Origin of the sequence: Clostridium sp. HGF2 (assembly GCF_964240115.1) — a bacterium.
Taxonomy (GTDB): Bacteria; Bacillota_I; Bacilli_A; order Erysipelotrichales; family Erysipelotrichaceae; genus Clostridium_AQ; species Clostridium_AQ innocuum.
Map to the genome: position 1 here is coordinate 307,068 of NZ_CAXSSO010000001.1, position 57,671 is coordinate 364,738.

Consider the following 57,671-nt stretch of genomic DNA (forward strand, 5'->3'; position numbering starts at 1 on the left):
CAATGCAACCATTACCTGTAGATGCAGCGGCTGTCTGTATGGCTTTTTTGAATGAAGATATGCTTTTTCAGCGTAATGAAGGAACTTATCTGATGATGACACCGATTAAATTACATTCTTATGCTTTATACTATCTGCTCAGCGGCTGTTTGGCTCAGCATAAGGCGTTTCAATATATGGAAGTATCCCAGCAGACATTTGCTCCAATTTATAAAGAACAGCAAGCAGAACTGCTGAAGAATATAACATTGAAAAAATCCTGTATTCTGGCTGCAGAAGCACATGCAGGAAAGCGAACCTTAGTATTGCGGTGTGCAAAAATTCTCGAAGAATCTGTGTTTTTACTATCTGGTATTGCATGGAAGCAGGCAGATCAAAAGGAACGACTTCGAATATTGTATTGTATTGCCTTTTTTTGCAGACTACTGAATGGAGGTATTGTTTATCTGGATACTGCAAAGGATCTGCTCAAAGAAGAGATTTCCTTTCTAGATTATTTTTTTAGCTATGTCAAGATCCCTGTTATTATTTCTGCTGAGTCGTCATTCACAAACAAATATCCTGTTATTCAGTTACCTCTGTATTTATCTGCAGAAGATTTACAGACAATGAGTTTCTTTCTTTGGGAAAAGACATGGGTTAAATCTTATCTTCATATGACACCGCAGGATATGGTGAATTATAAAAAAATTGATCCGGAGGGAAGCGGATTGAAAAATTATCATATGGATATAATTTCAAGAGACCTCACATCTCCACTTTATAAAGTACTGCCTCATGATGCGCAATGGGAGGACTGGCTGGGTAGTGATGACCTAAAGGAACAGCTGCGTTATATTTTATTCAGGATTCAGCATATGGGGGATACTAGCTATCATGTACAGGAAAGAATACATGCCTGTATCGTCTTGTTTCACGGCCCCAGCGGAACCGGTAAAACCCTGGCTGCCAGAATCCTGGGAAAGGAAGCTGACCTTCCGGTATGGCAGGTTGATCTTTCGATGATTATGGATAAATATGTCGGAGAAAGTGAAAAACACCTGCGGGAAATGTTCAGAAATGCTCAGAGAAATAATTGTATCCTGTTGTTTGATGAAGCGGATGTACTGTTTGGAAAGCGAACAGCCCTAGCCTCTTCAAATGATAAATATGCGAATAGTGCAACGGCCTTTCTGCTGCAGGAAATAGAGCAGTATCAGGGCATTGTGATTCTGACAACCAATATCCTTCAGAATTTCGACGATGCTTTTTTAAGGCGCATAACGGTCATGATTCGGTTTCCACTACCTGATAAAACTGTTAAAGCTGAAAAATGGAGAGTCTGTTTTTCAGGTATCCCTTTGAAAACGGAGCTTCCCTGCACCTGGCTTGCAGAGCACCTGAATCTGACTCTGGCGCAAATTGAAAATGTTGCAGTCAATGCCGCTTGTTATTGGAGAATGGAAGGTAAAGCTTTTCTTACTCTGGAACATATCTTGAAAGCAGTCAAACTGGAATATAATAAACGGCAGGAGCAGATTCCTGTTGAGATAATGAAATTCCTTCATACAGAATCATGATTATCTATGATTACAGAAGCAGAAAGAAAGCATCAGACTTTGTAATCTTTGATTGGAAATACCAAACACTGGAATATATAAATTCAAACAGACACTGTTGCCCCCATTTCAACAGTGTCTTTTAAATCAACACTGTATAGTGTTGAAACCGCTTTAGTGTTTGAGTTAGAATGGAAACATTGCGCTGTGTCAAAAATACAGGACTCTGATGACACAGTGCAATGTGAATTTCTATAATGGTATCGTAAACAAGCGGTACCGGAAAAGTGAGGTGCTTTCATGAATATCACAACATCAAAATTGCAGATTCTGGAATATCTGCAGAAAATTACCCGGGGCTTGCGCATGAATGAGCTGGGCGGTTTTACAACAATCAGTATCAGCAGTGCTTTAAACATCTCCCGCTCCTTAACCTCCCAGTATCTCAATGAGCTGGTGAAGGATGAGCGTATCATAAAAATCAGTACGCGTCCCGTCTATTATATGGATCGCAGTGTGCTGGAACGCAAGTATCAGCTGGAATTAAAAAGCTGTGAATATCTGAGTCTGGGTGAGCTTATGAAGGAGCTGCACCGGAACAGTCCCAAGCTGCAGGATTTTCAAAAAGCAATCGGCTGTGACGGCAGCCTGCAATACCCGATTGCACAGCTGAAAACCGCCCTCTCCTATCCGCAGGGAGGATTACCTGTCATTCTCCATGGGGAAATGGGATGTGGAAAATCCTATCTGGTACGACTCACACATGAATACTGTCTGAATCACATGACCTCCACGAGAAAAGAGATACCGCTGCTTCGCAAAAAGGCATTTCGCGGTGAGGATAAAGTCAGGCAGATGGAGGAGCTGTTTGGAAAAGGTGCCGCAGATGGGAAAGCGGCAGAGCGGGGACTGCTGGAGGAGGCAGATGAAGGCATCCTCTGTATAGAGGACGCCAGTCATCTGAGTGAGGAATGTCAGGAAAAGCTGGCCGACTATTTAAGCAGAAATAAATTTACGAGAATGCAGGATGATCAGGCACAGATTGAATCCCGTGTCCATCTGATTCTCTCCACCAGTGAAGATCCGCATACGGCTTTCTGTCATAGCCTGCTGCTCAGCATTCCTGTTATCTGTTCCATCCCATCCTTTCAGGAACGCAACGAGGAGGAGCGTCTGGAATTCGTTATTAAATTTTTTCAGGAAGAACAGGCACGTCTGGAACGCACGATTTATATATCAAAGCGTCTTCAGCATTTCCTGATGAGCTGCCATTTTGAAAGCAATATCGATGAACTGCGAAGATGTATCCGTACCATATGTGCCAATGCATTTGCGGACTGTATATCAAACCAGCGCATGGACATCTGCCTGTATCACCTGCCTGTTCAGCTGCTCGATCATCTTAAGGTGGAAAAAAACAGCAGGGACAGTGATTCTCTGATTCGCATAGACGCAGTGGAGAAAAACGCAGCCGGCAGTAAAATCCTCATCATGTGGGAACAGCTGCTGCAGGCATTTGAAGAAACCTGCATGGATACACATGCCTTTACCAGCTTTCTGGAACAGGGGCAGAAGGCCTTGCGCTACTACTACGATATCCTTGTTTTTCAGGAAACGTACTATGACGGCCGACTGGAGGCTATGGAGAAAATAGTCATCGGTGTGCTGAACAGCGTGAAGCTCATGAAAAATATCAATCTGCCGATCAACTGTGCCTATGTACTGGCGAGAATGCTCGTCTCTGCGCAGAAAAACACCTCCTCCCTGCATCAGTGGGAACAGGATCACCAGAAGGAAATACAGCGCTGTCTAAAGAAAATGGCAGAGAATATGAGCAATGAATATATTCTGACGGAATCCATTGCCAGACAGCTGCATTCCAATATCAACATGCGCTTGTCGGAAATGAACCGTATCTTTCTGATGCTGAATATCAACTTCTACAATCGTGATATCCGCTCTCAAGATACTGTGGGTATCATATTGAGTCACGGGTACTCTACCGCAAGCTCTATTGCCGATGCCGCAAATTCGCTGCTGAACTCTTATACGTTTGAAGCTATCGATATGCCGCTGAATACACCGGTACAGGAAATCAGCGGCAAGCTGAACGATTTCATTGAAGAAAATCCGCATCTGAAAAACATTATCCTGCTTGTCGATATGGGGTCACTGGAGGGAATCGGCGAGGTGATTGCAGACAGTGTGAATGTCGGTGTGATCAATAATATTTCCACCTCACTTGCTCTGAATATCGGTATGAAGATACAGCAGCACTACGAATTGGAGAATCTGCTGGAAACGGCCTGTGCAGAAAATCAATGCAATTACAAGGTACTCTCAGAGGCGAAGAAGGAAAAAGCAATCGTATTCACAAATGATGCCGGTATGGTCATTTCAGAAAAGCTGTGCCGATTATTCAAAAACAGTCTGCCGCGTCCCATTGATTTGAAAATGATTTCCTATGAATATGATGAGCTGATGAAAAATAAGGCAGAGGACATTTTATTTCACAGATATGATGTGGTGTTGATGATCAAGCCGTATTCGCTGAAGCTAAAAAAGGTCAATAGTGTGACGCTGGAGGATATCATGAATTTCGAACATATCGAACAGCTGAATCAGGTATTTCGGCCATATCTGAAGGAAGAGGAAATTGAAGAATTTGACCGTCAGCTGTTGAAAAATTTCTCCATGCAGTCAGTCATGGAAAATATCACGATTCTGAATGCAGATAAGCTGCTGGATTATGTCAGTGACTCCGTCAGTGCGCTTCAGCATACGATGGGTCGTAAGTTTCAAAGCAAGACCATTGTCGGCATTTATATTCATATCTGTTTCCTGGTGGAACGTCTGGTCACAAAAACGGCATTGGAAAAATATACAGACCTGTCATCCTTTGAGAAACAGCATGAGGACTTTATTGCGGATGTCAACCGGAGCTTTGAGGTTATGCTGCAGCACTACCATGTCAAGCTGCCCCTATCGGAAATAGCATATCTCTTTGAATATATAGAAAATGATGTACGAAAGGCAGGAGGAGAAGATGAATTTTAAAGACAGACTCTGTGCGATGAACTGCCATTACCGCTTTTATGAGCTGGAGAATTTCTTTCAATCCGTCCATAAGCTGGGCATGCATTATGTGGAGCTGTGGAGCGGTCCCATGCATTATTATGTGGATGCCCGCCGTCATGACTCGCCGGAACAGCTGAAGAAGCTGTGCGATCGCTATCAGATAACCATCATCGGCATCTGTCCGGAACAGACAAACCCAAAGCCGAACAATATCGCAGTCAAGCAGAAGCATCGTCAGGAAGAGGTACTCAACTATTACCGGCAGATGATTGATATCGCATGTGAGCTTGAATGTCGTCAGGTTCTGGTGACCAGCGGATGGTGCTATTACAGTGAAACGGTGGAGGAAGCATGGAATCGCTCCGTCGTTATGATGAAGAGAATCACAGATTATGCAAAAAAGAGAAATGTGATTCTGGCTCTGGAAGCTCTGCAGCCGGAGGAATCGCGTCTTGTGAATACAATTCAGGACATCCAGCGATATCGAAACGAGGTTGGAAGCAGCTGTCTCAAGGTGTGTATCGATTTTGGGGCAATGGCACGTATGGGACATACACCCCGGGAATACTTCGAGGCCTTCGGCAGCGATATTGTCCATATTCACTTTGTGGATGGGAATCCGACCGGTCATCTGGCCTGGGGGGATGGTAGCCGTGATCTGAAAGCGGATCTTGCTGTCCTTGAGGAATATGGCTATCCGGGATATCTGTCACTGGAAACGGCAACCCAAAGGTATTATGAAAAACCATGGTCTGCGGAAATGAAAACGCTGAAAAGCTTTGAGGAGTGAAAGGAGGGAGAATATGGAACGACATTATATACTCGCAAGTCATGGGATGTTCTCACAGGGGATTTATGATTCCATCCGCATTATTCTGGGAGAGAAGAAGCATGTGCATCTTATAACCGCTTATGTGAAAGACGGGCAGGATATTTCAGATCTGATCAAAGAGACTATGAAGAAAATCCCGACAGATGCGGAAATCATTGCCTGTACGGATCTGTTCGGGGGAAGTGTAAACAATGAACTGATGAAATATATCGGGAAGGAGCATTTCCATTTGTTAACCGGAATGAATCTGCCGATGCTGATGAATCTGTTTCTGTTTTCCGATGAGGATGCGGATAAGCTGATTCGCCGTCTGTTCACAGAAGCAAAAACGGGGATCATGTACTGCAATGAAACCGTCAAAGGTATTACGTCGCAGGAGGATGAATTTTAAATACTGCAACCTAAAAAGAACAATCGCAAAGCACAAAAGAGTAACCACATGCTGTAAAGAAGACATGCAGATGCACGAAGAGCGTGGGGTGTAAGAAAAGATAGCTGAACTGCTTTATTCTACATGTGAGTAAGCGCAAAAAGCGCAAAAGAAAGGGTGTCAAATATGATCAAATTATGCAGAGTGGACCATCGTCTGCTGCATGGACAGGTTGCATTTTCCTGGACCAATGAATTGAGTGCTGACTGCATTCTGATTGCCAATGATGCAGTGGTACATGACGAGGTTTTCAAAACGACCATGAAGCTGGCAAAGCCCTCCGGGGTCAAGCTGGTCATTAAAAATCTGGAGGATTCCATAAAGGCAATCAACAGCGGAGTCACCGATAAGTACCGACTGCTGGTGGTCGTAAAGACCATTCATGATGCCAATGTGCTGAGTGCAGGCTGTCCGGCTGTTCACAGTCTCAATCTGGGCGGAACGATTCGAAGGGAAGGCTGTCGTCAAATCAGCAAGGCGATTTTCATCAGTGATAAGGATGAGGCGGAATTAAAGGAGCTGCAGCAGCGCGGCGTGTCTGTATTCATCCAGCAGCTGCCGGCAGAATCTCCAATAGCACTGGAGCATGTACTGCATCAATAAGGTCCGCTTCCCGCAACCGTGCGGGTCAAATATACAGGAATTTAATTCCTGAAACATGCATGAAAATGCAAAAGAGGAGGAAATCATGGTACAAGCATGCTTAATCGGATTGATTGCAAGTCTGGGTGTCTTCGGCGATCAGCTGGGCTCCCTGTATATCAATCGACCAATTATTCTTGCACCGCTGGTTGGCCTGGTGCTGGGAAATCTGCATCAGGGACTGATTATCGGCGCAAGTCTGGAATTATTCTTTATGGGGGCTGTCAGTATTGGGGCATATGTTCCACCGGATACGATTGTCGGCGGTGTTCTGGCCACTGCATTTGCAATTTCCATGGGGAAGGGTATCGAAACGGCGGTTACGCTGGCGATGCCGATTGCACTGGTGTCACAGGCAATCGGTAACTTCTGCAATGTATTTAATTCCGTGATTCTGCGTTTTACAGACCGTTATGCCATGGAAGGAAAATACGGCGGTGTTGTGGCAACACACTGGCTGATCGGTATGATCACCATTGTACGACGATTCCTGCTTGTGTTCTTTGCTTTCTATTTGGGAAGTGAAGCAGTGGGCAGTATGATCAATGCAATTCCTGCCTATGTGACGGATGGTATGGCTGCGGCAGCCGGATTACTTCCCGCATTGGGATTTGCAATGCTGATGCGCATGACGGTAAACAGGCAGAATGTTCCCTACTATTTTCTGGGATTTGCGCTTGCAGCTTATATGAGTGTACCTGTATTAGGCGTGGCAATTCTGGGTGTGATTCTGATTGTTGTCAAATTCGATTTTATGAATCTGAAGGGAGCCGCAGCTGGAGAAGCTGGTATGGAGGTGAGCGATGATGATGACTTCTAAATCCGATAAGAGCATTCAGAAAGCGGATATCACCAGAATGGCATTTAACCAGGGCTCTTTGGGAATGGAGTTTTCCTGGAACTATGAACGGCAGATGCACATCGCCTTTGCCATGATGATGAATAAAATTTTGAAAAAGGTATATGCAGGAGATGAGGAAGGCTACAGGGATGCACTGACACGCCATGTCGAGTTCTTTAATATCACACCGCAGCTTGCTCCGTTCGTTGGCGGCATTGTGGCATCCATGGAGGAAATGAAATCACGTGGCGAGGTGGACGGAGAGGCGATTTCCAGTATCAAGACGGCACTGATGGGGCCACTGAGCGGAATCGGTGACTCTGTATTTGTCGGCTGTCTGCGGGTTATTGCTGTTGGTATCGGTATTTCACTGGCACAGAACGGAAATATGTTTGGACCGATTGTGTATTTTCTGATATATAACATTCCTGCGTTTATCATCCGCTATTTCGGCGCGCATTTCGGCTATAGCATTGGCTTCAAGTATCTGCAGAGAATGCAGGCCAACGGTATGATGGATAAGCTGCTTGCGGCAGCGAGTATTCTTGGTGTTATGGTTATTGGCTGTATGTCAAAGGATATGGTATGGACGACTTTGAATGTCGAGCTGAGTAAGGTCGGTGAAGAGGTCACCACCCTGCAGTCTATTCTGGACGGAATTATGCCCGGGTTGATCGGACTGGGTGGTACATGGATGTATTTCTGGCTATTGAAGAAAAAAGTCAATCCGATCATGTTGATTCTGGGAACGATGGTTCTCGGTATTGCAGGTGCTTATTTCGGTATACTTGCCGGATAAGATAAATGATTTACAAATAAGAGGAGGACATGAACATGTTATTGAAATTCAATGAAGAATGGGCACGAAGCAGTGTCAATGGTGCACTAGCAATCCGTAAGGATATCAACCGGATCGTCGATGAGATATGTGCACAGGGATATCGCAATATCTGCTGGCTGGGTATCGGGGGAACCTGGGCGAGCGGTATGCAGGCGGCGGTTCATATGAAGGAACAATCAGAAATCGAAACCTGGGCGGAAAATGCTTCCGAGTACAATACGACGGGGAATAAGCGTGTGGGTGAGGGCACTGTCGTAATTACCTCATCCGTTACCGGCAGCACAGTGGAAGTGGTAGAGGCTGTAAAGCGTATGCAGGCAGCCGGGGCAAAGGTGATTGGATTTATTGACATTGATACGACCGAGCTTGCAAAGCTGGTGGATTATGAAATAGCGTATCCGGTGAATGAACAGCTGAAGTTCTTTATGGTTGCGGATCGATTCATGCAGAACAATGGGGAATTTTCGGATTGTGATGCTATGTATGCGGAATTTGAAGCACATCTGGCACAGGCGCTGATTGATGTGGAAAAGAAGGCTGATGCATTTGGACAGGAATTTGCAAAAAAACACTGGAATGATCCAATCCACTATTTTGTGGGGGCAGGAAACCAGTGGGGCGCAACGTATTCCTATGCAATGTGCTATTGGGAGGAACAGCTGTGGATCAAGACGAAGTCCATCACATCCGGGGAGTTCTTTCATGGTATGTTTGAAATCATCACAAAGGAAACACCGGTTACCGTGTTCATAGGAGAAGATGCGCAGCGTCCGCTGTCTGAAAGAGTCGCGAAATTCCTGCCAAGAATCTGTGAGAATTACACGATTATCGATACAAGGGATTATGAGCTGAAGGGAATCAGTGAAGGGTACAGAAAGCACATTTCACACCTGGTGATGCATGCGGTAAATAACCGGATCGATGCGTATATGGAAAGAGAAACAAGGCATCCAATGGATATTCGCCGGTATTACAGACGTCTGGATTATTAGTTGTGAAGCAGCGTTAGAAAAATCAAACTATCAGGAAAACAGGCCATGGTGTTAGGACAGCACTTTCGTCATGGTCTTTTTTTAGTTAAAGCGATAGAAAAGCTTTTGGTGAGTTATATAAAAGCATAGAAAACGGTTAAATTGATATACTGAAGGTGATTAGTTTTGTGAAATCCTTATTTTTTTTCTTGTTTCTCCGCTATCAGTAATGGATTATGCTATAATAGGACATGGATAAACTAAGGGAGGAACCGTACATGAAAATCTTAGTAACTGGTGGTACCGGATTCATTGGAAGCCACACATGCGTTGAATTAATAGAAGCTGGTAATGAAGTAGTGATAATTGATAACCTGTATAACTCACAGGCTGATGTTGTTGATAAGATTGAGAATATTACAGGAAAGCGTGTTGCGTTTTATGAGGCAGATTGCTGTGATGAGGCAACACTGGAGAAAATATTCAGTGAGCATAAAATTGATGCAGCTATTCATTTTGCCGGGTATAAAGCGGTAGGAGAGTCAGTACAGAAACCGATTATGTATTATCAGAATAATCTGATGTCGCTGCTTGCATTGTGTAAGGTAATGGGAAAGCATAACTGCAAGCGCATTGTTTTCTCATCAAGTGCCACAGTATATGGAAACCCTGCAAGTGTACCTATCTTTGAAGATTTCCCGTTGGGACCTACTACGAATCCGTATGGTACGACAAAATTGATGATTGAACAGATTTTAAAAGATTTATACATTTCAGATAATGAGTGGAATATTGCTTTGCTGCGCTATTTCAATCCAATCGGAGCACACAAGAGTGGTCTGTTAGGAGAAAGTCCGAATGATATCCCGAATAACCTGATGCCGTATATCGTTAAGGTTGCCAATAAGGAGTTGCCTTATCTGCATGTTTATGGAAATGATTATGATACACCGGATGGTACGGGTGTACGTGATTATATTCATGTAGTAGACCTTGCAAAGGGACATGTGAATGCTGTGAATAAGGTTATGGAACCAATTGGTGTTGATGCGTATAATCTCGGTACTGGTATAGGATATAGTGTACTGGATGTTGTTAATACATTTGCAAAGGTTAATAATATCGAGGTTCCTTATCAGATTGATCCTAGACGTCCTGGGGATATTGCACAATGCTATGCCAGCACAGAAAAAGCGCTGAAGGAGCTTGGTTGGAAAGCAGAAAGAGGACTGGAAGAAATGTGTGCAGATGCATGGCATTTCTTACAGGTGGAAAAAGAAGCAAATTAATAGTTTGCAATTCTACAAAAACAGATAAAAAACAAATGGAAATGCTTCAGCACTATCGAATAAATATCGCATAAGTTAGAAAAGACAGAATGAAAAAAATTCTGTTTTTTTTTAGGACTTTTACCACTTTCATACGTATAGAACTATGGAGGTGATACTATGCAATGCCTGCGTTGCGGAAATACAGAGAAACGTTACTTTTATAAAGATGCCAAGGGCTGGTACTGTCGAAAATGCATCATGTTTGGAAGAATTGGGGTAGGAGAGCTGCCGGAAAGAAAAAATGTATGTAGAAAACCGATTCATACAGCATATCAGCTGAAATATCCACTGACTCCTGCACAGAAACGGTGTGCTTCAGAAATAGTAATGTACCTGAATCATCACCAGGATGTGCTAGTATATGCAGCCTGTGGTGCCGGCAAAACGGAGCTTGTCATGGAGGCGATTAAACAAAGCCTTGCGAAAGGCTGCAAGGTGGGCTTTGCCATCAGCCGTCGTCAGGTTGTTCTGGAAATACGGGAGCGCATGCAGGATGCGTTTAAAAATCTAAATGTGATCGCGGTTTGTGAGGGCTATACTGAGGTCACCGAGGGTGATCTCATCATATGCACAATGCACCAGCTGTATCGCTATCATGCGGCGTTTGATCTGTTGATCATGGATGAGGTGGATGCATTTCCTTATCGTGGCAATGCTGTGCTGAAGCAGATTGCAATACATGCCTGTATCGGGAACCGTCTGTATTTGACCGCTACACCGGATGAAGAAATGCTGTCAGATGTAAAGCAGGGAAAACTGCAGATGGTCGAGCTGTTTCAAAGACCGCATGGCTATCCTTTGATCGTACCTGATGTGAAAGCAGCCTTGCCTTCCATACAGCTGTATCAGCTTATCCGATTTTTAAAGTGGCAGAAAAAGGAAGCCGCACAGACCCTGGTCTTTGTACCGACGATAGCTCTGGCAGAGCAGATGAGCAGATGGCTGCGTATTGTGTTTCGCTGTACTTCCTTTACTTCAAAAACGAAGGATAAGGAAAAAATCCTTAAAAGATTTCATGAAAAGCGCTACGAATGTCTGATTGCGACAACCGTTCTGGAAAGAGGAATCACCATCAAGGGTGTACATGTTGTGATTTATCATGCTGATCATCCGGTATTCAATGAAGCGAGCCTGATTCAGATGATTGGCCGTGTTGGACGTAATATTGAAATGCCGACAGGGAAAGGTTTGTTTCTGTGCACAAGAAAAACAAGAGATATTGAGCGCTGCATACAGGCATTACAGAGGATGAACAGGGGGGATTCAAAATGAAGGAAGAATGGTGCCGACTATGTATGGAGGAGATAACAAATCAGCAAAGTCTTTTTGAATTCCTGCGTCAGGATTCCCTTTTGTGCGGAGCCTGCCGTCATGAGTTAACCGTTTTGAATAAGACGGTAAAGCTGAATGGCATAAAGCTGCATATCGCATATGTATATAATGATTTTCTGGAAAATATGATATTTCAATATAAGGAAGGTCTGGATACAGCTCTAAGAGACGTGTTTTTCCATGACATCATGAAAAAAATCAATGCTAAATTTCGACACTACACGATCGTTCTTCTTCCTTCGAGCGAAGAAAAAACCATTGAACGCGGCTTTCATCCGGTAAAGGACATGCTGCATGCCTGCCGTTTAAAGACCATTGAACCATTTTATAAGACCTGTAATCACAAGCAGTCCCTGCAAAGCTTTGAAAACCGCAAAAATATTTCCCAGGTAATAAAAATGAAACCGGATATCGTTCTTCCAAAAACCAGACTGTTGCTGGTTGATGATGTTGTTACAAGTGGAAATACATTACTTTGTGCATATGATCTTCTTCAGGAGCATAGGTATAAGATAGAGGCACTGGCGCTTTGTGCGAATCCCCGATTTGTCGAATCCTGCGAAAAAAAAGATTTGAAAAGAAAAGGGATGTTCTCTATACTTTGACATAGATACAGGAAGGTGAAGTCAGAAATGAAAGGCAAAGTAAAATGGTTTAATGCTGAGAAGGGCTATGGATTTATCAATGGAGAAGATGGAAAGGATATTTTCGTACATTATTCTCATATCCAACAGGAAGGATACAAGTCCCTGGAGGAAGGTCAGGAAGTAACATTTGATACGGTGGATTCCGATAAGGGACTGCAGGCCAGAAATGTAGAAAAAGCATAAATGGCGCAAAGAAAAGGATCAGGAGCTCTCCGGATCCTTTTCCTGTTTTCTGGCAAATAGATATTCGAATGTAGTGTTTAAACTATGGTTTTTAACAGATAAAAACCTATAATACATTACAAAGCACATGTCTTATGAATGAAAAATATTTCTCTACATATGTAATTTTTATACATAAATGAAAAACTGTTTAAAAATAAGAAACATATTACAAAAACATGATAGTTTTTTCAAAAAGTTCACAATTTTTTGATTGATTTTCACTCGTAAACTGTCTATAATGATGTTATGCAATAGATCAAGCATAGAAAGGTATAGGTTTTGAAGCAATGCGAGGAAAAGTAAAAATGTTTAACCAGGAAAAGGGATACGGATTCATCACTTTAGAGGATGGAAAAGATGTATTCTTCCACTATTCACAATTGATGATGGAAGGTTTCAAAACAATTGATGCTGATGCAGAAGTTGAATTTGATTTAGTTGAAACTGACCGTGGACTGCAGGCTCACAACATCGTTAAAGCGTAAAAAAACAGAATAACCGTGATTCCAATGTATAATGGCTGTCACGGTTATTTTTTTATGATAAAAATAGGGAGATGACAGCCACCGGAGATATACGTTCAACATACTCTGAAATGACCATGAAAATTTGTGATGGTTATGAAAAGAGGTGAGAATCATGTTATATGATGAGAATGAATATTATGACAGCTGTGATTGCTGTTGTGATTGTTGCTGTGAGGGCCCACGTGGTCCCAGAGGATTTCGTGGTGCTACAGGAAGTATCGGTCCAACAGGGCCAACCGGTATCGGAATCACCGGTCCTACGGGAGCCACAGGAGTAACCGGAAGTACCGGAGCAACGGGCCCAGCGGGTATCGGACCAACCGGCCCGACCGGGGCAACGGGAAATACAGGAAGCACAGGACCAACCGGCCCTGAAGGAAGTGGTGCTGACTGCTTGTGTGTTCAGCAGATGATCAATATATTGTTGCAGATCATTCAGCTCTATCCAAACGATACTGTCATTGTTGCAATGGAAAGTGGTAACAATGCCAGTGGCCGTGCCGGTTCCCTGCTGCCGTCACCTGATTATGGACTGCTGCAGCTCACCAATGCACAGGGCGTACCTCAAGAGGCCGTGTCGATCTGCCGCATTGCATCTGTGCGAATTACGAGCGCAGTATATAATGAAGCTATTACGTATCTTCCTGCACCTGTACCTGCTCCAACCGGATGCAGTGCTGCCTGCGAAAATGCTGTACGCTCCTACCTTCCAGTCGGAACCTCGGGTGTTGACATTAACGCCGGCGGTCAGACGGTGGGACAGGGAACTGTGATAAGAAATGAATTCGCAATGGTGGTACTGGTGGGCCCAAACAACAGCGATCCGACATTTGTATCAGCATGTAAGGCAGAAATCATTACGAAATAAAAGGAATAGGAAGGGGACAGAAATCCTGGCTTGTTTGGGAATGTCCTCTTTTTCTATCCTGGTTTTTATTCAAACAGAATCCTTTCCAGAGTTGAAATTGATACGTAAAATTATTGAGGAGGCTAACGTAAACGAAAACGCAGACAGGTTGTTCACACAAATGTTATGGAAAAAAGAAACAAAATGTAAATTCTTCTGAAATTGTCTGTATCCGGTGTTATTGAAACACACTTTGTGTTACAATAGATAAGGCTATATGAAGTTTTGAAACAGGCGATATAAACTTATAAAGAAGGTATGGAGGGTCTTGAATGGCTAATTTTATCGAACGTTTATTAAACGGTGAAAAAAAGACATTGCATAATCTGGAAAAGACTGCAGAACAGGTCATGGCACTGGCAAATGACATGGAAGCGTTAAGTGATGATGCATTGAGAGAAAAAACACAGGAGTACAAACATAGATATGAGGAAGGGGAAACCCTTGACAGTCTGCTGGTAGAAGCCTTTGCGACATCTCGTGAAGCAGCACGCCGTACGATTGGTGAGTACCCGTACAAGGTTCAGATCATGGGTGCGGTTGCTATGCACCAGGGCGATATTGCAGAGATGAAAACCGGTGAAGGTAAGACTTTGACCTCCACCATGTGCGTTTACCTGAATGCCTTAAGCGGCAAGGGGGTACACGTTGTTACTGTCAACGACTATCTGGCAGGCCGTGATGCGGAATGGATGGGACAGATTTACCGGTTCCTGGGCCTGAGTGTCGGTGTAAACTCCCGCCCGCTGACACCATCTCAGAAGCGTGATGCATTTAACTGTGATATTACATATACCACAAACTCCGAGCTGGGATTTGATTATCTGCGCGACAATATGGTTACCGATGTGAAGGACCGCGTGCTGCGCGGGTTGCATGTCGCAATCGTCGATGAGGTCGATTCCATTCTGGTCGATGAATCCAGAACGCCGCTGATCATTTCCGGTGGTGCGAAAAAAACAGCAAACCTGTACCTGCAGGCGGATGCATTCGCAAAACGTCTGAAGGGGGATGATTTTGAAATTGATGAAAAAACCCGTCAGATCATGCTGAGTGAAAAGGGTGTAAGTGTCGCAGAGCGTTACTTCAAAATCAAGAATCTGTATGATGTGGATCACACCCAGCTGGTACATCATATAACACAGGCTTTAAAGGCGAACTATATCATGAAAAATGAGGTTGAGTACGTCGTACAGGATGATGAGATCGTCATTGTCGATCAGTTTACCGGACGTACGATGCCGGGCCGTGCATATTCCGATGGATTGCATCAGGCAATTGAGGCCAAAGAAGGTGTATCCATTAAGGAAGAGACTAGTACCCTTGCAACTATCACCTATCAGAACTTCTTCCGTCTGTACGATAAGCTTGCCGGTATGACCGGTACCGCAAAAACCGAGGAAGAGGAATTCCTGGATATCTATAATATGCGTGTTATTGAAATTCCTACAAACAGACCGGTACAGCGTATCGACTATCCGGATGCAATTTTTGCGAACCCGAGACTGAAGTTTGCGGCTCTGGTGAAAGAGGTTAAGGAGCTGTATGAAAAGGGGCAGCCGGTACTGGTTGGTACGATTTCCGTTGAAACCAGTGAGCTGGTGCATGAGCTGCTGCGCAAAGAGCGGATTCCTCACGAAGTGCTGAATGCGAAGAACCATGCGCGGGAAGCAGAAATTATCGCCAAGGCAGGTCGCCCGAAATCCGTAACGATCGCAACCAATATGGCAGGGCGTGGTACCGATATCAAGCTTACCGATGAGTCCAGAGCTCTTGGCGGACTGGTCGTTCTTGGAAGTGAGCGTCATGAGTCCAGACGTATTGACAACCAGTTGCGTGGACGAAGCGGACGTCAGGGGGATCCGGGATACTCCCGCTTCTATGTTTCCTTAAAGGATGAGCTGATGATTCGTTTCGGCGGCGATAAATTTGAAAAGCTGTTTGAATCCATGGGAGATGCACAGATTGAATCCAAGATGGTAACAAAATCGATTTCTCAGGCACAGAAACGTGTCGAGGGCTATAACTATGATGTTCGTAAGCAGCTGCTGGATTATGATGATGTATTGCGTAAGCAGCGTGAAATCATGTATGAGCAGCGTAATTTCGTTCTGGAAAATGAGGATGTTCACGGCATCGTTCGTGATATGATAGACCGCGTCATTGACAGTGTGGTGGATGCGAATGTGGATCATACCCGCCATGATGAAAGCGTGGATTATGCAGGTGTTCTGCAGGGACTGGAGCTGCTCGGACTGGAAGAAAAGGATAATCTGAAGCTGGAGGAAATCCAGGGTAAGGAAAAGAATGATGTAACAACATACTGTGCAGAGAAAATCTTCACACTATACGATGATAAAATCAAGGATATCCGTGATGAATTTAAGCAGTTTGAAAAAACCATCGTACTGCGGAATATGGACCGCAACTGGATTGAGCATATTGATATGATGGATAAGCTGAGAAACGGTATTCACCTGCGCTCTTATGCGCAGAACAATCCTTTACAGGCATATATCCAGGAAGGATATGAAATGTTTGAGGAAATGCAGGCACGTATTGCACGTGAGGTTGTATTCTTTGCTTTAAAGGTACAGGTAGAAAGAAAAGTGGAAAACTAATATGGAACTATACGAAATTAAACAGGGGGTGAACACTCATCAGGCAAAGCTTGCGCAGCTTGGTGAGTCACTTTGACTTAGCTGAAAAAAAACATAAGATTCAGGAGCTGACGAGCATGACGCTGCAGGATGATTTCTGGAATGATCCGCAGCATGCGCAAACACTGATTCGTCAGCTGAACGGTATCAAGGACATCGTGGAAAGCTACGAAAAGCTGAACAGTGCGCTGGTAGGTCTGGAAGAAACACATGATCTTTTGAAGGAAGATTATGATGATGAAATTTTCGAGCTGTTTGAAGCAGAGTATTTGGAGATGGAAAAGAACTTTGATGATTTTGAAATTAAGATTCTTCTGTCCCATGAATATGATCATTCCAGTGCAATCCTGGAGCTGCATCCGGGAGCCGGTGGAACAGAATCCTGTGACTGGGCGGATATGCTGTATCGCATGTATTCACGCTGGGCTGAGAAAAAAGGCTTCAAGGTCAGCGTGCTGGACTATCTTCCCGGAGATGAGGCAGGGATCAAATCCGTGACCTTCCTTGTGGAGGGTGATATGGCGTATGGGTATCTGAAGGCGGAAAAGGGCGTTCACCGTCTGGTGCGCATATCGCCGTTTGATTCCGGCGGGAGAAGGCATACATCCTTTGCTTCTCTGGATGTTATGCCGCAGTTTAACAACGAAATCGAAATCGAAATCAAACCGGAGGATCTGATTGTGGAGACCAAGCGTGCCAGTGGAGCCGGCGGTCAGCATATCAACAAAACAGATTCCGCAGTCCGCATGGTGCATAAGCCGACCGGATTGGTGGCCACCTGTCAGAATGGCCGAAGCCAGCATGAAAACCGGGAAGAGGCGCTGCGTGTCTTGAAAAGTCGTCTGTATCAGAAGATGATTGAGGAGCAGGAAGCCCGACTGGCGGAAATCAAGGGTGAGCAGAAAGCCAATGAGTGGGGTTCACAAATACGTTCCTATGTATTCCATCCGTATTCCATGGTGAAGGATCATAGGACCAGCTGTGAAACCAGTGATGTGCAGGGAGTTATGGATGGCGATCTGGATGCGTTTATCTTCGCATATTTAAAAACACAGATTTGATTATTATGAGTAATGTCAAGAAAAGGGGAGCCTCCCCTTTTTATCATTTAATGTGGAGATTACAGAATATGTAAAAATAAAGGAATTGAGATGTTTGTGTGATTATTACGATTTCCTTAAGAATATATGTGAAGGCTTTAAAATATCGTATTTTTAACACATAGTTAATTAAATAATGTTAGTGATTTATAAAAAAATGTGGAAATTAGCTACAGGGATGTTATACTTATATAGAAAAAGAAAGGGGTACTGAATTTGAGAAAACTTTTAGTCACATTGCTGGCAGCCGGTCTTTGCCTGACAGGTGTCCATGCACAAGAAACAGAGAATACAGATGGTACTGTAACCAATACAGATACAAATGAAATTAAGACAGTTACAGCAGATACATATCAGCAGATTGGTGAGATGGAAGGAGCTGAAAATGCTGCCATGGGAGACGGTACGCCACAGCAGCCACAAACGCAGTATAGAAGCAGATCAGCAAATGCCCGCTTGATTGCACCTGTCTGGGGAATGAACGGAACAACGAAAACCTTTACATATACAAAGAATGGACAAAGCGTTGTTGTTGAAAATCCAAAGCAGGTAGTCGATGTCTCTGAGCATGATGGTAAAATAAACTGGGAAAAATTGAAAAGTGAGGGAATTGACGGCGCAATTCTTAGAATCGGATGGGGTGTCGGATACACAGATGAATATTTTGATTATAATATAAGAGAATGTAAACGTCTGGGAATTCCTTATGGTTTATATCTATACAGCTATGCATATGATGCTAACTTTGCCTATGCGGAAGCGGATAGTACAATTGAACGTCTGCAGGGATATGATTTAACTGATATGTCTTATCCGATTTATTATGATATAGAGGCGTTCAAGGCATATAATCATGATGGAGCAACACGTGTTCCGCCAAAGGATGTTAAGACGTATGAAAGTATTATCAAAACATACGTTGATAAAATGAACAGTGCAGGTTATAGTGGAAAAGTGCACGTTTACAGCTATCGCAGTTATTGCCAGAAGCAGCTAAACTCTGCCTATATTTTAGGACTTACTTCATGGATTGCAGAATATGGAAGCTATCTGGCGTTTGATAATCCGTACTATACGGGAGACAGTGGATGGCAGTATACATCGGAAGCTGATTTTGAAGGAATTACTCCAGAAAATGTGGATGTTAGTATGTTTACAAATACCCTGCTGAGTCTGCAGACACAAAGTCCTGCAAATCTGACAGCTACGGTAGAGGGAACAAATATCAAGCTGACTTGGGATAAGGTTCCTTACAATACGAGATACCGTGTATATTATCAGACAACAGACGATGGTGAATGGAATTATCTGACATCTCAAACCGGGACTTCCTATACCTTTAAAACGGGAACCTCCGGGGCATCCTACCGCTTCGTTGTCAGAACAGCAAACCTTATAAATGGCGAGTATAAATTTAGCCAAGCAAGCTTCAGTAACCGTCTGACTTATCCGCAAAAAAAGGCGCAGGGGTTCTATAATCTGTCCAGAAGAGTCCGTGTATTCTCGTCACCGAATGCTGCAAATTACAATCGCTATGATCCATTCAAGAAAAAATGGATGGGCAGCATGAAAAATTACAATAACAAACCACTGCTTTTAACAAGAGAATATGTGAATGAAGAAGGTACCTCTTACTGGTCTGCCTATTATAATGGGAAATGGATTGGTTATATAAATTCCTACGCATTGAAAAACAGTGTGAAAAAGGATACGTATTTTGGATGGGGAGAAAATAATGCTCGAGTCTTTAATACACCGAATCCACAGAAATACTGGCTTTATAACGCACCAGCAGATAAATGGGTGAAGCGAATGACTGGTTATCGTAATCAGAAATTTACAATCAAACGTTCTCTTGCCAGAGCAGATGGAAGCTTGTATTATTCCTGCTATATCGGAGATAAGTGGATTGGCTATATCAATAGCTGGGGATTCCAGAATCAATAGAGAGTGATAAGGTATTTGCATAGGTATGTATATAATGTACAGGCTGATGCAGATGCCTTTTTTATTGCCCCGCATTTAATCAAGTAAAACATGTTGTGCTTTCAGAACAGTAAAAAGCTTTGCAATCACGGACCTGCATTCGTGATGACAAAGCTTTTTTATAACGCCATCTTCAGTATATCCACAAAAATTTGTTTATTCAACGCCACATAATGTCCAACGCAGTCTTTACCATTATTGGTAGCCCGATTAGCCATCTCCTCAAAATGTGCATCATCGATTCCCATCTCATGCAAGGTGGTTTTCAGATGCAGCGACCGGAAAAATTCCTCCAGCCTGTCCGCAAGGATATAGGCCATATCTTCTTTTGTGTAAACAAATGGATCGACACCAAAAATTCTGCTAGCGAGCTGCGCCAGCTTATCCGGATGATGCGCAGCCATGTAGCGGGCCCATGCGATGGTTACAACAGCCATACCTTCTCCATGCGTAATCCCATACTGTGCACTCAGCTCATGTTCAATACGGTGCGCTCCCCAGTCGCTCTCTCTGCCGATATCCAGCAAATTATTGTGCGCGATAAAGGCGAGGCACTGTACCTCAGAACGCACATGAATGTCATCCGGCTTCTTCATCAAACGGCGGGCATTCACCATGAGTGCCTGCATTGTACCCTCCAGCATATAATCTGTCGTATCAACATGCTCCGTATTGGTGAAATAGCGCTCCAGCATATGAGAGAGAATATCTGCAATTCCCGCCGATGTCTGATAGGCCGGAAGCGTTCTGGTATACTCCGGATTCATGATTGCGAATTTCGGGATGATGCAATCGTACTCAATGCCGCATTTGTGCAGCCCATTGGAAATGATGGAACAATTGGAGCACTCGGAGCCGCTCGCAGGTATGGTGGTGATAACACCAACCGGTACAGCCGTTTCAGGAACAGCAGCATATTCGAAGAAGTCCCATACATCATGCTCATAGGGTATTCCTGCTGCCACTGCTTTTGCTGTATCGATCGAGCTGCCTCCACCAACGGCAAGGACGAAATCAATCTTTTTTTCCTTTCCCAGTGTGATCAGCTCACGTACAAGCTCGATTTTCGGATTCGGAACAACACCGCCCTCTTCATAAAAGGCGATGCCGCTTTGAACACAGGCCTTACGAACAGCATCCCAGATACCTAGCTCTTTGATAAAATCTCCGCTGTAAACCAGCAAAAGATTTGAAACATGAAATTCCCTGAACAGATCAGGAAGCTGATCCAGTGCATGATCGCCAAACAGAATCCGTACAGGGTTGTGATACGTAAAATTTCTCATGATGTCCTCCTATGTATTTACGAATAAATAATTTCGATAGATGACTTTCTGCAATACTCCTCCCATGTCTCACTGAGCGGCTGATCCGTTATCAACAGGTCAACTCCGGCAAGGTCATAAAACAGGACGTCCGATATGGAATCAAACTTTGTATGATCGACAATCAGGACTTTATAGTGGGAATTTTCCAGCATATGCTTGCGCACCTCTGCCTCATTCAGGTTGTTGTCAGAGAGTCCATGCTGCAGATGCAGTGCCGGACAGGAGATAAAGGTGATATCCGCAAAATTCTGCTTCAGCGTATCTGTCGTCCGATACCCAGTAAAGGATGCAGTTGCCCGATGAAGCTGTCCACCCAGACAAATCAGATTCACATTGGATGACTGGGAATTAAACAGAGAACTGATACGCAGCGAATTGGTGATCAATGTAATACATTTTCCGGATGAGATGATTGCCTCCGCAAGCTTCAGACATGTCGTGCTGGAATCCAGCATAATGACAGAATGATCCTTGATGATATCCACCGCCTTGTCCGCCATCTGTTCCTTTTCGCTGGCGAAGAATGATTCACGTAATTCAATCGGCACACCCTTGTCGTATTTATCCGGCAGATAGGCACCACCATGAATTTTGTTGAGCTTTCCGGCCGCTTCCATTTCCTTGATATCCCGGCGTATTGTCTCTTCTGAGCAATCCAGTACCTTGCTGAGCTCGGAAACAAGTACACTGCCCTTTTCGTGCAGCTCCTTTTCAATAAACAACTGCCGTTCTAGCTTTAACATACGTCTTCCCTCTTTCTTATCGTAATATTTCTATGAATATTATATAAGTTTATTTGGAAATGGTCAATCATCCTCCTTCAAAATCCCATATAATCAAACAGAAAGTCACATCGACATCTATAATATAACAATATCCAACATGAAAAGCAAGGGTAAACACAAATAAAACAACAAAAAGTAACACAAAACTGTTGACATGTGACTGAATATGTTGTATTTTCGTTGTAGGGGGTTTCATTTCGGTCAGAAAACAATATTTGAGAAGGGAGGGAAGCACAGGACAGCTGCCGAGGGTGAAGCTACTTAAAGAATCATGTGATACTTGAGGAGGTACTATGAAAAATGAAAAGAAAGGCAGTTTTCTTGGATTGCTGCCGCTGATTGTATTCCTTGTTGCGTACATGGGTACGGGACTTGGAACAGGAAGCTTTGACAACATGCCGCTGATGACGGGAATCGCCATCGCATCCGGAGTCGCATTACTGTTAAACAAAAGAGATAAGAAAACACCATTCGAGGAAAAAATTGCATTGTACTGTAAAGGAGGAGGAGAAGAAACTCTGATTCTGATGGTTCTGATTTTCCTGCTTGCCGGTGCTTTTGGCGGAGTCGCAAAGGGAATGGGAGCCGTTGACTCTATCGTAAACATGGGACTTACCATTCTGCCCGGAAATCTGATTCTGCCCGGAATCTTCCTGATTGGATGTCTGTTGAGCTTCTCCATGGGAACATCCATGGGAACCGTTGCCGCACTCATGCCGATTGCAGTTGATATATCCAATAAAACGGGCATCAATGTCTGTCTGTTAGCCGGAGCTGTTGTCGGCGGTGCAATGTTTGGAGATAATCTTTCCTTTATTTCCGATACGACCATTGCCGCAACACGAACGCAGGAGGTATCCATGAAGGATAAATTCAAAGCGAATATACTGATGGTTCTGCCTGCTGTTGTCATCAATGTGATTCTGCTCGCTATCCAGTCTGGAGGCGATGTGAGTCTTGGAAATATCGGTTCCTTCAGCTTTGTGAATATCATACCGTATATTTTGGTCATCGCCTTGTCCCTGGTCGGCTTGAATGTTGTGGTCGTGATGATCATCGGTATTTTATCCGGAGTGGTCATCGGATGCTTCAATGGCGGGTTTACCCTGATACAGTCGCTTACGATTATTCATGACGGTGCAATCGGTATGGAGGATATGGCTTTGATCGCCGTTATGGTCGGCGGTATGGTAGAGCTGATGAAGCACTTTGGCGGTATGGATTTCCTGATGAATCAGCTGACAAAAGGGGCAAAATCATCCAGAGGCGGCGAGCTGTCCATTGCGGCTCTGGTAAGTCTTCTGGACATTGCGACTACCAACAATACAATATCGATTATCGCAGCCGGTCCGATTGCCAGAGATATTGCGGATAATTTCCATATTTCAAGATCGCGTGTCGCAAGTATCCTGGATCTGTTTTCCTCCGCATTTAATGGTCTGTTGCCATATGCCGGACAGCTGCTGGTAGCCGGAGGTCTGGCGAATGTATCGCCAACCGCTATCATGGGCTATAACTGGTATTCCATGCTGATGATTGTCTTCGGAATCGTCTTTATCATCATCGGATTTCCGAAATTCAAGGATATCAGAACGAAAAAAGAACAGGTTGAAAAGGAAGCATAGAAGAATATAAGGTGGAAATGTATATGAATAACTATGAGCATCACATGTTGCTGGATGTGGAGGAAGTAAAATGCTATGTCACCTCCAAGCTGCAATACTTTCAAAAGGATGAAGTTCTGCAGGCAGAGGAAATCGGTGATGGAAACATCAATTATGTTTTCCGTGTATGGAATCCGGATAGTGGAAAATCCATCATCATAAAGCAGGCAGATAAATTTCTGCGATCTTCCGGAAGAGCGCTGGATGTATATCGTAATAAGATTGAAGCGGAAATTCTCAAACTGGAGGGTATGCTGGCAGAGGGCTTTGTTCCAAAGGTTTATGCCTATGATGAAACAATGTGCGTGCTGGCAATGGAGGATATTTCGGCCTATAAAAATATGAGGAAAGAGCTGATGGAAGGTCGATTCTTTCCCCACTTTGCAGAAAATATCGCAGAATTTCTGGCAAGGACACTTCTGCCTACAACAGATTTGGTGCTGGATCGGGCAGTGAAGAAAGATAATGTCAGGATCTTCCTGAATAAGGAGCTGTGTGATATTACAGAAGATCTTGTGCTTACAGAGCCATATGATAATTACAAGAATCGTAATATCGTATTACCGGAAAATGAGGAGTTTGTGAAAGAGTTTCTATATGAGAATGAGCAGCTGAAAGCCGATGTTGCCCAGCTTAGAGATAGCTTTATGAACCATGCGCAGGCACTGGTGCATGGAGATCTGCATTCCGGCTCCATCTTCATCAATGAGCAGGGAATAAAAATTATCGATCCAGAATTTGCGTTTTACGGACCAATGGGATATGACATCGGAAATGTGATTGGCAATCTCTTCTTCGCCTGGGCAAGAATACAGTTTATAGAACCCCGGCATACAGAATTTCTCACCTGGTGTTCACATACGGTGGCAGATACGATTGATCTGACCATGGAAAAGCTGTCAAAGGTTTATGAACAATGCGTGGAATGTCCGCTGTATCGTACCAAGGAATTTAAGCAGCACTATCTCAGAGATGTAATGAGTGATTCCCTTGGCTATGCAGGGACGGAAATTATTCGCAGGGTTGTGGGGGATTCCAAGGTTATGGAGGTCACCTCAATCAAAGAGACAGACAAGCGTGTAGCCTTTGAGCGTGCATTGCTGAAAATGGGAATCTGGCTGATACGGAATCGAAAGGTGATTCATGAGGGAATGGAAGTAAGTGAACAATTTAACATGATTTGTTCGTAGGGCTGATGAACCTTGAGGGATTGTGTGTAGTGCTTTGGCATATACACTAGAACAGCACATACACACGCTCTCTGCATGTAGGCATGGTACTTGCTTTATGAAGTAAGGGGCTTTGTGCGGTACGCTGATGAAATTGGTACATGCTATGCGCTATAAAGGGTTAATTATAATAAGGAAGGAAGCTGATACAATGGAAAGACAGGACAAGGGGCTTGCATATCTGCTGCAATATGAGCATGTGGCATGGTTTGAAAACGGTATGGTCCGTATACTGGATCGGAGAATTTATCCGAGTGTTATCCGCTACGTGGAATGTAAGGATTATCGGGAGGTTGTTCAGGCGATACGGGACATGGTGACGCAAAGTGCCGGACCGTATACCGCAGCCGGTATGGGAATGGCCCTGGCAGCATGGCAGATACGAAATGCAGACCAGAAGGAGCAGAAGGAATTTCTGAAGACTGCAGCTGAGGATATCGCTACAGCCAGAATTACGACTGCAAACCGCTACCGTGTCATAACAAGCGGATGCCTGCAGGCAGCCTATGCGGCAATCGATCGGGGCGAGAATGCGGTAGAGGCGATCATACAAAGAACACTGGAATCATTAAATCGCAGATATGCGACAATGGAAAAGGTAGCGGAATATCTGGTTGATCAGATCCCGGAGAAAGGGCGTGTACTGACACAGTGCTTTGGAGAAACGATTGTAGGCATGATGTGTCGTGTTGCACAGCGCAGAAACAGACAGGTGGAGTTTTATCATGCGGAAACAAGACCCTACCTGCAGGGTGCGCGGCTGACCTCCAGTGTATGTCATGAAATGGGCTTCTCCTCAACGGTGATTACTGATAATATGGTTGCCTATGCAATGGAAAACAAGGGGATATCATTATTTACCTCTGCCGCAGATACAATCGCCGGGGATGGACATATCGCAAATAAGGTCGGAACCATGCAGATTGCAATTCTGGCAAAATACTTCCATATTCCGTATTTTGTGACAGGTATACCGGATGCAGATAAGCGCAGTAAGGCGGATATCATTATCGAGGAGCGCGATCCGCAGCAGGTACTCTGCTATCGCGGTATCAACAATACCCTGCCCGGTGTTCAGGCGATTTATCCATCCTTTGATATTACTCCACCCTATCTGATTGATGGTGTCATAACAGATAAGGGGGTATATAGTGCATATGATGTCGCAGCTTATTTTGAGGAAGATGTATCACAGTTTTATTGATAAGGAGGTCGGTTTATGAAGGTTTACGTACGTGCTCCCATGTCTGAAATCAGACTGCGGGAGCTGCAGGAGCTGTTTGAAGAGGTCGTATATGATCCATGGAATAAAACAGGAGAGCGCTTTTATGAAAAAGAGATGCTGGAGGCGCTGAAAACGGTGCAGCCGGATATTCTGATTACAGAGCTGGATCGCATCACGGAAGCTGTAGTATCCAACTATAAAGGATTAAAGGTAATTGGTGACTGCCGTGCAAATCCAGCAAATATTGATGTAGAGGCATGCAGTGCTCATGGAATACCGGTTTTGTGTACTCCGGCCCGGAATGCGACGGCTGTAGCGGAAATGCTGGTGGGAATGCTGATTGCCTATATGCGCAAGCTGCTTCCTGCAACTGCATGGGTCAGGGACGGACAATGGATAGAAGGAACAACACCGTATTATACATGGATGGGAAATGAGCTGCATGGCAAGCATGTTGGCTTCGTCGGTTTTGGTGCCGTGGGAAAAGCGGCTGCACACCTGCTGGACGCATTCGGGTGCAGCATCAGCTATTACGATCCGTATGTCAGTGATACGCCATATACAAAATGTGAGCTGCAGGAGCTGTTTACCGCATGTGATGTCATTTCCATTCATCTGCCGGTGCTTCCTGCTACAGAGAAGCTGATTTCAAGAGATTTGCTGTATACGATGAAACCGGATGCTGTTTTTGTGAATACCGCAAGAAGTGCTGTCGTAGATATGGAAGCATTGCAGGATATGGCAAGAGAGAAACGCATTAAGGGGATTCTTCTGGATGTGCTAAATAGCGAACCGCCATTACCGGATGACTTGAAAATCATAGAAAATGACAATGTCCTTTTAACACCGCATATCTGTGGAGCCACCTATGAAGTTACAGACCATCAGTCGGATATCATCACAGAGCGTTTAAAGGCCTGGAAAAAGCAGGAGCAGCTGGAGCGTATCGTATACAATTATCACTCCCTGAAGATGCCGTTATGAAGCATTATATGATCGTGGATATAGGAACCGGTAATTCAAGAGTTGCTCTGGTTCGTGAGGATGGCGCATTAATTTGCGTGAAAACCTTTGAAAATATCTATTATATTGATGAGGCATATGAGGATGCGCAGTATTTTGATCCTTCGTTTTGGAAGCGCAACATCTTAGGACTTTGTCGGGAAATCATTCATATGTATCCAAATATCACGATCGATGCCATATCCTCCTCCGGTGCCAGAGAAAGTATTGTCCTCATCAACCGAAAACAGGAAGACTTCTATGGACTTCCCAATATTGATAACCGGGGAAGAGCGTGGATGGCAGAGATACAGAAGGATGGGATCTATAAGAAAACGGGGCGCTGGGTTACGGAGGATTTTCCTGCTGCTAAGCTTATGGGCCTATCAAAGCGCAGAAAAGAAATTTTCGATCAGGTACAAACCTTTACAAGCCTGAGCGAGTGGATTGGCTATGTTTTATGTGGAAAGCTTGCCATCGAACCTTCGCAGGCGTGTGAAACACAGCTATATGACATCGGTACACAGCAATGGAGTGAAGAACTGATAAAGCGTTTCAAGCTGGAGCAGCTTACCATGCCGCCCCTGCTGAATGCAGGCTCTCTTCTGGGTTTTATGAGAGAGGATATCAAGGAGCAGCTTGGAATCGCCTATGACATTCCCTTTCTTATAGGGGGGGCAGATACGCAGGTGGCAGTGCTTGGAGCCGGTATGCAGGAAGGGGATATTGCTGTTGTATCAGGAACAACGTCTCCTGTGGTGACGCTGAGAACAGAACGATACTGTGATCCGCAGGAGCGCTGCTGGACGGATTCCTGGTTAAAGGGCAGCATGTATCAGATGGAAACAAACCCCGGTGTTACGGGATTGAACTATCAGCGCATTCGAAATCTGCTCTTTGACGGTGTGAGCTATGAGGATCTGGAGGCAGCATTGAAGGAAGTAAACAGCATAAAATGCACCGCATCCTTTTCCTCTCTGGATTTTGAACATGCCTGCGGCTATAAAAACGGCGGCTTCTTCATGCGCCCGCCATTTCGCGCCGATTTGCATCGAATAGATCTTGCATGGGCCCTGGTGGGGGATATCGCCTGTTCTATTTTTTATCAGTATCGACAGCTGCTGCAGATGCTGCCGATACAGCATGATAAAATTCTGGGCTGCGGCGGCGGTTTTCAATCGGAAATGCTGTGTCAGCATCTCAGTGATCTGACGCAGAAGGCTCTGGTACTGCCGGATAATTTCCATCAGGCATCTATTATGGGCTGTGTAGCTGTATGCAATTCTTATTGGAATATTCATACAGACACAAATGAGCGAGCGTACAAAATCTATAAACCGCAAAAGGGATCGCTCATACAGGAGTATTATGAAATATGGAAAACAAATCGAGATAGAGTGAATACGACGGTATAAGGAGGAAAACGAAGTATGTTAATGGAAAAAGAACGACAGGAAATTGTAGATTACGGGAAGAAAATGAGCTCTGCCGGTTTGTCGAAAGGAACATCAGGCAATATCAGCGCCTATGATCCTGTGTGTGGCTATATGGCGATTTCACCATCCGGATTGGATTATTTTGAAACCGCTGCTGAGGATATCGTCATTCTGGATTTGGATGGAAACCTTATAGAGGGAAGCCGGAAGCCATCCAGTGAACATGCGCTGCATGCGACTATTTATAAGCTTCATCCGGATGCGCGAGGTGTGGTGCATGCACACTCAACCTACTGTACAACCTTTGCATGTCTGAAGCAGCCGATTGAAGCTGTGCATTATCTTCTTGCAGGAGCTCAGACATTTCGTGTTCCCTGTGCCGATTATGCAACCTATGGCACAGAGGAGCTGGCGGAAAAGGTGAGTGAGGCAACGAGGGAAGGTCTGGCGATGCTGCTGGCAAATCATGGCATGGTGGCCTATGGACCATCTTTATCGAAAGCCTTCAACGTAGCGGAAAACGTAGAGTGGGTTGCGGAAATTCAATGGCGTACCATGTGTGTCGGAAAACCGGCGGTCCTGAGTAAAGAAGAAATTGATGTCGTGATCGAAAGCTTCAAGACATATGGGCAGGTGGAAGAAGGAACGACAGGCAAGGGCGGATATTAAATCAAATATCGAAAGCATTTAAAATGCGTACGGGTAAGCGCAGTTTTGCAGGAACAAAAGAGGTTGATTTCATTATTTTAGAATGATGAAATTGATCTCTTTTTGCTGTGGAAATGCCACCTTAAAGCGTGCAGGGGTTGACGCCGGCAGGATATATCTATGAGGCAATAAATTCTGAAAGGAATCTCTGGCGGCTTGTACAAAGAAGGATAATAGAAAATGCATTCCTGTTTCAGAAACGTGAAAACAATCCGTGAATTTTCTTGCGATTTCATTTTTTACATATGTTATAATTTCGTTTAGCGAACATACGAAAAGCTCGCAACAGGAATATAAGCGGATAATGCTACAGATACTGTATGGGAGTAGTCGTCTATCATATATAGGAAAGCAGGAAAGCGAGGCATGGGATATGCAGAATCATAATAAAAAGGATCAGATTATCGAAATTATCAGCATCATTATGGGAAATCTCATCATAGCAGCAGGGGTTACCTTCTTCATTCTTCCACTGGACATTCTTTCCGGAGGTGTTGCGGGAATCGCTGTTGCGCTGCAGCCGATTTTTAATCTTTCTCCGCGTCTGGTCATCAATGGACTGACCATCGGACTGTATTTACTGGGAGCGGTGCTGCTGGGGAAACGCTTTGCGTTAAAAACAATTGTTTCCACAATCGTATACCCGCTCTTTATCTCTGTGCTTGGTATGCTTTGGCCCGATGTTCAGGTTACCGGTAATCCACTCCTGGCATCCATTTATGCAGGGGTATGTACAGGAATCGGAATAGGACTGGTTTACCGTGTCGGCGGCAGTACCGGAGGTATGGACATTCCACCGCTGATCATCAACAAATATACGAAGATTGCACTGCCGACGCTGGTGATGTGCATCGACGGGGCTACGGTTCTTTTAGGTGCGAGTGTATATGGTGTGGAGGCTGCCATGATCGGACTTGTTTCCGTTTGGGTATGCGGACAGCTGATAGACAAGGTGATTACCATGGGCTCTCATGAGGCCAAAAACGTCATGATCATATCGGATAAATTCGAAGAGATGATGCAGGTGATTTATCAGAATATCAACCGCGGAGCAACAATTCTGCATGCCGAGGGCGGCTACACCCGAACCAGCAAGCCGGTTATCATGATGGTGGTTGTGAAAAAACAGTTCTCTGAACTGAATCATATCATTGCAGAGGTAGACCCGGAAGCATTCGTCATTGTCAGTGATGTGAATGAGGTGCAGGGAGAAGGCTTCACCTATCAGGAACAGCTCTAGCATCAAACGGTTCTGCCTGTTTCCGCAATCAAAATATCTGTTTAAACGAGGAGTTCCCGTCGCTAATGTGATGGCAGGAATTCTTCTTTTTTATTTGCTTTATCAGGAACACAGCACGAAATGCAAAGCTTTCAGATAATACGATATACATCAGCTTTGTGCAGGAAAAAACTTGCATCCGGATGAAGAAACCATTGTAAACTTCGCATAGCTGACAGGTAATGTTTTCTATCTATCATAACTTTTGTGTCTGCATTTTGAAATTGTAAGAATTTTACATACGACAGGCACTGTCAACGGTGTCGATTTATGTTATAATGTTAGCCAAAGGAGTGATGAAATGATCCTCTTAAAAAATGTATCCAAATCATATAGGAATGGGGTTCACGCACTGCGTGATATCAATCTTGAAATAGAGGAAGGCGAATTTGTTTATATCATCGGTCCGACAGGATGTGGAAAATCCACCCTGATCAAGCTGCTGGACGGAGAAGAGCTTCCGGATCAGGGAGAGGTGTATGTAGCGGAAACCAACGTGGGGAAGCTGCGTCACTCCCGCGTACCCTTCTACCGCCGCAATATCGGTGTGGTGTTTCAGGATTTCCGGCTGCTTCCGAAGATGACAGTCTTCGAAAATATTGCATTTGCACTGGAGGTGCTGGCACTGGATAAGGTAACCATACGACGGCGTGTACGTGAAATTCTGGAGCTGGTATCACTGCAGGATAAGGCAAAATCCTTCCCGGATCAGTTATCCGGAGGACAGCAGCAGCGCGCTACCATCGCCCGGGCAATTGCCAATCATCCCAAGGTGCTGATTGCGGATGAGCCGACAGGAAACCTTGATCCTGAGAAATCGATGGAAATCATCGAGCTGCTGGATAAAATCAACAAGGTGGAGGGGACGACCATTGTAATGGTTACACATGACTCCACACTTGTTAATACATACAAAAAACGCACGATAGCGCTGGAGGACGGTTTTATCGTTGCGGATATCGCGAAAGGCGGATATATACATCATGATTAGTTTTATACAAAGTCTTCCCAAGCATTTCATGACGGCGCTCCGCAATCTGGGCCGTCATATGGCGATGACATTGTCCAGTGCCTCTGCGGTGGCAGTAACGCTGACACTGATGACTCTGTTTCTCGTGCTTGCGGCCAACATGAACAGCTTTGCGGATCATGTGGAAACAAATCTGAAAATTCATGCATCCATCGATTCCCTGCAGAAGCGGGATGAAATTGAACACATGGAAAAGCTGATTACGGGAATCTCCGGTGTAAAAGCAGTGGAATTCTCCAGCAAAGAGGATGAGCTGAACATCCTGATTGAGGAAAGCGGTTCGGTGTTTGAACGCTATAAGGAACGCAACCCGATGCCGAATGTATTCATCGTGGAGGTGGAGAAGGCAACCGATATTCCTCAGATTACAAAGACATTAAACAATATGGAAGGTATTGAAAAGGCTCAGTACGGCGGAGAGAGCATTCAGGATATGATCGACACCTTTGAAGCAATACGCTACGGAGGTGCCGCCTTTATACTGGCACTGGGTGTACTTGCAATATTCCTGATTACCAATACAATCAAAATGACAATCTATACAAGACAGACAGAAATTTCCATTATGCGGAATGTAGGGGCAGGTAACTGGTATATCAAAACACCGTTCATGTTCGAAGGGATGCTGATTGGAATCATCGGTGCATTGATTCCTGTGATTCTGACGATATTCGGTTATGGCTTTCTCTATGATTTCTTTGGCGGACAATTCATGAGCAGCATGTTCGTTATGCAGAAGCCATATCCCTTCACCTTGCAGATTGCAGGGGTGCTATTCCTGAGTGGAGCTGTTGTGGGCATTATTGGCAGCTTTCTGGCAGCAACGAAATATTTGAGGTGGCGTCGATGAAAATGAAGAAACTTATGATTACAGGCTGTGTAGCGGCAATGCTGTTTCTGGTACCGTCACAGAAAAACAGCTGGCTGTATGCGGCAGATTTTGAAGGAAATGAAGAAGCATGGCTGAACAAATGCAGTGTTGCTCAGGAAAGTGAAGCGGCAGCGCAGCAGTGTGCGGCCTTTAAGGAATACTATGCGGGGCTGAGCAGCTCTCTGGAGGGAGAGGTATCCTCTCTGGATAAGAAAATATCCGCAATCAAAAGCAATATTGAGGAAATAACCTCCGTTATGAAGCAGCTGCAATCCGTGATTGATAAACTGGATAAGAATATCGAAATCAATAAAGCCAATATTCGTACCATTGAAGGTCAGATTTCCAAGCTGAATGTGGAAATCAAAAAGAAGCAGAAGGATATCGATCAGCGGAATAAGATCATCACCGATCGCATGCTTGATGAACAGGCGGTGATTGGCACCAATATGGATGTGGAGGTCATTATGGGCTCCAAGGATCTTGTTGATATGATTCGTAAGGTGGATGGTCTGCAGAGAATCACAGACAGTGATCAGGTGGAAATTAAAAAGCTGCAGGAGGATAAAGCTGAGTTGGATCATCAGAAAAGCGAGAAAAACCGGCTGAAGGCCGATGTGGAAGCGAAAAAAGCGGAGAACGAGAAAAATAAGAAAGAAACAGAAAAGGTACAGAAGCAGAAAAAGAAGCTTCTGGAGGAATACCGTAAGCAGGAAGCTGAATTGAATGAGAAAATGCGTTCGGTGCAGGTGGATATTGCAAGCATTCAGAACAATATGATCAATATCAATACCTCTGTCGCAGGAAAGCTGGATTTCAGTGGAAATGGTGCGCTTATGATGCCGGTTCGCGGAGGCAGCGTGTCTGCCGGTACCTGGTATTATCCGGGCGGCGGTGTTCATCTCGGGCTCGATATGGCTGCTCCCATCGGCACACAGATCGTGGCGCCGGCAGATGGAATTATTCTGTATGCCAATAATCCGGTAGCGACGAACGGCGGTTATCTGGGCAACTGGAGCGGTTATCCGGTAGGCGGTGGTAACAGTATCCATATGCTGACACAGGCCGGTGGAACCACGTATGCCATCAGCTTCTTCCATATGTCACAGGAAGGCTTTGCAGTATCTGCCGGAACGCAGGTGAAAAAGGGACAGCTGCTGGGACTGACCGGAAACAGCGGGAATACCTCCGGACCGCACTGTCATATTGAGGTCGTCAATCTGGGAAAAATGAGTATATCCTCTGCAATCTCACAATTCCGTTCCTCTGCTGACTTTGCATGGGGCTGCGGCTGGGGTAATGGAGCATTAAGCAGAACCTGTGGCGTAAGCGGTGCCCCTTGTCGTGAAAAACCGGAAAATATCTTCGGGTAAGCTTACCTATAGGGAACGCTGCCCGTTTCAAGCGTAATTATGAAAAGTCAGGAGTGATGTTATGATCGTAATGGAAAACGTATCGAAGGAATATAAGAATGGTGTACATGCTCTGCGGGATATCAATCTTGCCATTGATGATGGAGAATTTGTATATATTATCGGACCGACCGGATCTGGAAAGTCTACACTGATCAAGCTGCTGGATGGGGAAGAAATTCCCAACAGTGGTACGGTTATGGTGGAAAATATCAATGTGGGAAAGCTGAAGCATTCCCGTGTGCCGGTTTACCGCAGAAATATCGGGGTCGTATTTCAGGATTACCGTCTGCTTCCCAGACTTACAATCTTTGAAAACATAGCATTCGCTCTTGAAGTGATCGGTATGAAAAAGGTGGATATCCGCCGCCGTGTGCGGGAGGTGCTGGAGCTGGTATCGCTCGAAGATAAGGCGAAGTCCTTTCCGAATGAGCTTTCCGGAGGACAGCAGCAAAGGGCGACAATCGGCCGTGCAATTGCCAATCATCCCAAGGTGCTGATAGCGGATGAGCCGACAGGAAATCTTGATCCGGATAAATCTGCGGAAATCATGGAGTTGCTGGAGAAAATCAACGAGGTTGAAAAAACAACGGTTGTCATGGTTACCCATGATTCAACGATCGTAGACCGCTTTAAGAAACGCACCATCTGTCTGGAGGAGGGCTATGTGGTTGCGGATATCATGAAGGGGGGCTACCTGAAGCATGATTAGATTTTTCAAGGCGTTCCCGAAATTCATAAAGACGGCCTTTTTGAGTATCTTTCGTCACATCGTCATGTCCTTATCGGCATCCAGTGCAGTTACCATCACACTGATTCTGTTTTCCGCATTTCTGATGATTGCAGGAAATGTATCTCTGTTTACCAATTCCATCGAGGATGATCTGCAGATTCATGTGGTTTTAAAGGCGGATGTAAAAACACAGAAGAAAATTGATGAGGCAAAAGACGGTCTGGAAAAAATTAGCGGTGTACGCAGGGTGACCTTTTCCGATAAGGATAATGAGCTGGAGCTGATGATTAAGGAAAAGGGGAAGGAATTTGAAATGTACCGCGGTAAGGATAACCCGCTGTGCAATGCCTTCTTTGTGTCCGTGAAGGATGCCAATCAGATCAAAGCCATCAATGCACAGATTGAACAGCTGCCCTTTGTGAAGCAGTCTGTTTACGGAGGAAACAGTGTATCCAAAATGATTTCCGTATTGAATACCATTCGCTCCGGAGGACTCGTCTTTGTCGGATTGCTGACACTGCTGGCACTCTTCCTGATATCCAATTCCATTAAGCTGACAATCTATGCGAGAAATGCCGAAATATCCATCATGCGAAACGTCGGTGCGGCAAACTGGTACATAAAAGTTCCATTTATGATTGAAGGAATGCTCATAGGTTTAATGGGCGCTGTACTGCCGTGTATCTTTACCTATTTCGGCTATCAGTATTTCTTTGACATGCTGAACGGTCAGATTATAACCAGTCTGTTTACACTACAGCCGATTATGCCGTTTACACTTCAGATTTGCGGTATTCTGCTATTGGGCGGTATGCTGGTCGGACTTGTGGGAAGCTTTTTCTCAACTACGAAGTATCTGCGCTGGAAGCGCTGATATGGACACCGGCACACAATGAAAGTGCCGCTTTATCAGAATAATCGTAAAAAAGGACTGCCGGGTGTGCATTCCGTGATTACACAGAGCTTTCCAAAGGGAGCGTTCTATGTAAATCCGGGAAGGATGTACTGCTCAGGCAGTCCTTTTCCTTGTTTTCACTTTGAAGGAAAGTCTATGAAAATGAGCGCCTTTATGAAAATGAGCGAATGAGATTTCACGAACTGTCATGTTCTTTCATCGAAATAGTTATCATCGTTCATAAAATGTGATATGATTATAAACGTAAATCTGTAAAGGACAATGAGGTGTTTTGTATGGCAGAGAAAAAAGTTGTGAGATATAAACTGGTCAGACATAAATGGCCGGATGAAATACAGGCAGAGAAAAAACGCAGACAGAGACGAATGTGCATTGTTGCCACATGTATCGTATGCTTTTTCGGAGGCTTCTTTTTAAACTCCACGCTGCATCAGACTGCGGCAGCCTCCAGAGATGAATTTCAGAAGCTGGAGGAAATCTATTCCATCATGAGTGACAAATTCTACTTCGGAAAGAATCAGAAAAATCTGAATCAGAAGCTGATTGACGGTGCGATCAGCGGGTTGGTGGATGCCGGCGGCGATATACATACCAGCTATCTGGATAATGAACAGACAGAAAGCTTTACGGGCTCCATGGAAGGAAGCTTTGTCGGTATCGGCATTCAGTTTTACGGCGTGGATGATTCGACGTTTATCATTGATGAGGTGCTGAAAAATTCACCGGCAGAGGGAGCAGGCTTTCTGATGGGAGATCAGATTTATGCCATTGATGGAACTGTATGCAGGAATATGACAACAAGCGATGTTAAAGCGCTGATCACCAATTCCAAGAGTGATGAAATCACATTGGAAATCATACGGGAAAACAGGCATAAGAAAATCAAGGTGAAGAAAGCAACTGTGCAGGATTCCGTATACAGCAGTGTCAACGGGAAAACCGGAATACTGGAGCTTGACACCTTTGCGGAAACAAGCGGGGAAGAGGTTAAAAGTCATTTGGAAAGTCTGAAGAAGGATGGCTGTGAGAACCTGATTCTGGATTTGCGGGACAATACCGGCGGTTATTTGAAATCCGCACAGGAAATTGCCAGCTATCTGCTTCCGGACAATACCGTTATCTTCCGTGAGGAAACAAAGGACGGCACGAAGGAGGATTACAAAACCATCAGCGGTTATGAGCAATACAAATATAAGAAAATTGTTGTACTTGTCAACGGGGATACTGCCAGTGCGGCAGAAGTGCTGACTGCAGCACTGCGCGAACATCTGGGCGCAACCGTTGTCGGAGAAAAAACATATGGCAAGGGAACGGTGCAGGTGCCGCTCACCTTTAAGGACGGAACCATGTTTAAATACACAACAGCGGAATGGATTACGCCAAAGGGGGAAAAAATAAACGGGAAGGGCATTACACCGGATGTTCAGGTAAAGCTGGATGAAGCGTTCTATACGAGTGCACCGGTTCTGAAAAAGGAAGTATACAAGCCGGACACGGTTTCCGCAGCAGCGAAAAGTGCACAGATTTATCTGAAATTCCTCGGTTATGCAGTGGATCGGACGGATGAATATTTCTCTTATGCGTCCGGTGAAGCCCTGAAGCAGTATCAGAAGGATAAGGGAATGAAGGTCACTGGAAACATTGATGCGGATACCCTGACCTCTCTGCTTTCCAGCTGTGCGTTAAAATGGCATAGTGAGGAGGCAGTTCTGGATACGCAGATGAAGAAAGCGGTGGAACTGACAAATGGAAACTAAATTATTTGATCTTGTATCGGATTATCAGCCGCAGGGAGATCAGCCAAAGGCAATTCAGGAGCTGGTGGACGGCATTCAAAAAGGAAAGAAACAGCAGGTTCTGCTGGGGGCGACCGGTACCGGTAAGACCTTCACCATATCCAATGTGATTGCGAAGGTCAATAAACCCACACTGGTATTCGCACATAACAAGACACTGGCAGGACAGCTCTATTCTGAATTTAAGGAATTTTTTCCGAACAACCGGGTGGAATACTTTGTATCCAACTTTGATTATTATCAGCCGGAGGCCTATATTCCAAGCTCCGACACCTATATTGACAAGAATGCGACAACCAACATGGAGTTGGATATGCTGCGAATGGCAGCTGTCAACTCCATTCTGGAACGAAGGGATACGATTATCATAGCTTCAGTCGCATGTATTTACGGTGCCAGCAATCCGGAACAGTATCGGGAGATGTTTTTCTCAATCCGTGTGGGTGATATCATTGATCGCAAGGAGCTGATGGGAAAGCTGGTCGCAAGACAGTATACGAGAAATGACATGGATTTGCTGAGGGGAACCTTTCGTGTCCGCGGAGATGTAATTGAGGTTGCACCGGGACATACGGACTCCTTTATCCTGCGAATCGAAATGTTTGATGATGAAATCGAACGAATCTGTGAAGTGGATCCCCTAACCGGCAAGGTTCTGAATGCCTATACCGTTTATGTGGTTTATCCGGCCAGCGGTTATGCGACAAAGCAGGAAATTATCAATCGGGCAGCGAATACGATCGAAGAGGAGCTGGCTGACCGTCTGCAGGTGCTGGAAAATGAGGGCAAGCTGCTGGAGAAGCAGCGGCTGGAACAGCGTGCGCGTTATGATATAGAAGCTCTGCGTGAATTCGGTGTCTGCCCGGGTATTGAAAACTATTCGCGTCATATTGATGGTCGTAAGCCGGGAGAACGCCCGTATACCTTATTTGATTATTTCCCTGACGATTTTCTGCTCGTAGTGGATGAATCCCATGTATCCCTGCCGCAGATTCGCGGCATGTACAATGGGGACCGTGCCCGTAAGGAAACACTGGTAAACTATGGCTTCCGTCTTCCTTCCGCACTTGATAACCGTCCGATGCGTTTTGAAGAATTTGAGAAAATGATCAATCAGGCAATCTTTGTCTCCGCAACACCGGGTAACTATGAGCTGGAACAGACAAAGGGTGAAATCATAGAACAGATCATTCGTCCGACAGGTCTTCTGGATCCGGTGGTAACCGTACGTCCGACGCAGGGACAAATCGACGATCTTGTGGATGAAATCCGTACGCGCATTGAAAAGAATGAACGTACTCTGATTACAACGCTGACCGTTCGCATGGCGGAAGATCTGACCAGCTATCTGAAGGGAATGGATTTCAAGGTGGCGTGGCTGCATCATGAGGTTAAAACGATTGAACGAACGGAAATCATACGGGACCTGCGGAAAGGAAAATACGATGTGCTGATCGGTATCAACCTGCTTCGTGAAGGTCTGGACATACCGGAGGTTTCTCTGATTACCATTCTGGATGCCGATAAAGAGGGCTTCCTGCGAAGTGAGCGCTCTTTGATTCAGATTATCGGTCGCGCTGCCCGTAATGCCCATGGACAGGTCATTATGTATGCGGATAAAATAACGGATTCCATGCAGAAGGCGCTGGATGAAACCGCACGTCGCCGTGAAATACAGATTGCCTATAATGAGAAGCACGGCATTACGCCAAAAACGATCATCAAGCCGATCCATGAGGTTGTCCGCAGTAAGGAAACCCAGGAAATGACGGCGAAATATATTGGGAAGAAAGCCAAGGTCAGCAAGAAGGATAAGGAAAAGCTGCTGGCAAATCTGGAAAAGGAAATGCGGGAGGCCGCAAAGGTGCTGGACTTCGAACGTGCGGCAGAGCTTCGCGATATCCTGCTTGAGCTGAGGAACTCATAAAGAAAGGGGTCTTCTATGTTCACTGAAAAAAATAAGAAAATCAACCGGCTGACGCTGAAGCACGTATTGTTTCTGATTACCTATACGATAGCGTTAATCTGGATCATGCTGCATCTGAATGAGGTGTTTGATACGGTGTCTATGATCATCGGTATGCTGCGTCCGTTTATCTATGGCATCATGATGGCGTTTGTTTTCAACATCCCTATGAAATTTTTCCTGAAAAAGCTTCCGGACAATCTGGGAAGGTGGAAAAAGGCGCTCGCCGCTGTATGCTCCATGTTAATTATTTTCGGTATTCTCGCTTTTATTGTACGCATTGTGATGCCGCAGGTGATTGAAAGCATTGCCTCACTGGCGAATTCACTGCCGGGATATATTGAGGATGCACAGAAAACGATTACCAGTATGATCGAGAAACAGCAGATACCACAGGATGTTCTCAAGCAGGTGGACACCTATTCCGCACAGCTGCAGGACACTCTGGTGAGTCTTCTGAAAAACGGAATACCGCATCTGCTTACCATGGCAAGCGGCTTTGCGAGCAGTCTGGCCAATGTATTTATGGCACTGGTTATTGCGGTTTATCTGACGGTATCTAAGGATAAGCTGCTGGAACAGTCTCATCGCTTTCTCTATGCCTTTACATCCAACAGAGCGAATGCGTTTGTGCTGCGGGTCGCTCATCTTACCAACACAACCTTTTCCGCCTTTATCACCGGGCAGCTGGTGGAAGCGGTGATTATCGGTGTTTTGTGCTATATCGGCTGCCTGGTGTTAGGCTTCCCATATGCACCGATCCTGGGTGTGATTATCGGCTGTACCAACATCATACCGATTTTCGGAGCGATCTTCGGTGTTGTTCTGTGTGCCCTGCTGGTCGCATTCGTCAATCCTCTGCAAGGGGTGTTCTTTGTCATATTCGGCATCTGTCTGCAGCAGTTTGAATCCAATCTGATCTATCCGCGTGTCGTTGGAACAAGTGTGGGGCTTTCCGGCCTTTGGGTATTGTTTGCGATCACAGTTGGCGGCGGCTTGTTTGGCTTTGCGGGTATGCTGCTGGGACTGCCAACCTTCTCTGTTATCTATTCTCTGCTGCGTGAGGAAATGAATCGCAGAGTACGCTTGAAAAGGGAAAACAGCAGCGTGGAACTACCGGTGAGTGAGGACCTGCCAGAACAAAGCGAGGACATGATCTAGAAGCGGTGCTGTAAAGCTGATTCTAACATACTTTGAAATACCGGTGTACATAATAAACCATGAAGAAATAGATTTCCTTCGCATGCAGGAACTTTATTTCTTTTTTTCGGTTTTTACGGCTTTATCAACTTCATATTGTATGGTAAAGAAACCTTTCGGTAGCTGTATGCTTTTGATTCTTCTTTCAGGGATATCATTCTTCAAAGAGCGGCTATAAAATCATTAGGAATGAAATCGGATATGAACATGCAAATCAATGCCGCAAAGCAGCTCTCTCTGCTATAATAGACAGGAGAAATGAGGAAGATAGTATGAAAATAATGTTATCACCAACCAAGCAGATGAAGCCGGTGAACAGAGAGCCGCTGCAGCTTCCACACTTCATCAACGACAGTGAAGTTATATGTGAAAGGCTGAAGCAGCTCCCCGCTGATGAGCTGCGTACCCTGATGAAAATAAATGAGAAAATAGCTGTGGAGAATGTACAGCGGTATCAAAACATGACGTTTTCTCTTGCAGGCTCACCCGCGCTGTATACATATAACGGACTGCAGTTCAAGCATATGGGGGTGAAGAATTTTTCACAGGAGGATGCCGCCTATGCACAGGACTGTATACGAATACTGTCCGGTATGTATGGTGTCCTGCGTCCCATGGACGCCATCCAGCCCTATCGTCTGGAAATGCAGACACGTTTGCCGATTGGTGAATGCAGGGACCTGTATGCGTACTGGGGGGATCGTCTTGCGCATTTCCTCTTGCAGGAGGAAGGCGAAAAGCCCTGTATCATCAATCTTGCCAGTAAGGAATACGCCAAAGCGGTGTACCCTTATCTGTGCGAAGAATCTACCTATACAGTGACATTTCTTATAGAGAAGGCGGGCAGACTGAAAACAGAATCCACGCAGGTGAAGATGGCAAGAGGCGCAATGGTTAACTGGATCATCACACAGCGTATATCCACCGCAGAGGAGCTTATCGCTTTTCACGCGGACGGCTATGCATATCATAAGGAATTATCCAAGGCACAGGAGCTTGTGTTTGTGAAACGAAAATAAGGTAAATGCTGGCTTATTTCAATAAAAAATGGAAGCCTGAAGCTCTTTTTCAGGTAAAATGTGAAAATAATTCATAAAATTTTGTAAGAAAATGATTGCGACTTTTTACCGTTAATGATAAAATCCCCATGATAGAGAGGAGTTTATTATGGAATACTTGAAATTGATTGGAATCGTAATCATCGTTCTCGGCTTCGCACTGAAGTTCGATGTACTCGCAACTGTTCTGCTGGCTGGTCTGGTGACAGGAATTGTTGCAGGAATGGATATTCCACATATTCTTTCCATTCTGGGAGAGTCTTTTGTTAGCAATCGTCTGATGTCGATCTTCCTGATTATCTTCCCGGTAATCGCGATTATTGAGCGTTACGGGCTGAAGGAACGTGCGGCATATCTGATAGGAAAAATAAAGAATGCATCCGCAGGAAAGGTGCTGGCAATCTATATGCTTGTTCGTACTGCTGCCAGTGCATTCAATGTGCGTATCGGAGGACATGTTCAGTTTGTCCGTCCGCTGATTCTGCCAATGTCAGAGGCTGCGGCAAAGGTGAGTAAGCAGAGTGACCTGAGTGAAAATGAGGTGGAGGAGCTGAAGGGACATGCGGCAGCTGTGGAAAACTTCGGTAACTTCTTTGCACAGAACTGCTTTGCGGCGGCAAGCGGTGTTGTGCTGATTCAGGGAACACTTTCCATGTACAAGGAGGTTACACTGCCAAGTATTGCGATGGCCAGTATTCCGGTTATGGTTATTACCGTGGTATTTACATTCCTGCAGGTTTTCCTGTTTGACCGTAAGGTAAAAAAGGCAGGTGCTCGTCATGACTGATTTTCTGACTAATATCGCTCCGGAAATATTTTATGCATTATGCGGACTGGTTTGTCTGGATGCCGGCTGGCGGGCATTCCGGAAGAATGATAAGGCAAAATACGGGACAGCGCTGTTCTGGGTGCTTGTCGGTGTGATCTTCATCCTTGGAAAATGGATTCCGAGTACGATTACCGGAGGAATCCTTGTGGTTATGGGGATTTTAACGGTTAGCGGGCAGGTACGTATCGGTACCTTCCGGGATGTCAGTGTTGAGGAAAAGGAAAAAGAAAGCAGACGGATCAAAAGCTGGATATTCCTTCCGGCCGTGACAGTTGGTCTGATGGCGCTGGTGATGTCGTTTGTCAGAATCGACGGCGCTGCGCTGGATGGTGCCGTTATGGTTGGAATCGCCTGTCTGGTATCCTTTGTTCTGGCGGTTATCATCTGCCGTCCAAAGGTAAATGAAACGCGTGAAAATACAACCAAGCAGCTGATGCAGGTCGGTGCATCCTGTCTTTTGCCACAGCTTTTGGGAGCTTTGGGTACCCTGTTTACCGAAGCCGGTGTCGGTGATGTGATTTCCACAATGATATCCAGTGTCGTACCAAGCGGCAATATTCTGATCGGAGTCATTATCTACTGCCTTGGCATGGTAATATTCACGATGATTATGGGAAATGCATTTGCGGCATTCTCTGTCATTACTCTGGGAATCGGTATTCCCTTTGTCATTGCACAGGGCGGAAATCCGGTTGTTGTCGGAGCACTTGGTATGACCTGCGGATTTTGTGGTACCTTATTAACACCGATGGCTGCCAATTTCAATATTGTGCCAACGGCTGTTTTGGAAACAAGAAATAAATGGACTGTCATTCGGGCACAGGCACCGATGGCATTCGCAATGATCGTCGTACACATCGTACTGATGCTGTTGCTGGCGTTCTAGGAAAGGAAGCTGTTTATGAAAATATTAGTGACCGGATTTGATCCGTTTGGCGGAGAACCGATAAATCCCGCTATTGAGTCAGTGAAGCTGCTGCCAGCTACGATAGAGGGCGCAGAGATTATCAAGTTGGAAATACCTACTGTCGTTCATAAGTCTTTGCAGGTGATTCGTGAAGCTATTCAGAAGCATGATCCGGATATGATTCTATCGATCGGACAGGCAGGTGGCCGCAGTGATCTTACCGTGGAGCGTGTCGGTATCAATATCGATGACTGCCGTATCACGGACAATGAAGGCAATCAGCCCATTGATGAGCCTGTGTTTGCGGATGGTGATGCTGCCTATTTCTCCAACCTGCCAATCAAGGCAATGGTGAATGAGATACGCAAAAACAAGATACCTGCCTCTATATCAAACAGTGCGGGAACCTTTGTATGCAACCATGTGCTTTATGGTGTGCGCTATATGATTGAAAAGGAATTTGCCGGCAAGAAAAGCGGATTTATCCATATTCCGTATCTTCCACAGCAGGTGGTGGACAAGCCGGGACAGCCGAGCATGGCGCTGGAGGTTATCGTTAAGGGGTTAACCTGTGCTATTTCCGCAATGATTCATAATGAAGCGGATGTCAAAACGACAGGAGGCACCATCTGTTAGAATGAAGCTGTTCGTTTATGGATCCCTGCGAATGGGATTGTATAATTATGAGCTTTATTTGAAGGGGAAGAGTCGGTTTTTAGGCTATGGCTATGTCATTGGGGAACTGTATTCCCTAAAGGAACGCTCATACCCGGCACTGCTTCCGGGGAATTCCAGAATTCTTGGAGAAATCTATGAGGTGGATGAAGCGGCAGCCCGTGCGGTTGATGCACTGGAGGAATATGTGCCTGGTAGTTCGGAAAATGAATATGAGAAAATAAACACGCAGATACTGGACGAACAGGGCACACAGCTGGATATATTGCCTGTCTACTGGTATCATGTGGAGAGGCCGGGGAACCGCGAGCTTTTGGATGAAATTATACAGGAGCATGATTTTACAGCCTATTGCAAGGCAAAAGCAAACTAATACAGGAAGCCGTACTGTAATCTGTGCAGGCGGCTTTTTTGTGTTACAAGCTCGTCTGGGTGAATATACAGATGCGCTTAAAATCGTCGATAGGGATGTGTGAAATAAAATCCAGTTTGTGATGAAATCAGTAAATTGAAACAACTGTTAGGCAATGCCTGCGCCTGCGCTCAAAGCGTGGGAGAAAAGAGGGAGTTTAAACATATGGTTCCTATCCGGATATGCGTGGGAATGATGATAGAATGTGAAAGGAAGCTGCCAATTATGGTTTTATAGTTTGTTTCATGATGATATGCGAAAGCGAATCGATATTGAGAGGATTGAATTTTATGTGATACACAAACATTTGTATGTGTCACTGGATGGTTTATGATAGAATGTATAGAGATGTAGGTGTGCTGTTTTCTTTATAGAAAATAAGAAAAGGCTACATTCATTATTTAAATACATTGAATAAACAGGAGGGGTAAGGAATGAAATATGCTGTAAGCAGCTGCTTGCTGGGAGTAAATTGTAAATATAATGGCGGAAATAATGCTTCCTCGGAATTGATCGATTATCTGAAGGAGCATGAGGTGCTGCAGGTGTGTCCCGAGGTGCTGGGTGGTCTTCCTACTCCAAGAGCTTGTGCGGAGATATCGGGGGAGTACATCATGAATACAGAAGGTAAGGATGTAACTGCGCAGTTTAAAAAGGGAGCAGCGCTGGCACTGGCGCAGATACATGAGTTTCAGCCGGATCTGGTCATTTTACAGCCGCGTAGTCCAAGCTGTGGAAAGGGAATCATTTATGATGGAAGCTTTCAAAACCGGTTGGTAGAGGGCGATGGAATGTTTGCACGTTTGCTGCTGGATGAGGGAATCCCGGTAATGACCTGCGGGGAATTTTTGGAAGAAGTGAAGCCGCTTTCTACAAAAGGCTTAGAAATGCATGGAAAACCCATGGGAAAAGCAATTTTTCTCGAAAAAAAACGAATTAAAGATTGTAAGTGGTATCAAAATGGTTTAAAATAGGATATGTAAAAAAGTTGTTTAATAGGAGGAATATAAAATGAAACAAATCACTGTATCTGTTATTGACCCAGTTGGATTACACGCACGTCCGGCAACTGTTGCTGTGAACGCTGCAAGCAAATTCAAATGTGAAGTTAACGTGTCTTTCAAGGGCCGTGAAGTAAACATGAAATCCATCATGGGTGTAATGTCACTGGGAATCCCTACGCAGTCTGAAATTACTATTTCCTGCAATGGTGATGACGAAGATGCTGCAATCGCTGCAATCGAAGAAGTATTGCGCGCTCAGAAAATCATCGGTTAATAAAAGAGAAAGGCTCCGAGCACAGTCCTGCTGATAGACTGTGGACGGAGCTTTTTTTGTATATGAGTATTGGATGGAGGTTTCACTTAAAAAAACAATATACGGCTGTTGTGCGTATGCAGGAATATCATTTCAGGTGAAATGCCGGTATATTTTACCGCATGTATCTTACCTGTATCCTTATTATCGATGAGGACGCAGTCTCTGCCAGAGATTCGAATGTGCTTAAGCCGTATCCATAGGCGGTGTGGAAATACCTGTATTTTACAGAATAGGTGATATGAAGCATCTGAGGGGTTCGACTTCAACTATGATAGCCGGAGACAGAGACATATCCGTATATTCCTGTCAGCACGCCGTTGAAAGGAAGATGTGCATGTTATGCGCTGTTTCATATGAAATCCATCTGTACAATGAAAACTTTCCACAGAGGGTATAAATCGAAAACGGGCTTTTTCAAGTATGTAAAGACGATACTTGCAGGAAAACAGTAGTCGAATAGTCGTTTCATTCCTTATTTTGTATGAAATTCAGATAAAAATCAGATGCAATTCGTGTACAGAATGGCAAAATTTTTAATTTAACTCTTTAAAATGTGGTAATCGCTTACATTCGCTAAACTTTTACAGAAAAAACCATGAGATTATGGTATAATAAAACCAGCAATCAACAGAAAGGAAGATAGTTTATGGTGAAAGATATTTATGAAAAATGGCTGAACCATCCGAATCTGGATCCTTCTTATAAAGAAGTGCTGGAACAGATGGATGAGGGTCAGATCAACGATGCGTTTTATACAACCATCGAATTTGGTACAGCGGGGATGAGAGGTCTGTTGGGACCTGGTACAAACCGTATTAACCTGCATACGATCCGCAAGGCGAATGTCGGCTTTGCAGAATATATCTGCGCAAACGGGGAAGATGCGATGAAGCGGGGGGTAGCCATTGGCTATGATAACCGTCATATGTCAAAGGAATTCGCTATGGATTCCGCTAAGGTGCTTGCGACCTACAACATTGCATCGTATGTGTTTGAAAGTCTTCGCCCGACACCGGAGCTGAGCTTCGCTGTTCGTCATTTTAACTGCTTTGGAGGTATCATGGTTACCGCTTCTCATAATCCGAAGGAATACAACGGATATAAGCTGTATGATGAAAAAGGATGTCAGCTGGTGCCTGCACTGGCACAGCAGGTTATCGACCGAGTAAATGCAGTTGAGGATGAGCTTGCCATCAAGGCAGAGCCTTCCGCTGAACAGGAAAAGCTGATTACCGTGATTGGTAAGGATGTGGATGAAGAGTATTATAAAAATGTACTCAGCATTCAGTTGAATCCGGATATCAATAAGGATGATGTGAAAATAATCTTTACGCCGGAGCATGGAACTGCGAACATTCCTGTGAAGGAAGTGTATACACGTGCAGGCTATCACTTTGTCGCTGTGGAAGAACAGTGTTCTCCGGATCCTGATTTCTCCAATACACCGACACCGAATCCGGAGGAGGCAGGAAGCTACGAGCTTGCGATTGAATATGCGAAGCGAGAGGATGCAGATATTATTCTTGTCTGTGATCCGGATGCCGACCGTATGGGTGTTGGTGTAAAGCATGACGGGGAATACAAGCTACTTACCGGTAATCAGAGTGGTGCTGTATTGATTGAATACATCTTCTCACAGCTGCAGGCGAAGGATCGCATGCCGAACAACCCGGTGATGTTCAATACTGTGGTGACCAGTGATCTGGGAGAAAAAATCGCCACAAAATACGGAGTTGCTACAGAAAAGACACTGACCGGATTTAAGTTTATCGGTGAAAAGGTGGCAAAATACGAAATTACGAATGAGAAACAGTATGTATTCGGATATGAGGAAAGCTATGGCTCTTTGATCAAGCCGTTCGTGCGTGACAAGGATGCTCCGCAGGCATGTCTGATGCTGGCAGAGGCGGCATGCTACTACAAGGCAAAGGGCAAGACTCTGGTGGATGTTCTGTATGATTTGTATGCGGAGCTGGGCTTCTATGAGGAAAGCCAGACATCGCTAAAGCTGGAGGGGCAGGCAGGCGCACAGCGTATTCAGGAAATTCTGGCGACCCTGCGTAAGACTTCAGTGGAAACAATTAACGATGTGAAGGTTATCCGCTTCGAAGACTATAAGGAAAGCAAGATCATTGAAAACGGAAAAGAAGAGGAGCTTTGCGGATTTACAAAATCCGATGTTCTGAAATACTATCTGGAGGATGGCAGCTGGATTGCGATTCGTCCAAGTGGCACTGAGCCGAAATGCAAGTTCTATTACTGTATCAAGGGAACATCACTGGACAATGCTCATGAGAAAACTCTGGCATTCCAGAATGCGATGGCAGAAATGATCAAATAAAAAAAGTGGTGAGTTCGATCATGAACTCACCACTTACTGTTTTATATGAATGTCAGCGATAGCTGTGCAGCAGATAGTTTCGGGTGCTCAGCAATGCGATTGTCAGTATGGTCAATGCTAGTAAAGACAGCAGCATGGTTATCCCTCCTTGTTTGTTAGTTTAAACTAACTATCTTCGTATACAGCATATCGCATTCATCTGTTCCTGTCAAGCTTCCGCATAGAAAAACTTTGAGCTTCAAAGCCTGTATACTATTTGAATCAGGCTATTCGCAAATAGTATACAAATAGGTAAAAAAGTAATGTAACCCATTACAAATTTATGAAAAAGAGAGGAAAACCTATAGGTTTTCGTGTTGAAATAGAGTAAAATATAAGTAGTTACAGACTGGAGGGCTACTCATGAAAAATAAAATTATGGATCGTTATTATAAGGGCTGTGCATTGGATGCTTACGAGCTGTTCGGCGCACACCTGTGTGAAGAACGGGGGAAAAAAGGAGTTCGCTTCACGGTGTATGCACCGCATGCGCAAGGCATTCAGGTCATCGGCTCTTTTGATGACTGGAGCTGCAAGGGACACCAGATGCGCCGCAAGGATGATAAGGGAATCTGGTCACTGTTTGTGGCAGAAGCCAAAGAAGGCGATATGTATAAGTATCGGGTGACACAGGCTACCGGACGTATTGTCGATAAGATGGACCCGTATGCATTTTATTCCGAGCTGCGTCCCAATACGGCCAGCATCGTTACAAATCTGGATTATAAGAAATGGAGCGATGAGAAATGGCTTGCGCAGCGTACGAAAAATTTTGATAAACCGGTGAATATTTATGAAATGCATCTGGGCTCCTGGAAAAAGGATGAAGATCAGGAGTGGGTGAATTATAAGGATATTGCGAAGGAATTGATTGCGTATGTGAAAGAAAACAATTTTACACATATTGAACTGATGCCGCTGAATGAGTATCCGTTTGACGGTTCCTGGGGCTATCAGTGCAGCGGGTATTTCAGCGCAACAAGTCGCTATGGAAGTGCACAGGAGCTGATGTATCTGATCAATGCATGTCACCGTGCCAATATCGGAATCATTATGGATTTCGTGCCTGTTCATTTCGTGCGTGATGATTTCTCCCTGTCATATTTTGACGGGACACCGCTGTATGAATATGAGAAGGCATGCGATGCGGATTCTCAATGGGGAACGGCGAACTTCAATCTCTGGAGAGAAGAGGTGCGCAGCTTCCTGATGTCGGCGGCTGCCTTCTGGATTGATAAGTATCACGTGGATGGTCTGAGAATGGATGCCATCAGCAATATCATACACTGGCATGGAAACAAGGACCTGGGAGAAAATGAAGGTGCCCTGCATTTCATTAAGCGGATGAATTATCATTTGTCTGAGGCATATAAAGGTGTCATGCTGATTGCGGAGGATTCCAGTGATTTTGCAAATGTGACCAAGGCAACGCAGGATGGCGGACTGGGCTTTGATTATAAATGGGATCTGGGATGGATGAATGATACCTTGAAGTATCTGGAAAAGGATCCGATCTATCGAAAATGGCATCACAATAATATCACCTTCTCCATGGCTTATTTCTATTCCGAACGCTTTATTATGGAGTTTTCCCATGATGAGGTTGTACATGGAAAGAAAACCATCGTCGATAAGATATGGGGAAGCTATGAGGAAAAGTTCGCCCAGCTGCGGACCCTGTATTTATACATGTTTACACATCCGGGCAAGAAGCTCAATTTTATGGGAAATGAACTGGCGCATTTCCGTGAATGGGATGAAGAAAAGCAGTGCGACTGGGATTTGTTAAAATATCCGATGCATGATGCATTTCACAGGTATTTTGCGAAGCTTGGCGAGCTGTATAGTAAGACACCGGCATTGTATGAAACAGAATATGACTGGACCTCCTTTCAGTGGATTGATGCGGACAATGCGGATGAAAATATGTTCAGCTACCTTCGTAAAAATGAAAACAGCTATTACATCGTCATTCTGAATTTCTCTCCAAATGCCTATAAGAAGCATGCGTTCGGTGTTCCGGAAAAGGGTGTGTATCATGAGCTACTGAATACGGAACAGGATATCTGGGGCGGAGAGATCACGGAGCTTGGAAAAATGAAGGCTGTTGAAAAGGAATGTAACAAGCTGCCGTATACCATCGAGGTGGATGTGCCTGCGTTCGGCGGTGTGCTGCTGGAATTGAAAAAGCGTAAGAAACCTGTCAAAAAAGCCGTAAAATAAATGTTTGCAGCGGCAGTCAAGGAAAAAGAGTTGTCGGTATGCGGGGAAATGTGTATAATGATTATCAGGTAAGCATTGACCTTACGAAAGGCAGGGAATAAAGTGAAAGCAGTTGTAGTAGGCAGCGGAAGCTGGGGCACCGGATTGGCCCAGGTTCTTTGTGATAATAATGAAGATGTGATGATATATGGAAATTGCGAGAGCGAAATACGGGATATCAATGAAAATCATCAGAATGCAAAATATTTTGCTGGAGTGGAGTTGAATCCGGCGCTTAAGGCAACGACTGATATCCAGGTTGTAAAGGATGCGGATGTGATCGTTTTAAGTATACCGACGATTGCTGTGGAAAGCGTTTGTAAAGAAATTGATGCTTTGCTGGATCATAAGGTTGTTGTTGTTAATACATCCAAAGGATTTCATCCGGAGACCTTTGATCGAATGTCGGATGTCATTCGCAGAAATATAAGTGCTGAGCATCTCAGCAGCGTGGTTTCACTGATTGGTCCAAGTCATGCGGAGGAGGTTGTCATCCGTATGCTGACAACGATCTGTGCGGTATCGCAGAAGGAAGCCGATGCACAGAAAATTCAAAAGCTCTTTTCCAATGATTATCTGCGTATTTATACCGGTACAGATGAAATAGGAAGTGAAATCGGGGTTGCAGTGAAAAATGCCATTGCACTGGCAAGTGGTGTCTTGTATGGTCTTGGATATGGTGATAATACACGGGCAGCTTTGATTACCCGCGGTCTGATGGAAATGACGCGGTACGGTGTTGCCTTGGGCGGTAAAAAGGAAACCTTCATGGGGCTGACAGGTATCGGAGATTTGATTGTGACCTGTACAAGTAAGCATTCCAGAAATTTTCAGGCAGGGTATGATATCGGCAAGCATAACAGTGCAAAGTATTTCTGGGATAATAATACGAAAACCGTGGAGGGTGTCAGAACAGCGAAGGCGGTGCATGAAAATGCAAAGCGTCTGGGTATCGATATGCCGATTGTCAATGAAATATATCAGGTGCTGTTTGAGGATAAAAATCCCGAGGATTCCGCAAGGGATCTAATGCTTCGTGATTTGAAGTCTGAGATAAATTTTTAAAAATTAATAGTTATTAAGTATAAGTCTACATAACTTAAGATATATTAAGAAGTGTAGACTTTTTTTTATGTTAGAATGAGACCAGGTGATGATGATGAGGAAACGAAACAAACGAAAGTACCATTTGCGGATAGCTGCTGTCATGATTCTGCTTCTTGCGATTACGAATACAGCAACCTATCGAATTACGGAACAATATATACAGGGTAAAGAGAATGTGAAAGAAATCGCCTATAAAGGCAGTAATACAGTAAGCATCAAAAATGTTACAAAAAAATTGAATCCTGCGTCATTCAAAATTGATCGTCAGCTGGTGAAACAGATAAAGAATGTTATGATTATAGCGCATCCGGATGATGAAACACTATGGGCCGGAGATCATATAATGAAAGACAGATATCTGATAATTTGTCTGACAAATGGGAATAACAAAATCAGGAAAAAGGAATTTGAAAAGGCAATGGAACTGACTGGAAATTATGGTATTATTCTTAACTATCCCGATAATCCAAAGCACGTGAAAAACAACTGGAAAAAAGTTAAGGATCCAATACGTAATGATATTGATTATGTTCTTAATTATAAAAAGTGGGATTCGATTGTCACACATAATCCGGATGGTGAATACGGTCATATTCAACATAAATTCACAAGTATGATTGTAACCAATGAATGTGTAAAGCTGGGACTTACGGGTAAGCTGGAATACTTCGGAAAATTTTATAAAACAAATTACCTGCTGAATCATACGATACCGGGTGCCTTAGATTTGCAGGATGCGCAGGCAAAGGAAAATTTAATGAGTGAGGTTTATCTCTCGCAGGGATATGCACACAGAATTTTTGATCATATGGTGCCATATGAAAAATTTATCCGATACAAGGATTGGTATTTTGGCTTTTGATGCAGTTCAGAAATTAAATTAGAGTCAGAACAAAAGCGTATATACATAGGTTCTGACTTTTTGTATAAATAGTAAATATAGTTAGCGAAAAATGAATATTAAAGAAAGTTTTATATAAAGTTGATATTATGGATAGGATTGCGCTATAATAGCTATGTATGTATGAAAGGGGATTTAAATGAGAAAGATTGGTATCAGCATTCTGGTGTTATTTCTGGCGCTGGGTATGAATATAGCTTCACCATTTCAGAAAAACGTTATTCAGGCGGCAGAAAATACTGGATTTGAAATACATACGATCAGCGTAGGGAATGCAGATGCAACGTTGATCCGGTGCGGGGGACAGACAATGCTGGTTGATGCCGGTTATTCTACGGAAGCAGAAGAAAAAGGGAACAGCTTCAAAAATCCGTTAAGCAGTTACCTTATGGGAAACAATAAGGTTAGCAAAGAGCAGTCGGATGCGTTCCGGAATAATGTGAAGCAGCTGATTGCTGAAAATCCGGATAACACTGTCACAAAATATCTGGAGTCACAGGGGATTCAAACCGTGAATACGCAGGAAGGATCTGCGGATAAAGGCAAATCTGGGCTGGATGTCATGATTGCAACACATCCACATTACGACCATATCGGTGGGTTCATTCCTGTTATGAATCGCTATTTTGGCGTAAATACAAGAATGTTTTGGGGTGCTCCATTTGAAACAGATTCCTATTATGAAGCATACCAGTCTGAATTAATGGATGCTCAGCTTGCACGCGAGGATGATGGACTTGTTGATCCATTTATGAGCTTCGGCGAACCTCGTGCAGGAGATTACTTTATGCTGGGAGAAGGTGATGAGCAGGCGCGTGTATTGTTTCTGACATCTGCCGATCCAGCGGAAGGTACCAGTATTGATGCAATAAACAATAGCTCATTAGTGATAAGAATTGACTATAAGAATACTTCATTTTTATTAACCGGCGATTTGCAGCGGGAAGGTCAGAAAAAACTGATTGCCAGTGCTCCTGCTTTGCTAACACAGCTTCAGGAGATGGCCAAAAGAGATGATAATCTAAAGGATTTGCTGCAATGTAAAAATATTCTACAGGTTGATTACCTAAAGCTTCCGCATCATGGCTATCTGAACTTAGGCGATTTACCAGATGATTCGGAGGTTTCCGGGAATTATGAATTCTTCGAACAGGTAAAGTCGAGTATTGCAGTAGCTTCAACGAATGGAAGGACAGGCAATAACCTGAATGCTTTGCCGGCAGAAAGAACACGGCGTGATCTCTCATATGCAGATATTTATTCAACAGCAGATAATGGAACCATTGTTGTGAAAAGCGATGGAAATCATTTAACTACTTCCGCAAAACCAATGGAAAAAATATACAAGGCACAGACTCCGCAAAACCTGAAGGTTGATGTGCAGGAAGACCAGGTGCTGCTAAGCTGGAGTCCGGTAGCACGTCCAACAGAATATCGTGTATATTATCAGACAGATGACTCCAAAGCATGGCATTGGCTGTCATGTCAGCAGGATACCACCTATACATTCAAAAAAGGAAAGCCAGGGAAAGCGTACCGTTTTGTAGTAAGAACAGCAGATAAATATAAAGAAGGATGGCGGTTTAGCACTGCTGCTTATTCACAGGAATTTACGTATCCGGGCAAAACAGAAGGGTTTTATCAGCTATCCAGAAGGGTTAAGGTTTTCTCTTCACCGAACGCTTCGAAGTATTACCGCTATGATCCATTCAAAAAGAAATGGCTTGGCAGTATGAAAAATTATAACAATAAGCCTTTATTGCTTACAAGAGAATATGTCAATGATGAAGGAACATCATACTGGTCAGCTTATTATAATGGAAAATGGATAGGCTATGTAAACTCCTATGCACTAAAAAACAATGTGACAAAAGACACCTATTTTGGCTGGGGATCCAACAATACTAGGAAATTCAATACACCAAACCCGCAGAAATACTGGCTTTACAATGCTCCTTCCAATAAATGGGTAAGACGCATGACGAAATATAAGAATCAGAATTTTACTATAAAGCGCTCTCTGGCCAGACCAGATGGAAGCTTGTATTATTCCTGTTACAGCAAAGGCAAATGGATTGGGTACATAAACAGCTGGGGGTTCCAGAATCAGTAAATAAATAAGAATGGCTTTTGTTTTAGGTTTTTACCTGATTGTAGTTAATTACAGAGATTGGAGAATTCAATACTATTGTATTTATCAATAGATTTGAATTCTTTTTTTTGCGAATACCCTGAAGTAAGAAAAATTCAGATATTATCTTCCAGGTGTATTCATATTAACCTTTGAATACAGCAGTATGCTTTATAAGCGTTTTTAATAAGGATAGAATAAAAGAGAGATTATCGTGAATACTGGATGAAAAGCACATAATCTACGTTTTTATGGAATTATTATGTTAAAAAACAGAAAAATGAAAAACATCTAGTTTATAGATATCATTTGTAGTATAATCAATATGATTTCTTGTGAAATTCAAAGGAGTTAGGTCTATGTTTAAAAGTATAAGGTATGTATTAAATGAAAATTTCTCTAATCTGTACCGTATTTTCTGTATAGCGAAATATGAATTACTGGCAGATATGCGCGATTCCAAGTTCGGAATATTCTGGAATTTTGCATCCCCGGCAATTCAGGTATTTACATACTGGTTGATATTCGGTGTCGCATGGCAGAAGCAACCAATCGGTAAGATTGATTATCTTCCATGGCTGGTCGTAGGCTATGCGGCATGGTGGTTTGTGCAGCCCTGTATTCAGAACGGCTGTAGTGCTGTTTTTTCAAAAACAAATGTAATAACGAAAATGAAATTCCCAGTCAGTGTTCTGCCGGCTACCATTTGTGCAAAAGAATTTTTTAACCATGGTTGTATGCTTCTAATAGCATTTGTAACACTGGCGATTCATGGATTTTTTCCGAATATCTATTGGTTTGGTTTGCTTTATTATGCGTTATGTGCATTTGCATTTGTTGAAGCCGTTTCGCTGATTTTATCTGTTTTAACTATGCTCTGGCGAGATATTCGTAAGCTGATTACATCACTGATGCGGATGCTGATGTATTTTTCTCCCGTTATCTGGGAATGTCATTTTGGTAATCATGTTCCCTATCATGAACTCTTGAATAAAATTATGAAACTGAATCCTGTATATTATATCGTTAATGGATATCGCGATTCTATATTCTACAATAAAACATTTTTGGATCATCCGGCTCAGACCCTTTATTTCTGGGCAGTCGTTATAATCTTATTTGTGATCGGGTGTGCCCTTATGTATAAATTTAAACGTAAGTTTATTGATATGATTTAGCAGGAGGTGTATATGGTAAAGAGTATATATGACAGCAGTGCCAATGCTGTAGAAATGAGAAATGTTTCTAAAATTTATAAACTAAAGAAAAAAGATGGTAAGAAAAGTGAAAATGAACGTTTTTTTGCTTTAAAGGATATTACATTGAATATACCAAAAGGTGACGTTGTTGGTATCCTTGGTACCAATGGCTCCGGTAAATCTACCCTTTCTGTTATTCTTTCCGGTATTTCCGATATCGATGGCGGAGAAATGGAAATCAATGGGGAACAGGCACTGATTTCTATAAACACAGGACTAAACAACCAGTTGACTGGACTGGAAAATATTAATGTTAAGGGTGCGTTACTTGGACTTACGAAGAAGCGGATACGTGAGATAACAGATGGCGTTATTGAATTTGCAGAACTGGGGGATTTTCTTTATCAGCCGGTGAAAAAATACTCCAGTGGTATGAAGGCCCGTCTTGGCTTTTCTATATCTCTGGCTTTGAATCCGGATATCTTTATTGTTGATGAGGCATTATCTGTTGGTGATAAAGGATTTGCTCAGAAATGTTTGAATCGAATGAAGAAACTGAGGGATGAAGAGGATAAAACGATTTTATTTATCTCACATTCCTTGCCACAGGTCCGTGATTTCTGTAAATCTGGTATATGGATTGAAGGTGGAAAGCTTGTGGAAACCGGTGATATTGATACAATTTGTGATCACTATGCCGCCTATGTAGACAAACTAAACAAATTAAGTGATAAAGAGAAAAAAGCAATGCTGGAAGAGAAGTTTAAGGAGCGTTTGATCATTGATGAAAAAACCTCTCTACTTGACAAGCTGTTTCACAAGCTGTAGAAATAAGGTTATAGGGTATATAAATAAATTTACAAAGGAGAGAGAAAATCATGAAAAAGGTTATTACATATGGTACTTTTGATTTGTTTCATATTGGCCATTTAAATCTTTTGAAAAGGGCTAAGGCTTTAGGAGATTATTTGATTGTGGCAGTAAGCAGTGACGATTTTAATCTGCGTGAAAAGGGCAAGGTCTGTCAAATCAAAGATGTTGACAGAATGGAAATCGTAAAGGCTATTCGCTACGTTGATGAGGTTATTCTTGAAGAAAACTGGGAACAGAAGAAGCTGGATGTACAGAAATATGATATTGATGTTTTTGTTATGGGAGATGACTGGGAAGGGAAATTTGATTTCCTGAAGGAATATTGTGAGGTTGTTTATCTGCCAAGAACGGAAGGCATATCTTCCACTATGATCAAGAGTGAATTGAAGCAGAAGTAGTGAGGAGGAGAAAAATGTCAGCGAAATATAAAGTAAGTGTCATTATACCGATATACAATGTCGCAGAGTATCTGGAGGAATGTCTTGAATCCATGGTTCGCCAGACAATCGATAGTCTGGAGGTCATCATGGTTGATGACGGCTCTACGGATATCAGTGGAGTGATTGCTCAGGAATATGCAAAGAACTATGACAATTTTTTCTATTATCTGAAGGAAAACGGGGGATTGGGAAACGCCCGAAACTATGGTATACAGTTTGTTCACGGTGACTATATTATCTTCCTTGATTCTGATGATATTGTGCCGGATGGCGCATATGAAGCAATGTACAAAAAGGCTGTAGAAACAGGGAATGATATGGTTGTCGGTGATGTACAGCGTTTTAATTCCAGAAAAATATATAATTCCGGACTTCATAGAAAAGCATTCCGTGATGCCTATGATAAGACAAGCATTTTAGATACTCCGCAGTTGATATATGATACCACTTCCTGGAATAAATTGATTAAATTCAGCTTTTGGAAGGAACATGATTTTAAATTTCCTGAGAAGATTTTATATGAAGATATTCCAGTGACGATGCCACTGCATTTTTATGCAAATGCGGTTTCCGTATTGAATGAAATCGTATACTTATGGCGTGAACGTGATGGAGCGAATAAATCGATTACACAAAACCGTACAGAAATGAAAAACTTCACGGACCGAGTGAAAATCATGCATATGGTTGATGATTTTTATAATGCACA

General features: G+C 43.9%; 50 protein-coding genes (2 of these 50 cut by a window edge). 48 read left to right on the forward strand and 2 right to left on the reverse strand.

The window, feature by feature from the left end; translation table 11 throughout:
• The 17 genes from ACESPQ_RS01355 to ACESPQ_RS01435 form a co-directional block, all read left to right on the forward strand.
• Positions 1-1,559, forward strand: partial view of an ATP-binding protein gene (locus ACESPQ_RS01355; protein WP_008728156.1) — the 3' portion only. Its footprint begins 295 nt before the window's first position; 1,559 of the gene's 1,854 nt are visible here — the last part of the coding sequence; its start codon lies beyond the left edge, outside the window; the stop codon is at positions 1,557-1,559.
• Positions 1,560-1,838: 279 nt separating this feature from the next.
• Entirely contained in the window at positions 1,839-4,595 is a 2,757-nt protein-coding gene (locus tag ACESPQ_RS01360) for a sigma 54-interacting transcriptional regulator (protein ID WP_373143798.1), read from the forward strand.
• A complete protein-coding gene (locus ACESPQ_RS01365) occupies positions 4,585-5,406 on the forward strand; it encodes a sugar phosphate isomerase/epimerase family protein (protein WP_002606108.1) in 822 nt (273 codons plus the stop codon). The genes ACESPQ_RS01360 and ACESPQ_RS01365 overlap by 11 nt, the downstream gene beginning before the upstream one ends.
• Positions 5,407-5,419: 13 nt before the next feature.
• Positions 5,420-5,839, forward strand: coding sequence for a PTS sugar transporter subunit IIA (locus ACESPQ_RS01370; RefSeq protein WP_118002181.1), 420 nt, complete (start codon positions 5,420-5,422; stop codon positions 5,837-5,839).
• A 165-nt stretch (positions 5,840-6,004) separates the two neighbouring features.
• Positions 6,005-6,481 carry a PTS sugar transporter subunit IIB gene (locus ACESPQ_RS01375; RefSeq protein WP_257379039.1) on the forward strand — a complete coding sequence of 159 codons (477 nt, stop codon included), beginning with the start codon at positions 6,005-6,007 and terminating at the stop codon, positions 6,479-6,481.
• 85 nt (positions 6,482-6,566) lie between these two features.
• Positions 6,567-7,340: a PTS mannose/fructose/sorbose/N-acetylgalactosamine transporter subunit IIC gene (locus ACESPQ_RS01380; RefSeq protein ID WP_002606105.1), complete on the forward strand. Its 774-nt coding sequence runs from the start codon at positions 6,567-6,569 to the stop codon at positions 7,338-7,340.
• Positions 7,327-8,160 carry a PTS system mannose/fructose/sorbose family transporter subunit IID gene (locus ACESPQ_RS01385; RefSeq protein ID WP_373143799.1) on the forward strand — a complete coding sequence of 278 codons (834 nt, stop codon included), beginning with the start codon at positions 7,327-7,329 and terminating at the stop codon, positions 8,158-8,160. Before ACESPQ_RS01380 ends, ACESPQ_RS01385 begins: the two co-directional genes overlap by 14 nt.
• A 35-nt stretch (positions 8,161-8,195) precedes the next feature.
• Complete coding sequence (locus ACESPQ_RS01390; RefSeq protein ID WP_109769829.1) at positions 8,196-9,194, forward strand: SIS domain-containing protein; 999 nt, start codon at positions 8,196-8,198, stop codon at positions 9,192-9,194.
• A gap of 257 nt (positions 9,195-9,451) precedes the next feature.
• Positions 9,452-10,462 (forward strand): UDP-glucose 4-epimerase GalE, encoded by a 1,011-nt coding sequence (gene galE / locus ACESPQ_RS01395; protein WP_002606102.1) that lies wholly within the window; start codon positions 9,452-9,454, stop codon positions 10,460-10,462.
• A gap of 159 nt (positions 10,463-10,621) precedes the next feature.
• Positions 10,622-11,776, forward strand: coding sequence for a helicase-related protein (locus tag ACESPQ_RS01400; protein WP_002606101.1), 1,155 nt, complete (start codon positions 10,622-10,624; stop codon positions 11,774-11,776).
• Positions 11,773-12,441, forward strand: coding sequence for a ComF family protein (locus ACESPQ_RS01405; RefSeq protein ID WP_002606100.1), 669 nt, complete (start codon positions 11,773-11,775; stop codon positions 12,439-12,441). The genes ACESPQ_RS01400 and ACESPQ_RS01405 overlap by 4 nt, the downstream gene beginning before the upstream one ends.
• Before the next feature lie 27 nt (positions 12,442-12,468).
• Positions 12,469-12,666 (forward strand): cold-shock protein, encoded by a 198-nt coding sequence (locus ACESPQ_RS01410; RefSeq protein ID WP_002606099.1) that lies wholly within the window; start codon positions 12,469-12,471, stop codon positions 12,664-12,666.
• A 329-nt stretch (positions 12,667-12,995) separates the two neighbouring features.
• A complete protein-coding gene (locus ACESPQ_RS01415; protein ID WP_009589121.1) occupies positions 12,996-13,193 on the forward strand; it encodes a cold-shock protein in 198 nt (65 codons plus the stop codon).
• Between the two features lie 154 nt (positions 13,194-13,347).
• A complete protein-coding gene (locus ACESPQ_RS01420; protein ID WP_373143800.1) occupies positions 13,348-14,103 on the forward strand; it encodes a collagen-like protein in 756 nt (251 codons plus the stop codon).
• 311 nt (positions 14,104-14,414) lie between these two features.
• Positions 14,415-16,763, forward strand: coding sequence for a preprotein translocase subunit SecA (gene secA, locus ACESPQ_RS01425; RefSeq protein ID WP_065532308.1), 2,349 nt, complete (start codon positions 14,415-14,417; stop codon positions 16,761-16,763).
• A gap of 1 nt (position 16,764) precedes the next feature.
• A protein-coding gene (gene prfB / locus ACESPQ_RS01430) for a peptide chain release factor 2 (RefSeq protein ID WP_181392525.1) occupies positions 16,765-17,863 on the forward strand; the annotation gives its coding sequence in 2 pieces (ribosomal slippage) (positions 16,765-16,836 and positions 16,838-17,863; 1,098 coding nt in all).
• Between the two features lie 255 nt (positions 17,864-18,118).
• On the forward strand, positions 18,119-19,849 hold the full coding sequence (locus tag ACESPQ_RS01435) for a GH25 family lysozyme (RefSeq protein ID WP_109769826.1): 1,731 nt from the start codon (positions 18,119-18,121) through the stop codon (positions 19,847-19,849).
• A 158-nt stretch (positions 19,850-20,007) separates the two neighbouring features.
• Here the strand turns inward: ACESPQ_RS01435 and ACESPQ_RS01440 are convergent, their stop codons facing one another.
• Together ACESPQ_RS01440 and ACESPQ_RS01445 are read right to left on the reverse strand one after the other, a co-directional pair.
• A complete protein-coding gene (locus ACESPQ_RS01440) occupies positions 20,008-21,174 on the reverse strand; it encodes an iron-containing alcohol dehydrogenase (protein ID WP_257334241.1) in 1,167 nt (388 codons plus the stop codon).
• Between the two features lie 17 nt (positions 21,175-21,191).
• Complete coding sequence (locus tag ACESPQ_RS01445) at positions 21,192-21,959, reverse strand: DeoR/GlpR family DNA-binding transcription regulator (RefSeq protein ID WP_002606067.1); 768 nt, start codon at positions 21,957-21,959, stop codon at positions 21,192-21,194.
• A gap of 335 nt (positions 21,960-22,294) precedes the next feature.
• Here ACESPQ_RS01445 and ACESPQ_RS01450 point away from each other — a divergent pair, with 335 nt between their 5' ends.
• The 31 genes from ACESPQ_RS01450 to ACESPQ_RS01600 form a co-directional block, all read left to right on the forward strand.
• The gene (locus tag ACESPQ_RS01450; RefSeq protein WP_002606066.1) at positions 22,295-23,626 is read left to right on the forward strand and encodes a Na+/H+ antiporter NhaC family protein; all 1,332 of its coding nucleotides are present in this window, start codon (positions 22,295-22,297) and stop codon (positions 23,624-23,626) included.
• A gap of 23 nt (positions 23,627-23,649) precedes the next feature.
• Positions 23,650-24,855, forward strand: a complete 1,206-nt coding sequence (gene mtnK / locus ACESPQ_RS01455) for an S-methyl-5-thioribose kinase (protein WP_257270736.1) — start codon at positions 23,650-23,652, stop codon at positions 24,853-24,855.
• A gap of 190 nt (positions 24,856-25,045) precedes the next feature.
• Entirely contained in the window at positions 25,046-26,098 is a 1,053-nt protein-coding gene (locus tag ACESPQ_RS01460) for a s-methyl-5-thioribose-1-phosphate isomerase (RefSeq protein WP_002606064.1), read from the forward strand.
• 15 nt (positions 26,099-26,113) lie between these two features.
• Positions 26,114-27,103: a 2-hydroxyacid dehydrogenase gene (locus ACESPQ_RS01465; RefSeq protein WP_002606063.1), complete on the forward strand. Its 990-nt coding sequence runs from the start codon at positions 26,114-26,116 to the stop codon at positions 27,101-27,103.
• Positions 27,100-28,536, forward strand: coding sequence for an FGGY-family carbohydrate kinase (locus tag ACESPQ_RS01470; RefSeq protein WP_002606062.1), 1,437 nt, complete (start codon positions 27,100-27,102; stop codon positions 28,534-28,536). Before ACESPQ_RS01465 ends, ACESPQ_RS01470 begins: the two co-directional genes overlap by 4 nt.
• A gap of 15 nt (positions 28,537-28,551) precedes the next feature.
• Complete coding sequence (locus ACESPQ_RS01475) at positions 28,552-29,226, forward strand: L-fuculose-phosphate aldolase (protein ID WP_002606061.1); 675 nt, start codon at positions 28,552-28,554, stop codon at positions 29,224-29,226.
• 412 nt (positions 29,227-29,638) lie between these two features.
• On the forward strand, positions 29,639-30,505 hold the full coding sequence (locus ACESPQ_RS01480) for a YitT family protein (protein WP_044903783.1): 867 nt from the start codon (positions 29,639-29,641) through the stop codon (positions 30,503-30,505).
• A gap of 340 nt (positions 30,506-30,845) precedes the next feature.
• Positions 30,846-31,535: a cell division ATP-binding protein FtsE gene (gene ftsE, locus ACESPQ_RS01485; protein ID WP_044903634.1), complete on the forward strand. Its 690-nt coding sequence runs from the start codon at positions 30,846-30,848 to the stop codon at positions 31,533-31,535.
• Complete coding sequence (gene ftsX, locus ACESPQ_RS01490; RefSeq protein WP_109769823.1) at positions 31,528-32,424, forward strand: permease-like cell division protein FtsX; 897 nt, start codon at positions 31,528-31,530, stop codon at positions 32,422-32,424. Before ftsE (ACESPQ_RS01485) ends, ftsX (ACESPQ_RS01490) begins: the two co-directional genes overlap by 8 nt.
• A complete protein-coding gene (locus tag ACESPQ_RS01495) occupies positions 32,421-33,818 on the forward strand; it encodes a peptidoglycan DD-metalloendopeptidase family protein (RefSeq protein WP_257327777.1) in 1,398 nt (465 codons plus the stop codon). The genes ftsX (ACESPQ_RS01490) and ACESPQ_RS01495 overlap by 4 nt, the downstream gene beginning before the upstream one ends.
• Before the next feature lie 61 nt (positions 33,819-33,879).
• Positions 33,880-34,569, forward strand: coding sequence for a cell division ATP-binding protein FtsE (gene ftsE, locus ACESPQ_RS01500; RefSeq protein WP_002606056.1), 690 nt, complete (start codon positions 33,880-33,882; stop codon positions 34,567-34,569).
• Positions 34,562-35,464, forward strand: a complete 903-nt coding sequence (gene ftsX, locus ACESPQ_RS01505) for a permease-like cell division protein FtsX (protein ID WP_373143801.1) — start codon at positions 34,562-34,564, stop codon at positions 35,462-35,464. Before ftsE (ACESPQ_RS01500) ends, ftsX (ACESPQ_RS01505) begins: the two co-directional genes overlap by 8 nt.
• A gap of 317 nt (positions 35,465-35,781) precedes the next feature.
• Positions 35,782-37,263 (forward strand): S41 family peptidase, encoded by a 1,482-nt coding sequence (locus ACESPQ_RS01510; protein ID WP_002606054.1) that lies wholly within the window; start codon positions 35,782-35,784, stop codon positions 37,261-37,263.
• Positions 37,253-39,229: an excinuclease ABC subunit UvrB gene (gene uvrB, locus ACESPQ_RS01515; protein WP_002606053.1), complete on the forward strand. Its 1,977-nt coding sequence runs from the start codon at positions 37,253-37,255 to the stop codon at positions 39,227-39,229. The genes ACESPQ_RS01510 and uvrB overlap by 11 nt, the downstream gene beginning before the upstream one ends.
• 15 nt (positions 39,230-39,244) lie before the next feature.
• Positions 39,245-40,429 carry an AI-2E family transporter gene (locus tag ACESPQ_RS01520; protein WP_002606052.1) on the forward strand — a complete coding sequence of 395 codons (1,185 nt, stop codon included), beginning with the start codon at positions 39,245-39,247 and terminating at the stop codon, positions 40,427-40,429.
• A 311-nt stretch (positions 40,430-40,740) separates the two neighbouring features.
• Positions 40,741-41,487, forward strand: a complete 747-nt coding sequence (gene yaaA, locus ACESPQ_RS01525) for a peroxide stress protein YaaA (protein WP_118002178.1) — start codon at positions 40,741-40,743, stop codon at positions 41,485-41,487.
• A gap of 148 nt (positions 41,488-41,635) precedes the next feature.
• Positions 41,636-42,313: a DUF969 domain-containing protein gene (locus ACESPQ_RS01530; RefSeq protein WP_002606050.1), complete on the forward strand. Its 678-nt coding sequence runs from the start codon at positions 41,636-41,638 to the stop codon at positions 42,311-42,313.
• Positions 42,306-43,241 (forward strand): DUF979 domain-containing protein, encoded by a 936-nt coding sequence (locus tag ACESPQ_RS01535; protein WP_009270651.1) that lies wholly within the window; start codon positions 42,306-42,308, stop codon positions 43,239-43,241. Before ACESPQ_RS01530 ends, ACESPQ_RS01535 begins: the two co-directional genes overlap by 8 nt.
• Positions 43,242-43,256: 15 nt before the next feature.
• Complete coding sequence (gene pcp, locus ACESPQ_RS01540; RefSeq protein ID WP_002606048.1) at positions 43,257-43,898, forward strand: pyroglutamyl-peptidase I; 642 nt, start codon at positions 43,257-43,259, stop codon at positions 43,896-43,898.
• A gap of 1 nt (position 43,899) precedes the next feature.
• Positions 43,900-44,310, forward strand: a complete 411-nt coding sequence (locus tag ACESPQ_RS01545) for a gamma-glutamylcyclotransferase family protein (protein ID WP_002606047.1) — start codon at positions 43,900-43,902, stop codon at positions 44,308-44,310.
• 473 nt (positions 44,311-44,783) lie between these two features.
• Positions 44,784-45,323, forward strand: a complete 540-nt coding sequence (locus tag ACESPQ_RS01550) for a DUF523 domain-containing protein (protein WP_257379037.1) — start codon at positions 44,784-44,786, stop codon at positions 45,321-45,323.
• Between the two features lie 37 nt (positions 45,324-45,360).
• A complete protein-coding gene (locus ACESPQ_RS01555; protein WP_002606045.1) occupies positions 45,361-45,627 on the forward strand; it encodes a phosphocarrier protein HPr in 267 nt (88 codons plus the stop codon).
• 688 nt (positions 45,628-46,315) lie between these two features.
• Positions 46,316-48,010, forward strand: coding sequence for a phospho-sugar mutase (locus tag ACESPQ_RS01560; RefSeq protein WP_257345077.1), 1,695 nt, complete (start codon positions 46,316-46,318; stop codon positions 48,008-48,010).
• Positions 48,011-48,412: 402 nt separating this feature from the next.
• Entirely contained in the window at positions 48,413-50,272 is a 1,860-nt protein-coding gene (gene glgB / locus ACESPQ_RS01565; RefSeq protein ID WP_002606043.1) for a 1,4-alpha-glucan branching protein GlgB, read from the forward strand.
• Positions 50,273-50,374: 102 nt separating this feature from the next.
• Positions 50,375-51,376: an NAD(P)H-dependent glycerol-3-phosphate dehydrogenase gene (locus ACESPQ_RS01570; RefSeq protein WP_008816550.1), complete on the forward strand. Its 1,002-nt coding sequence runs from the start codon at positions 50,375-50,377 to the stop codon at positions 51,374-51,376.
• 88 nt (positions 51,377-51,464) lie between these two features.
• Positions 51,465-52,280: a PIG-L family deacetylase gene (locus tag ACESPQ_RS01575; protein ID WP_373143804.1), complete on the forward strand. Its 816-nt coding sequence runs from the start codon at positions 51,465-51,467 to the stop codon at positions 52,278-52,280.
• A 178-nt stretch (positions 52,281-52,458) separates the two neighbouring features.
• Positions 52,459-54,432, forward strand: a complete 1,974-nt coding sequence (locus ACESPQ_RS01580; RefSeq protein WP_257270730.1) for an MBL fold metallo-hydrolase — start codon at positions 52,459-52,461, stop codon at positions 54,430-54,432.
• A gap of 377 nt (positions 54,433-54,809) precedes the next feature.
• Entirely contained in the window at positions 54,810-55,628 is an 819-nt protein-coding gene (locus ACESPQ_RS01585; RefSeq protein ID WP_002606037.1) for an ABC transporter permease, read from the forward strand.
• A gap of 12 nt (positions 55,629-55,640) precedes the next feature.
• Entirely contained in the window at positions 55,641-56,477 is an 837-nt protein-coding gene (locus ACESPQ_RS01590) for an ABC transporter ATP-binding protein (protein ID WP_002606036.1), read from the forward strand.
• 50 nt (positions 56,478-56,527) lie between these two features.
• On the forward strand, positions 56,528-56,920 hold the full coding sequence (gene tagD, locus ACESPQ_RS01595) for a glycerol-3-phosphate cytidylyltransferase (protein WP_373143806.1): 393 nt from the start codon (positions 56,528-56,530) through the stop codon (positions 56,918-56,920).
• Between the two features lie 14 nt (positions 56,921-56,934).
• Positions 56,935-57,671, forward strand: partial view of a bifunctional glycosyltransferase/CDP-glycerol:glycerophosphate glycerophosphotransferase gene (locus tag ACESPQ_RS01600; RefSeq protein WP_373143808.1) — the start only. It continues 2,716 nt past the right edge of the window; 737 of the gene's 3,453 nt are visible here — the first part of the coding sequence; the start codon lies at positions 56,935-56,937; its stop codon lies off the right edge, out of view.

What these genes read in the sequence shown, in the direction of transcription:
- ACESPQ_RS01360 (WP_373143798.1), top strand. Translation starts at nt 1,839, where the DNA reads ATGAATATCACAACATCAAAATTGCAGATTCTGGAATATCTGCAGAAA.
- ACESPQ_RS01365 (WP_002606108.1), top strand. Translation starts at nt 4,585, where the DNA reads ATGAATTTTAAAGACAGACTCTGTGCGATGAACTGCCATTACCGCTTT.
- ACESPQ_RS01370 (WP_118002181.1), top strand. Translation starts at nt 5,420, where the DNA reads ATGGAACGACATTATATACTCGCAAGTCATGGGATGTTCTCACAGGGG.
- ACESPQ_RS01375 (WP_257379039.1), top strand. Translation starts at nt 6,005, where the DNA reads ATGATCAAATTATGCAGAGTGGACCATCGTCTGCTGCATGGACAGGTT.
- ACESPQ_RS01380 (WP_002606105.1), top strand. Translation starts at nt 6,567, where the DNA reads ATGGTACAAGCATGCTTAATCGGATTGATTGCAAGTCTGGGTGTCTTC.
- ACESPQ_RS01385 (WP_373143799.1), top strand. Translation starts at nt 7,327, where the DNA reads ATGATGACTTCTAAATCCGATAAGAGCATTCAGAAAGCGGATATCACC.
- ACESPQ_RS01390 (WP_109769829.1), top strand. Translation starts at nt 8,196, where the DNA reads ATGTTATTGAAATTCAATGAAGAATGGGCACGAAGCAGTGTCAATGGT.
- galE (WP_002606102.1), top strand. Translation starts at nt 9,452, where the DNA reads ATGAAAATCTTAGTAACTGGTGGTACCGGATTCATTGGAAGCCACACA.
- ACESPQ_RS01400 (WP_002606101.1), top strand. Translation starts at nt 10,622, where the DNA reads ATGCAATGCCTGCGTTGCGGAAATACAGAGAAACGTTACTTTTATAAA.
- ACESPQ_RS01405 (WP_002606100.1), top strand. Translation starts at nt 11,773, where the DNA reads ATGAAGGAAGAATGGTGCCGACTATGTATGGAGGAGATAACAAATCAG.
- ACESPQ_RS01410 (WP_002606099.1), top strand. Translation starts at nt 12,469, where the DNA reads ATGAAAGGCAAAGTAAAATGGTTTAATGCTGAGAAGGGCTATGGATTT.
- ACESPQ_RS01415 (WP_009589121.1), top strand. Translation starts at nt 12,996, where the DNA reads ATGCGAGGAAAAGTAAAAATGTTTAACCAGGAAAAGGGATACGGATTC.
- ACESPQ_RS01420 (WP_373143800.1), top strand. Translation starts at nt 13,348, where the DNA reads ATGTTATATGATGAGAATGAATATTATGACAGCTGTGATTGCTGTTGT.
- secA (WP_065532308.1), top strand. Translation starts at nt 14,415, where the DNA reads ATGGCTAATTTTATCGAACGTTTATTAAACGGTGAAAAAAAGACATTG.
- ACESPQ_RS01440 (WP_257334241.1), bottom strand. Translation starts at nt 21,174, where the DNA reads ATGAGAAATTTTACGTATCACAACCCTGTACGGATTCTGTTTGGCGAT.
- ACESPQ_RS01445 (WP_002606067.1), bottom strand. Translation starts at nt 21,959, where the DNA reads ATGTTAAAGCTAGAACGGCAGTTGTTTATTGAAAAGGAGCTGCACGAA.
- ACESPQ_RS01450 (WP_002606066.1), top strand. Translation starts at nt 22,295, where the DNA reads ATGAAAAATGAAAAGAAAGGCAGTTTTCTTGGATTGCTGCCGCTGATT.
- mtnK (WP_257270736.1), top strand. Translation starts at nt 23,650, where the DNA reads ATGAATAACTATGAGCATCACATGTTGCTGGATGTGGAGGAAGTAAAA.
- ACESPQ_RS01460 (WP_002606064.1), top strand. Translation starts at nt 25,046, where the DNA reads ATGGAAAGACAGGACAAGGGGCTTGCATATCTGCTGCAATATGAGCAT.
- ACESPQ_RS01465 (WP_002606063.1), top strand. Translation starts at nt 26,114, where the DNA reads ATGAAGGTTTACGTACGTGCTCCCATGTCTGAAATCAGACTGCGGGAG.
- ACESPQ_RS01470 (WP_002606062.1), top strand. Translation starts at nt 27,100, where the DNA reads ATGAAGCATTATATGATCGTGGATATAGGAACCGGTAATTCAAGAGTT.
- ACESPQ_RS01475 (WP_002606061.1), top strand. Translation starts at nt 28,552, where the DNA reads ATGTTAATGGAAAAAGAACGACAGGAAATTGTAGATTACGGGAAGAAA.
- ACESPQ_RS01480 (WP_044903783.1), top strand. Translation starts at nt 29,639, where the DNA reads ATGCAGAATCATAATAAAAAGGATCAGATTATCGAAATTATCAGCATC.
- ftsE (WP_044903634.1), top strand. Translation starts at nt 30,846, where the DNA reads ATGATCCTCTTAAAAAATGTATCCAAATCATATAGGAATGGGGTTCAC.
- ftsX (WP_109769823.1), top strand. Translation starts at nt 31,528, where the DNA reads ATGATTAGTTTTATACAAAGTCTTCCCAAGCATTTCATGACGGCGCTC.
- ACESPQ_RS01495 (WP_257327777.1), top strand. Translation starts at nt 32,421, where the DNA reads ATGAAAATGAAGAAACTTATGATTACAGGCTGTGTAGCGGCAATGCTG.
- ftsE (WP_002606056.1), top strand. Translation starts at nt 33,880, where the DNA reads ATGATCGTAATGGAAAACGTATCGAAGGAATATAAGAATGGTGTACAT.
- ftsX (WP_373143801.1), top strand. Translation starts at nt 34,562, where the DNA reads ATGATTAGATTTTTCAAGGCGTTCCCGAAATTCATAAAGACGGCCTTT.
- ACESPQ_RS01510 (WP_002606054.1), top strand. Translation starts at nt 35,782, where the DNA reads ATGGCAGAGAAAAAAGTTGTGAGATATAAACTGGTCAGACATAAATGG.
- uvrB (WP_002606053.1), top strand. Translation starts at nt 37,253, where the DNA reads ATGGAAACTAAATTATTTGATCTTGTATCGGATTATCAGCCGCAGGGA.
- ACESPQ_RS01520 (WP_002606052.1), top strand. Translation starts at nt 39,245, where the DNA reads ATGTTCACTGAAAAAAATAAGAAAATCAACCGGCTGACGCTGAAGCAC.
- yaaA (WP_118002178.1), top strand. Translation starts at nt 40,741, where the DNA reads ATGAAAATAATGTTATCACCAACCAAGCAGATGAAGCCGGTGAACAGA.
- ACESPQ_RS01530 (WP_002606050.1), top strand. Translation starts at nt 41,636, where the DNA reads ATGGAATACTTGAAATTGATTGGAATCGTAATCATCGTTCTCGGCTTC.
- ACESPQ_RS01535 (WP_009270651.1), top strand. Translation starts at nt 42,306, where the DNA reads ATGACTGATTTTCTGACTAATATCGCTCCGGAAATATTTTATGCATTA.
- pcp (WP_002606048.1), top strand. Translation starts at nt 43,257, where the DNA reads ATGAAAATATTAGTGACCGGATTTGATCCGTTTGGCGGAGAACCGATA.
- ACESPQ_RS01545 (WP_002606047.1), top strand. Translation starts at nt 43,900, where the DNA reads ATGAAGCTGTTCGTTTATGGATCCCTGCGAATGGGATTGTATAATTAT.
- ACESPQ_RS01550 (WP_257379037.1), top strand. Translation starts at nt 44,784, where the DNA reads ATGAAATATGCTGTAAGCAGCTGCTTGCTGGGAGTAAATTGTAAATAT.
- ACESPQ_RS01555 (WP_002606045.1), top strand. Translation starts at nt 45,361, where the DNA reads ATGAAACAAATCACTGTATCTGTTATTGACCCAGTTGGATTACACGCA.
- ACESPQ_RS01560 (WP_257345077.1), top strand. Translation starts at nt 46,316, where the DNA reads ATGGTGAAAGATATTTATGAAAAATGGCTGAACCATCCGAATCTGGAT.
- glgB (WP_002606043.1), top strand. Translation starts at nt 48,413, where the DNA reads ATGAAAAATAAAATTATGGATCGTTATTATAAGGGCTGTGCATTGGAT.
- ACESPQ_RS01575 (WP_373143804.1), top strand. Translation starts at nt 51,465, where the DNA reads ATGATGATGAGGAAACGAAACAAACGAAAGTACCATTTGCGGATAGCT.
- ACESPQ_RS01580 (WP_257270730.1), top strand. Translation starts at nt 52,459, where the DNA reads ATGAGAAAGATTGGTATCAGCATTCTGGTGTTATTTCTGGCGCTGGGT.
- ACESPQ_RS01585 (WP_002606037.1), top strand. Translation starts at nt 54,810, where the DNA reads ATGTTTAAAAGTATAAGGTATGTATTAAATGAAAATTTCTCTAATCTG.
- ACESPQ_RS01590 (WP_002606036.1), top strand. Translation starts at nt 55,641, where the DNA reads ATGGTAAAGAGTATATATGACAGCAGTGCCAATGCTGTAGAAATGAGA.
- tagD (WP_373143806.1), top strand. Translation starts at nt 56,528, where the DNA reads ATGAAAAAGGTTATTACATATGGTACTTTTGATTTGTTTCATATTGGC.